This is a genomic window from Pseudomonas sp. BIOMIG1BAC (genome assembly GCF_001705995.2).
GTDB classification, from domain to species: Bacteria; Pseudomonadota; Gammaproteobacteria; order Pseudomonadales; family Pseudomonadaceae; genus Aquipseudomonas; species Aquipseudomonas sessilinigenes.
In genome coordinates, this window is sequence record NZ_CP049045.1 from 5,499,333 (window position 1) to 5,557,003 (window position 57,671).

The 57,671-nt window shown below is 66.2% G+C and carries 38 protein-coding genes and 1 pseudogene (2 of these 39 cut by a window edge); 21 read left to right on the plus strand and 18 right to left on the minus strand.

Annotated features, from left to right (window positions below; genetic code table 11):
• On the minus strand, positions 1-7,334 hold the 5' portion of the coding sequence (locus ATY02_RS25430) for a non-ribosomal peptide synthetase (protein ID WP_164823714.1). 490 nt of this gene lie to the left of the window's left edge; 7,334 of the gene's 7,824 nt are visible here — the first part of the coding sequence; the start codon lies at positions 7,332-7,334; its stop codon lies beyond the left edge, outside the window.
• Between the two features lie 3 nt (positions 7,335-7,337).
• Positions 7,338-18,371, minus strand: a complete 11,034-nt coding sequence (locus ATY02_RS25435; protein ID WP_164823715.1) for a non-ribosomal peptide synthetase — start codon at positions 18,369-18,371, stop codon at positions 7,338-7,340.
• Between the two features lie 175 nt (positions 18,372-18,546).
• Here ATY02_RS25435 and ATY02_RS25440 point away from each other — a divergent pair, with 175 nt between their 5' ends.
• Positions 18,547-19,515 carry a siderophore-interacting protein gene (locus ATY02_RS25440; protein WP_068582606.1) on the plus strand — a complete coding sequence of 323 codons (969 nt, stop codon included), beginning with the start codon at positions 18,547-18,549 and terminating at the stop codon, positions 19,513-19,515.
• Positions 19,516-19,570: 55 nt separating this feature from the next.
• On the opposite strand, the gene ATY02_RS25445 is transcribed toward ATY02_RS25440, so the two are convergent.
• On the minus strand, positions 19,571-20,311 hold the full coding sequence (locus ATY02_RS25445) for a thioesterase II family protein (protein WP_068582609.1): 741 nt from the start codon (positions 20,309-20,311) through the stop codon (positions 19,571-19,573).
• Between the two features lie 155 nt (positions 20,312-20,466).
• On the minus strand, positions 20,467-21,639 hold the full coding sequence (locus ATY02_RS25450; protein ID WP_068582612.1) for an MFS transporter: 1,173 nt from the start codon (positions 21,637-21,639) through the stop codon (positions 20,467-20,469).
• A gap of 125 nt (positions 21,640-21,764) precedes the next feature.
• Here ATY02_RS25450 and ATY02_RS25455 point away from each other — a divergent pair, with 125 nt between their 5' ends.
• The 9 genes from ATY02_RS25455 to ATY02_RS25495 all read left to right on the plus strand — a co-directional run bounded on the left by ATY02_RS25455 (position 21,765) and on the right by ATY02_RS25495 (position 31,137).
• Positions 21,765-22,352, plus strand: a complete 588-nt coding sequence (locus ATY02_RS25455) for a TetR/AcrR family transcriptional regulator (RefSeq protein ID WP_068582615.1) — start codon at positions 21,765-21,767, stop codon at positions 22,350-22,352.
• Between the two features lie 117 nt (positions 22,353-22,469).
• On the plus strand, positions 22,470-24,296 hold the full coding sequence (locus ATY02_RS25460; protein WP_068582619.1) for a glycoside hydrolase family 15 protein: 1,827 nt from the start codon (positions 22,470-22,472) through the stop codon (positions 24,294-24,296).
• Positions 24,297-24,348: 52 nt separating this feature from the next.
• Positions 24,349-24,717, plus strand: coding sequence for a VOC family protein (locus ATY02_RS25465; protein WP_068582622.1), 369 nt, complete (start codon positions 24,349-24,351; stop codon positions 24,715-24,717).
• 121 nt (positions 24,718-24,838) lie between these two features.
• Positions 24,839-25,225, plus strand: coding sequence for a hypothetical protein (locus ATY02_RS25470; RefSeq protein WP_068582625.1), 387 nt, complete (start codon positions 24,839-24,841; stop codon positions 25,223-25,225).
• 32 nt (positions 25,226-25,257) lie between these two features.
• On the plus strand, positions 25,258-25,710 hold the full coding sequence (locus ATY02_RS25475) for a hypothetical protein (RefSeq protein WP_053138859.1): 453 nt from the start codon (positions 25,258-25,260) through the stop codon (positions 25,708-25,710).
• A 59-nt stretch (positions 25,711-25,769) separates the two neighbouring features.
• On the plus strand, positions 25,770-26,675 hold the full coding sequence (locus tag ATY02_RS25480; RefSeq protein WP_068582627.1) for an alpha/beta fold hydrolase: 906 nt from the start codon (positions 25,770-25,772) through the stop codon (positions 26,673-26,675).
• A 77-nt stretch (positions 26,676-26,752) separates the two neighbouring features.
• Positions 26,753-27,226 carry a hypothetical protein gene (locus ATY02_RS25485; RefSeq protein ID WP_068582630.1) on the plus strand — a complete coding sequence of 158 codons (474 nt, stop codon included), beginning with the start codon at positions 26,753-26,755 and terminating at the stop codon, positions 27,224-27,226.
• A gap of 15 nt (positions 27,227-27,241) precedes the next feature.
• Positions 27,242-28,684 carry a TIGR01777 family oxidoreductase gene (locus ATY02_RS25490; RefSeq protein WP_068582633.1) on the plus strand — a complete coding sequence of 481 codons (1,443 nt, stop codon included), beginning with the start codon at positions 27,242-27,244 and terminating at the stop codon, positions 28,682-28,684.
• 14 nt (positions 28,685-28,698) lie between these two features.
• A complete protein-coding gene (locus ATY02_RS25495; protein WP_068582635.1) occupies positions 28,699-31,137 on the plus strand; it encodes a PEP/pyruvate-binding domain-containing protein in 2,439 nt (812 codons plus the stop codon).
• A gap of 7 nt (positions 31,138-31,144) precedes the next feature.
• Here ATY02_RS25495 and ATY02_RS25500 read toward each other — a convergent pair whose 3' ends face one another.
• Positions 31,145-32,131 carry a GlxA family transcriptional regulator gene (locus tag ATY02_RS25500; RefSeq protein ID WP_068582638.1) on the minus strand — a complete coding sequence of 329 codons (987 nt, stop codon included), beginning with the start codon at positions 32,129-32,131 and terminating at the stop codon, positions 31,145-31,147.
• Positions 32,132-32,223: 92 nt separating this feature from the next.
• On the opposite strand from ATY02_RS25500, the gene inhA reads away from it, so the two are divergent.
• Positions 32,224-32,910, plus strand: a complete 687-nt coding sequence (inhA, locus tag ATY02_RS25505; RefSeq protein ID WP_068582641.1) for an isonitrile hydratase — start codon at positions 32,224-32,226, stop codon at positions 32,908-32,910.
• Between the two features lie 10 nt (positions 32,911-32,920).
• On the opposite strand, the gene ATY02_RS25510 is transcribed toward inhA, so the two are convergent.
• Together ATY02_RS25510 and ATY02_RS25515 are read right to left on the minus strand one after the other, a co-directional pair.
• The gene (locus ATY02_RS25510) at positions 32,921-33,265 is read right to left on the minus strand and encodes an antibiotic biosynthesis monooxygenase family protein (RefSeq protein ID WP_068582644.1); all 345 of its coding nucleotides are present in this window, start codon (positions 33,263-33,265) and stop codon (positions 32,921-32,923) included.
• Between the two features lie 23 nt (positions 33,266-33,288).
• A complete protein-coding gene (locus ATY02_RS25515) occupies positions 33,289-33,921 on the minus strand; it encodes a LysE family translocator (protein WP_068582647.1) in 633 nt (210 codons plus the stop codon).
• An 89-nt stretch (positions 33,922-34,010) separates the two neighbouring features.
• Here ATY02_RS25515 and ATY02_RS25520 point away from each other — a divergent pair, with 89 nt between their 5' ends.
• Positions 34,011-35,336, plus strand: a complete 1,326-nt coding sequence (locus tag ATY02_RS25520) for a PLP-dependent aminotransferase family protein (RefSeq protein WP_068582649.1) — start codon at positions 34,011-34,013, stop codon at positions 35,334-35,336.
• A 264-nt stretch (positions 35,337-35,600) separates the two neighbouring features.
• On the opposite strand, the gene ATY02_RS25525 is transcribed toward ATY02_RS25520, so the two are convergent.
• Positions 35,601-36,404 carry an aminoglycoside phosphotransferase family protein gene (locus ATY02_RS25525; protein WP_083236061.1) on the minus strand — a complete coding sequence of 268 codons (804 nt, stop codon included), beginning with the start codon at positions 36,402-36,404 and terminating at the stop codon, positions 35,601-35,603.
• 80 nt (positions 36,405-36,484) lie between these two features.
• A complete protein-coding gene (locus ATY02_RS25530) occupies positions 36,485-36,943 on the minus strand; it encodes an SRPBCC family protein (RefSeq protein ID WP_068582651.1) in 459 nt (152 codons plus the stop codon).
• A gap of 131 nt (positions 36,944-37,074) precedes the next feature.
• On the opposite strand from ATY02_RS25530, the pseudogene ATY02_RS25535 reads away from it, so the two are divergent.
• The 6 genes and pseudogenes from ATY02_RS25535 to ATY02_RS25555 all read left to right on the plus strand — a co-directional run.
• Positions 37,075-37,893 (plus strand): annotated as a pseudogene (locus ATY02_RS25535) (ADP-ribosylglycohydrolase family protein); the annotation flags it as partial.
• Positions 37,894-37,947: 54 nt separating this feature from the next.
• Positions 37,948-38,397 (plus strand): GFA family protein, encoded by a 450-nt coding sequence (locus ATY02_RS36210; RefSeq protein ID WP_068582720.1) that lies wholly within the window; start codon positions 37,948-37,950, stop codon positions 38,395-38,397.
• A gap of 38 nt (positions 38,398-38,435) precedes the next feature.
• Complete coding sequence (locus ATY02_RS25540) at positions 38,436-38,837, plus strand: lysozyme inhibitor LprI family protein (RefSeq protein WP_068582674.1); 402 nt, start codon at positions 38,436-38,438, stop codon at positions 38,835-38,837.
• Positions 38,838-39,048: 211 nt separating this feature from the next.
• Positions 39,049-40,686 carry a WG repeat-containing protein gene (locus tag ATY02_RS25545; protein WP_068582676.1) on the plus strand — a complete coding sequence of 546 codons (1,638 nt, stop codon included), beginning with the start codon at positions 39,049-39,051 and terminating at the stop codon, positions 40,684-40,686.
• A gap of 101 nt (positions 40,687-40,787) precedes the next feature.
• The gene (locus tag ATY02_RS25550) at positions 40,788-41,456 is read left to right on the plus strand and encodes an HAD family hydrolase (RefSeq protein ID WP_068582679.1); all 669 of its coding nucleotides are present in this window, start codon (positions 40,788-40,790) and stop codon (positions 41,454-41,456) included.
• Positions 41,457-42,128: 672 nt separating this feature from the next.
• On the plus strand, positions 42,129-42,896 hold the full coding sequence (locus ATY02_RS25555; protein ID WP_068582682.1) for an AraC family transcriptional regulator: 768 nt from the start codon (positions 42,129-42,131) through the stop codon (positions 42,894-42,896).
• A gap of 4 nt (positions 42,897-42,900) precedes the next feature.
• Here the strand turns inward: ATY02_RS25555 and ATY02_RS25560 are convergent, their stop codons facing one another.
• The 3 genes from ATY02_RS25560 to ATY02_RS25570 are packed head-to-tail and all read right to left on the minus strand — an operon-like array spanning position 42,901 to position 47,079.
• Complete coding sequence (locus tag ATY02_RS25560; RefSeq protein WP_068582688.1) at positions 42,901-44,487, minus strand: DHA2 family efflux MFS transporter permease subunit; 1,587 nt, start codon at positions 44,485-44,487, stop codon at positions 42,901-42,903.
• Positions 44,480-45,592 (minus strand): HlyD family secretion protein, encoded by a 1,113-nt coding sequence (locus ATY02_RS25565; RefSeq protein WP_068582691.1) that lies wholly within the window; start codon positions 45,590-45,592, stop codon positions 44,480-44,482. Before ATY02_RS25565 ends, ATY02_RS25560 begins: the two co-directional genes overlap by 8 nt.
• On the minus strand, positions 45,589-47,079 hold the full coding sequence (locus tag ATY02_RS25570; protein ID WP_068582694.1) for an efflux transporter outer membrane subunit: 1,491 nt from the start codon (positions 47,077-47,079) through the stop codon (positions 45,589-45,591). The genes ATY02_RS25565 and ATY02_RS25570 overlap by 4 nt, the downstream gene beginning before the upstream one ends.
• A gap of 251 nt (positions 47,080-47,330) precedes the next feature.
• Here ATY02_RS25570 and ATY02_RS25575 point away from each other — a divergent pair, with 251 nt between their 5' ends.
• Together ATY02_RS25575 and ATY02_RS25580 are read left to right on the plus strand one after the other, a co-directional pair.
• The gene (locus ATY02_RS25575) at positions 47,331-47,909 is read left to right on the plus strand and encodes a DUF4337 domain-containing protein (RefSeq protein WP_068582697.1); all 579 of its coding nucleotides are present in this window, start codon (positions 47,331-47,333) and stop codon (positions 47,907-47,909) included.
• 218 nt (positions 47,910-48,127) lie between these two features.
• Positions 48,128-50,065, plus strand: coding sequence for an amidohydrolase (locus tag ATY02_RS25580; RefSeq protein WP_068582700.1), 1,938 nt, complete (start codon positions 48,128-48,130; stop codon positions 50,063-50,065).
• A gap of 158 nt (positions 50,066-50,223) precedes the next feature.
• On the opposite strand, the gene ATY02_RS25585 is transcribed toward ATY02_RS25580, so the two are convergent.
• Genes ATY02_RS25585 through ATY02_RS25595 form a run of 3 tightly spaced genes read right to left on the minus strand, consistent with a single transcriptional unit; the run spans position 50,224 to position 53,819 of the window.
• Positions 50,224-51,249: a histone deacetylase family protein gene (locus ATY02_RS25585; protein ID WP_068582703.1), complete on the minus strand. Its 1,026-nt coding sequence runs from the start codon at positions 51,247-51,249 to the stop codon at positions 50,224-50,226.
• 10 nt (positions 51,250-51,259) lie between these two features.
• The gene (locus ATY02_RS25590; protein ID WP_068582706.1) at positions 51,260-52,489 is read right to left on the minus strand and encodes a Zn-dependent hydrolase; all 1,230 of its coding nucleotides are present in this window, start codon (positions 52,487-52,489) and stop codon (positions 51,260-51,262) included.
• Between the two features lie 19 nt (positions 52,490-52,508).
• Positions 52,509-53,819 carry an MFS transporter gene (locus tag ATY02_RS25595; RefSeq protein ID WP_068582709.1) on the minus strand — a complete coding sequence of 437 codons (1,311 nt, stop codon included), beginning with the start codon at positions 53,817-53,819 and terminating at the stop codon, positions 52,509-52,511.
• A gap of 180 nt (positions 53,820-53,999) precedes the next feature.
• On the opposite strand from ATY02_RS25595, the gene ATY02_RS25600 reads away from it, so the two are divergent.
• The gene (locus tag ATY02_RS25600) at positions 54,000-54,935 is read left to right on the plus strand and encodes a LysR family transcriptional regulator (RefSeq protein ID WP_068582712.1); all 936 of its coding nucleotides are present in this window, start codon (positions 54,000-54,002) and stop codon (positions 54,933-54,935) included.
• On the opposite strand, the gene ATY02_RS25605 is transcribed toward ATY02_RS25600, so the two are convergent.
• The 3 genes in view from ATY02_RS25605 to ATY02_RS25615 are tightly spaced (each overlapping or abutting the next) and all read right to left on the minus strand, a layout consistent with a single transcriptional unit that may run on beyond the window.
• Positions 54,929-55,858, minus strand: a complete 930-nt coding sequence (locus ATY02_RS25605) for a 2-hydroxyacid dehydrogenase (RefSeq protein ID WP_068582714.1) — start codon at positions 55,856-55,858, stop codon at positions 54,929-54,931. The two genes, ATY02_RS25600 and ATY02_RS25605, sit on opposite strands and share 7 nt — an antisense overlap.
• Positions 55,855-56,610, minus strand: a complete 756-nt coding sequence (locus tag ATY02_RS25610) for a class II aldolase/adducin family protein (protein WP_068582717.1) — start codon at positions 56,608-56,610, stop codon at positions 55,855-55,857. Before ATY02_RS25610 ends, ATY02_RS25605 begins: the two co-directional genes overlap by 4 nt.
• Positions 56,607-57,671, minus strand: partial view of an MFS transporter gene (locus ATY02_RS25615; RefSeq protein WP_164823716.1) — the 3' portion only. 237 nt of this gene lie beyond the right edge of the window; the window shows 1,065 of its 1,302 coding nt (coding positions 238-1,302); the start codon falls outside the window, past its right edge; its stop codon occupies positions 56,607-56,609. Before ATY02_RS25615 ends, ATY02_RS25610 begins: the two co-directional genes overlap by 4 nt.

The following is a 57,671-nucleotide window of genomic DNA, read 5'->3' on the forward strand; positions in this document are numbered from 1 at the left end:
CCAGCGCCGTCCAGCACCAGATAACCCACCAGGTGTTGGTTATCCACCGCCAGTACCGCGGCCTCACGTACTCGCTCGTGCTCCAGCAGTCGCGCCTCGATCTCGCCCAACTCGATGCGCAGGCCCCGCAGCTTGACTTGATGGTCGATACGTCCAGCGTATTCGATCACCCCGTCTTCGCGATAACGCGCCAGGTCGCCGGTACGGTACAGGCGCTCACCGGCCACGAACGGATGGGCCACGAAGCGTTCGGCGCTCAAGGCCGGACGGCGGTGGTATCCACGGGCCAGGCCCACGCCGCCCAGGTACAGCTCGCCCAGCACACCCACTGGCACCGGCTCGAAGTTGCTGTCCAGGATGTAGCAGCCCAGATTGGCGATCGGACGGCCGATCGGCACACCGTCGCGGCCTTCATCGACACAGGTCCAGTGAGTCACATCGATTGCCGCTTCGGTCGGGCCATACAGGTTGTACAACCCGGCCTTTGGCAACTTGGCGAACACTTGCTGCTGGGCATCCACCGGCAATGCTTCGCCGCTGCAAACGATGCGTTGCAGGCTGGTGCACGAACCCACATCACGATCCTGCAGGAAGGCCTGCAGCATCGACGGCACGAAGTGCAAGGTCGTGACCTGCTCGGCATTGATCAGGCTCACCAGACGGGCCGGATCGCGGTGATCCCCCGGGGCCGCCACCACCAGCCGTGCGCCGGTCATCAGCGGCCAGAAAAACTCCCATACCGAGACGTCGAAGCTGAATGGGGTCTTCTGCAAGACCGTGTCGCCAGCACCCAGGCCATAGGCCTCCTGCATCCAGCACAGGCGGTTGAGCAGTGCCGAATGCCGGTTGCCGGCACCCTTGGGCTGGCCGGTGGAGCCGGAGGTGTAGATCACGTAGGCCAGGTTCTCGCCGTCCAGGGCGATCTGCGGGTTCTCTTCGCTGTAACCTGCCAGGCTGGCTTCGAGCTGATCCAGAGCCAGGCATTCCACCTCAGCGCTGAGTGGCAGCTGCTCCAGCAAATGCGCCTGGGTCAGCAGCAGTTTCACGCCGCTGTCTTCGAGCATGTAAGCCAAACGTTCGCGTGGGTATTCCGGGCCCAGCGGTACATAGGCGCCACCGGCCTTGAGCACCGCCAGCAGGCCCACCACCATCTCGATCGAGCGCTCCACCGCCAGCCCCACCAGCACATCCGGGCCGACCCCGGCCTGGATCAGGTGATGGGCCAGGCGGTTGGCACGACGGTTGATTTCGGCATAGCTCAGGCGCTGCTGACCAAAGACCAGGGCCGGGGCTTCGGGAGCCAGGGCTACCTGTTCCTCGATCAACTGGTGCACCTGGCGTTGCAACGGGTAGTCACGCTCGGTGGCGTTCCATTGCTCCAGCACCTGGCGCCGCTCGGCAAGGTCGAGCATCGGCAGCTCACCCAGGCTCTGGGTGCTGTCGGCAAGCATGCCCAGCAGCAGGTTGGTCAGGTGCCGACCGTAGGACTCCACGCTTTGCGCGGTGAAACTGGCCCGGGCGAAGCTGAATTGCAATGACAGCGTCGCGCCAAGGTCCACCAGCAGGGTCAAGGGATAGCTGGTCTGCTCGTGCGCCTGGGGCACACCGAAGCCGATACCGCTGCCGCCCTGCTCCAGCGCCTTGGATACCGGGTAGTTCTCGAATACCAGGATGTTGTCGAACAGCGCCTCGCCACCCTGGCTGGCCCAGCGCTGGATGTCGTACAAGGCGGTGTGTTCATGTTCACGCAAGGCCAGGTTGCGCTCCTGCACATCCTGCAGCCACTGCGCCACCGAACGCTGGGCATCGACGGCGCAAATCACCGGCAAGGTATTGATGAACAGGCCAATCTGCTGCTCGATCCCGGCCAGTTCAGCCGGGCGACCGGCCACGGTGGCGCCGAAGGTCACCACCGACTGCCCGCTATGGCGTTGCAGCAGGATCAGCCAGGCCGCCTGGATCAAGGTATTGAGGGTGACTTTCTGGCTGCGGGCGAAAGCCTCCAGGCGTCCGGTCAGCTCGGCATCCAGGGCCCAGCGGTACTCGCCATGGCCCTGTGCAGCCAAGGGCAGGTTGCTGCCCAACCGCGTCGGTGCCGGCAACTGGCTCAACTGCTCGCGCCAGAAGGCCTCGGTCGCCTTGGCATCCCGTTGTTGCAACCAGCCGATGTAGTCGCGATAGCGGCCACTGGCCTCCGGCACCGCTACGCCGGCATAGCGTTGCAATACTTCACCAAACAACCGCGAATTGCTCCAACCGTCCATGAGGATGTGATGGTTGGTGTAGATCAGCTCATGGCGCTGCTCCCCCGTACGCACCAGCAGCACTCGCACCAGGGGCGCCCGGGCCAGGTCGAAACCCTGGCGGCGCTGGGCTTGCTGCAGGTTCTGCAGCTCTTGTTCGAGCTCGGGCATGGCGCGCCAATCGAGTTCTTCGATCGGCAGGCTGGCCTGGCGATAGACCACCTGGCACGGCCATTCCAGCTGGCCTTGCCAGAAGTAGCCGCTGCGCAGCACTTCCTGGGCCTGCACCGTGGCCTGCCAGGCCTGCCGGAAACGGCTCACATCCAGGTTGTCGACCGTGACCCGGATCTGGTTGATGTAGTCGCCCGCCGCCTGTTCATAGAGGGTATGGAACAACATGCCCTGCTGCATCGGCGACAAGGCATAGATGTCCTCGATGTCGCTAGCCACCAGGGGCAGGGACTCGAGCTGGGGCTGGGTCAGCCTGGCCAGGGGGAAGTCCGAAGCGGTGACGCCAGCGTTGCCCGGGGTGCAGCAGTGCTCCACCAGGGCCGCCAGTTCGCGGGCATAGTCCTGGCTCAACTGTTCGATCACCGCTTCATCGAACATCAGCGGGCTGAAGGTCCAGCTCATGTGCAACTCGCCGCCATACACCTGGCCGTTGAGGGTCAGCCAGTTACCCAGCGCAGCCTCGGGGCTCTGCTCGGCGCCGGTGCTTTCCGCTGCTGGGGTAAACAGGCCGTCTGGCTGGTCGAAGCTGCCATCGACCTGCCCCAGGTAGTTGAAGGTGATGCGCGGCACCGGCAACAGGCTGAAGGCCTGGCGGGTCTGCTCGTCCCCGAGGTAGCGCAAGGCACCAAAACCCAGGCCCTTGTTCGGCACGGCGCGCAGCTGCTCCTTGACCTGCTTGATCGAGCCCGCCAGGTCGGCGGCCGGGGTCAGGCGCACCGGGAACAGGCTGGTGAACCAGCCCAGGGTGCGCGTCAGGTCCAGGTCCTCGAACAGCTCCTCGCGGCCGTGCCCCTCGAGCTGGACCAGGCTGGAGGCATGACCGGTCCAGCGGCAGATCACCCGGGCCAGGGCCGTCAGCAGCAGGTCGTTGATCTGCGTCCGATAGGCCGTGGGCGCCTGCTGCAGCAGTTGCCGGGTACGCTGCGCATCGAGCTGGCTGACCAGGGTCCGGGCCAGGCGTCCCGGACGAGCGCCCTGGGGATCGCGGCACGGCAATTCGGCGCTCACGTCCTGCAACTGTTGTTGCCAGTAGTCTTGTTCCTGGTGCATCGCGGCGCTGCGGGCATGGGCTTGCAGGCGCTCGGCCCAGGTCTTGAACGCCGACGTCTTGGCCGGCAGTCGCTGCTGGCGACCCTCGACCGACTGCTGATAAAGGTTCTGCAAATCTTCAAGAAAGATCCGCCAGGAAACGCCATCCACCACCAGGTGGTGCATGACCAGCAACAGACGCTGGCTGCCATCGGGCAACTCAGCCAGCACTGCCCGCAACAACCGGCCCTGTTGCAGATCGAGGCTGCGCTGGGCGCGTTCGCACAGTTCTTGCAGCTCATCGGCAGCCTCCAGGCGGGCCTGCCAGAGCAAGGTCGTTGCCACAGCATCATGCCGGGCCTTCCAGCCGTCGGCCTGCGGGCTGAAGCTCAGGCGCAGCACATCGTGATGCGCCACCAGCGCCTGGAGTGCCGCTTCCAACAGGTCCGCGCGCACCGGTTGGCGCGGCGTCAACAGCAAGGACTGGTTCCAGTGATGCCGATCCGGCAGGTCCATGGCGAAAAACAGCTGCTGGAAAGGCAGCAATGGTGTCTCGCCCTGCACCGGCCCCTGGTCGATCACCTGCACGGCCTGCAACTGGGCCACCCGCGCCAGGCTGCGCACGGTCTGGTGCTGGAACAGCGCCTTGGGGGTGAAGTGGATCCCGGCCGCCCGGGCCCGGCTGACCACCTGAATCGAGATGATCGAATCGCCACCACGCTCGAAGAAGTTATCGTTCAGGCCCACCTGCTCGATACCCAGCACCTCGGCCCAGATCGCGGCGATCTGTTGTTCCAAAAGACTTTGTGGAGCCTCATAGGCTTGGGCGGACTGCGCCTTGTCCGGCTTGGGCAAAGCCTTGCGGTCCAGCTTGCCGTTGGGGCTCAGGGGCATCTGCTCCAGCAGCACCCACTGCGCCGGCACCATGTAGTCCGGCAGGTGCGCGGCCAGGTGGACACTCAGTACTTCACGCCAGTCCTCGCCCGCGCCGTCCAGCACCAGATAACCCACCAGGTGTTGGTTATCCACCGCCAGTACCGCGGCCTCACGTACTCGCTCGTGCTCCAGCAGTCGCGCCTCGATCTCGCCCAACTCGATACGCAGGCCCCGCAGCTTGACCTGATGGTCGATACGCCCGGCGTATTCGATTACCCCGTCTTCGCGATAACGCGCCAGGTCGCCGGTACGGTACAGGCGCTCGCCGGCCACGAACGGATGGGCCACGAAGCGTTCGGCGCTCAAGGCCGGGCGGCGGTGGTAACCACGGGCCAGGCCCACTCCACCCAGGTACAACTCGCCCAGTACACCCACCGGCACCGGCTCGAAGTTGCTGTCCAGGATGTAGCAGCCCAGATTGGCGATCGGCCGGCCGATCGGCACGCCATCGCGGCCTTCATCGACACAGGTCCAGTGGGTCACATCGATTGCCGCTTCGGTCGGGCCATACAGGTTGTACAACCCGGCCTTTGGCAACTTGGCGAACACTTGCTGCTGGGCATCCACCGGCAATGCTTCGCCGCTGCAAACGATGCGTTGCAGGCTGGTGCACGAACCCACATCACGATCCTGCAGGAAGGCCTGCAGCATCGACGGCACGAAGTGCAAGGTCGTGACCTGCTCGGCATTGATCAGGCTCACCAGACGGGCCGGATCGCGGTGATCCCCCGGGGCCGCCACCACCAGCCGTGCGCCGGTCATCAGCGGCCAGAAAAACTCCCATACCGAGACGTCGAAGCTGAATGGGGTCTTCTGCAAGACCGTGTCGCCAGCACCCAGGCCATAGGCCTCCTGCATCCAGCACAGGCGGTTGAGCAGTGCCGAATGCCGGTTGCCGGCACCCTTGGGCTGGCCGGTGGAGCCGGAGGTGTAGATCACGTAGGCCAGGTTCTCGCCGTCCAGGGCGATCTGCGGATTTTCTTCGCTGTAACCCGCCAGGCTGGCTTCGAGCTGATCCAGGGCCAGGCATTCCACCTCAGCGCTGAGTGGCAGCTGCTCCAGCAGATGCGCCTGGGTCAGCAGCAACTTCACGCCACTGTCTTCGAGCATGTAGGCCAGGCGCTCGCGTGGGTATTCCGGGTCCAGCGGCACATAGGCGCCACCGGCCTTGAGTACTGCCAGCAGGCCCACCACCATCTCGATCGAACGTTCCACCGCCAGCCCCACCAGCACATCCGGGCCGACCCCGGCCTGGATCAAGCGATGGGCCAGGCGGTTGGCCCGGCGGTTGAGTTCGGCATAGCTCAGGCGCTGCTGGCCGAACACCAGGGCCGGGGCTTCGGGAGCCAGGGCTACCTGTTCCTCGATCAACTGGTGCACCTGGCGTTGCAGCGGGTAGCCACGCTCGGTGGCGTTCCACTGATGAACGATGCGCTGGCGCTCTTCAGCCTCCAGCAGGGCCAGGTCCTGGATCGGCAAAGTCGGATCGGCCACGGCCGAGCGCAGCAGGTTCTGCCAGTGGCGCGCCAGGCGCTCGATGCTCGCGTGGGTGAACAGGTCGGTGGCGTAGGTCAGGGAGGCCCAGATATCCTCGGCGGTTTCCTGGGTGTCCAGGCTCAGGTCGAACTGGGCGCTCTGGTTGTCCCACTCCAGGCTGGCCACTCGCAGGCCGGGCAACTGCGTCTCGCCGGCGTCGGCCTGGGCATTGGCCTGGTGGTTGAACATCACCTGGAACAACGGGTTGTGGCTCAGGCTGCGCTCCGGTTGCAGCGCCTCGACCAACTGCTCGAACGGCAGGTCCTGGTGGGCCTGGGCTTCCAGCGCGCGGCGCTTGGCCTGCTGCAGAAGCTGCGCAAACGTCAGCTGCCCGTCGATATCGGCCTTGAGCACCTGGGTATTGACGAAGAAACCGATCAGGCGCTCGACTTCCACCCGGTTGCGGTTGGCGATCGGCACCCCGACGCGGATGTCCTGCTGGCCGCTGTGGCGATGCAACAAGGCCTGGAACGAGGCCAGCAGGACCATGAACAGGGTCACACCCTCACGCTGGGCCAACCCCTTGAGTGCCGCTACCAGCCCTTGTTCCAGGGCCACATCCAGGCGTGCGCCACGGTAGCTCTGTTGTGCCGGGCGAGGATGATCGAACGGCAACTCCAGCACCGGCTGGACACCGCCGAGCAGCGCCAGCCAGTACTCCAGCTGCCGCGCCTTCTCCCCTGACTCCATCCAGCTGCGTTGCCACAGGGCGTAATCGGCATACTGGATCGCCAGGGCCGGCAACGCGCACTCCTGCCCCTGGCTGTAAGCAGCGTATAGCTGCATCAGTTCCTGGACCATGACCTGCATCGACCAGCCATCGGACACGATGTGGTGCTGCACCAGCACCAGCACGTGCTCTTCTTCGCCCAGGCGCAGCAGGCTGGCCCGCAACAATGGGCCTTGCAGCAGGTCGAAAGGCCGGGCCATTTCCTCCTCGACCCGTTCCTTGAGGCGGGCTTCGTCGATCGGCTCCAGGACGATCTCGATCGAAGCCTGGGCCAGCACTTGCTGGGTCATGCGATTGTCTTGCAGGTGCAGGCGGGTGCGCAGGCTTTCGTGGCGCGCGACCAGGCTGTCGAAGCTGCGCTGCAAGGCCGCGATGTCCAGGCGTCCGCTCAGGCGCAATGCGCCGGGCACATGATAGGCGGCACTGTCGGGCTCCAACTGCCAGAGAAACCACTGGCGCTCCTGGGCATAGGACAGCGGCAGGTTGTCGTTGCTTTCGCGAACGGAGGCGATGGGCAGTTGGGCGAAGCTCATGCCACGGCTTTGCAGGCGCTGGTAGAACTGCTTGCGCTGCTCCAGAGGCAGTCGAAGAAAGCGCGATACCAGATCGATGTTTGGGTTGGAAAGCATGGTTCAAATCGCCTCTAGTTCGCTCAAGAATTCACGAAGATCATCAAAATCAGCCGCACTGCCAGCGCGACAAACGCTGGCGGCCTCGACATAAGCCCGCAAGGATTCGGTCTGGAACACCTCAACCAGTGGCACTTCCAGTCCTAGCTCGGCCTGGACCCTGGAGGTGATCTGGATCGCCAGCAGGGAATGGCCGCCCACTTCGAAGAAGTTGTCGTTGAGCCCTACCTGCGGCAGGCGCAGGACTTCGGCCCAGATCGCCGCGATCTGTTGCTCCAGTTCGCTCTGCGGGGCCACGTAGGCCTGCTGCATCTGGCTGGCGTCCGGTTGTGGCAGGCCCTTGCGGTCCAGCTTGCCGTTGGGGGTCAAGGGCATCTGCGCCAGGAACATCAGGTGGGTGGGCACCATGTAGTCCGGCATGCGCGCCTTGAGGGCACGGCGCACGGCATCCCGGGCACTGGCCTGGGCATTGGCATCGTCGACCAGGGCTGGATCGAACATCACCAGGTAACCCACCAGTTGCTTGCCGGTCGGCCCATCCTGGGCCACCACCACCGCCTCCCGCACGGCCTCCTGCTCGCGCAGGCGCGCCTCGATCTCGCCCAGTTCGATACGGAAGCCACGGATCTTCACCTGGTGGTCGACCCGGCCCAGGTAGTCCACCACCCCGTCAGGACGGCCACGGGTCAGGTCGCCACTGCGGTACACCCGGCTGCCCGGCGCACCGAACGGATCGGGCACGAAGCGCTCGGCCGTCAGTGCCGGACGTTCCAGGTAACCCCGGGCCACGCCTTCGCCGCCCAGGTACAACTCGCCCGCCACGCCGATCGGTTGCAGGTTCAACTCAGCATCCAGCACATAACCGCTGCGGTTGCCCAGCAGCGTGCCGATCGGGGCGTAGGCCGCGCCGCATGGATCGTCCTTGCGAGCCTTCCACAGCAGCGGCGTGACCACGGTTTCGGTCGGGCCATAGCCGTTGAACAGGTAGGTCGGGCGCAGTGCCCGCCAGGCCAGGTCGTAGCTGGCCTGGGCCACCGCATCGCCGCCGAAGCAGTACACCCGTACCGCCGGTGGGTTGCCGTCGCGCTCGGCGTGTTCGGCCAGCTGCTGCAGGTACACCGGTGGGAACACCCCCACGGTCACACCGTGGCGATGCATCTGGGCGTAGGTCTGCTCCGGCAGCCACAGGTTGTCGTCGCGGATCAGCACCCGCGCACCGTTGATCAGCGGGTGCATCCAACCTTCATGGGAGCCGTCGAAGGCGAACGACATGAAGTGCAGCTCGCAATCGGCCGCGGTCATTTCGTAGCGCTCGCCGGTGGCGATGATGTGCGCCACCAGCGGCCCGTGGGACACCGCCACGCCCTTGGGCAAGCCGGTGGAGCCGGAGGTGTAGATCACATACGCCAGGTAGTCGCCGTCCAGCGTCACGTGCGGGGCGCTGTCGTCGTCACCACTCCACTGCTCGGTACGGTCCACTGCCAGGCTCTCCAGCCCCTGCGGCACCGGCAGGCGCTGTTGCACCGCCGAGTGGGTCAGCAGCAGTTGCGCGCGGCTGTCCTGCATCATGTACAGCAGGCGGTCCTCGGGGTATTCCACGTCCAGCGGCACGTACACGCCACCGGATTTCAGCACCGCCAGGAACGCCACCATGATCTCCGCGCTGCGCGGCATGGCGATCGCCACCCGCACTTCCGGGCCCACGCCACGGGCGATCAGGGCCCGGGCCAAGCGGTTGGCGCTGCGCTCCAGCTCGCCGTAGGTCAGCTGTTGCTCACCGAAGATCACCGCCACCGCCTCGGGGGTTTCCCGGGCACGGTCGGCCACCAGCTCGTGCACCAGGCGCGTGGCCGGGAAGCCCGAATCGGTCCGATCCCAGAGCTGGATGATCTGCCGCTGCTCCGCTTCGTCCAGCAGGTTCAACTGGCCGATGGCTTGCTGCTGGTCGGCGACCATCGCCTGCAGCAGGTTCTGCCAGTGGCGGGCCATGCGCTCGATGGTCGAGGCCTCGAACAGGTCGGTGGCGTAGCTCAGCGAGGCATGCAACTGCTGCTGGGATTCTTCGATATCCAGGACCAGGTCGAACTGCGCCGCAGTTTCATCCCAGGTCACCGGGCTCATGTCCAGCCCCGGCAAACGCTGCAAATGATTGCCTGCCTGGCTGATGTGATGGTTGAACACCACCTGGAACAGCGGGTTGAGGCTCAGGCTGCGCTCCGGCTGCAACGCCTCCACCAGTTGCTCGAACGGCAGGTCCTGGTGGGCCTGGGCTTCCAGGGCCCGTTGCTTGACCTGCGCCAGCAGCTGGTCGACGGTCATCTGGCCATCGATATCGGCCTTGAGTACCTGGGTGTTGACGAAGAAACCGATCAGGCGCTCGGTCTCTACCCGGTTGCGGTTGGCGATCGGCACCCCGACACGGATGTCCTGCTGGCCGCTGTAGCGATGCAGCAAGGCCTGGTAGGACGCCAACAACAGCATGAACAGGGTCACGCCACGGACCTTGGCCAGGTCCTTGAGCTCATCCACCAGGGCAGCGGGTAGCGGTATCGACAGGCGAGCACCACGATGGCTCGGCAAGGCCGGGCGCTGATGGTCGAACGGTAACTCCAGCACCGGCTGCTGCCCACCGAGCATGTCACGCCAGTAGCCGAGCTGACGGGCCTTTTCGCCGGCCTCCATCCAGTCGCGCTGCCAGGCGGCGTAGTCGGCGTACTGGATCGGCAAGGCCGGCAGCTGCAGCTCTTCACCCAGGCTGTAGGCCGAATACAGCTGCACCAGCTCTTCGATCATCACTTGCATCGACCAGCCATCGGAGACGATGTGATGCTTGACCAGCACCAGCACATGGTCATCTTCGGCCAGGCGCAACACGTTGGCTCGCAACAATGGGCCCTGGCGCAAATCGAACGGCTGGGCGATCTGCGCCTCCACCAGGGATTTGAGGCGCGACTCATCGGCCTCGACCACCCCCAGCTCGAACCGCGTCTGGGCTTCGATCACCTGGACGGCGCGCTGGCCATCCTGCTGCAAGCGGGTGCGCAGGCTTTCATGGCGCGCCACCAGCGTATCGAAACTGCGCTGCAATGCAGCCAGATCCAACTGGCCCTTCAGGCGCAGCGCGCTGGGCACATGGTAGGCGGCGCTGGTCGGGTCCAGCTGCCAGAGGAACCACTGGCGCTCCTGGGCATAGGACAAGGCCAGCGGTTGCGCCCGGTCCACCGGCAGGATCGCCGGGGCCGAGGCGTCGACAGCGCCCAGGGAGCCGACGAAATCGGCCAGCACCGGATGCTCGAACAGGGTCTTGAGGCTGACCTCGATACCCAGGCCATGTCGCACTCGGGACACCATCTGGGTGGCCAGCAGCGAGTGGCCGCCCATCTCGAAGAAATGATCGCCGAGGCCGACCCGCTCGGCACCCAGGACTTGGGACCAGATGGCCGCCACCTGCTGCTGTAGCTCGGTGACCGGAGCGATCCAGTTGGCCAGCGCCTGGCTGGCATCGGGCTTGGGCAGCGCCGCGCGATCGAGCTTGCCGTTGGGGCTCATGGGCAGGCGCTCCAGGAACAACAGGTGCCCCGGCACCATGTAGTCCGGCAGTTCTGCACGCAGGCTCGCCTTCAACTGCTCGCGCAACGGCTCTTGCTGTTGCTCGGACAAGGCCTGGCTGGCCACCACATAAGCGACCAGCTGGTTATCGGCGGCGACCACCAGGGCTTCGCGCACACTGGCCTGGGCCAGCAGGCGGGCCTCGATTTCCCCCAGCTCGATACGGAAACCACGCACCTTGACCTGATGGTCGATCCGCCCGATGTACTCGATCACCCCGTCGGCCCGGTAGCGTGCCAGGTCGCCGGTACGGTACAGGCGCCCCGCCCCATCCGCGGCGAACGGATCGGGAATGAAACGCTCGGCGGTGAGTTCGGGACGCTGGAAGTAACCACGGGCCAGCAGCGGCCCGCCAATCACCAACTCACCGGCCACACCCACCGGCACCGGATTGAGGTTGGCATCGAGCAAGTAGATGGCGCGACCGTCCAGTACCCGGCCGATGGGCATGACTGCCGGCAACGGCTCGCCACCCAAGACATAAGCGGCACAGTCCAGGGCCGTGGCACTGACCGTGGTCTCGGTGGGGCCATAGGTGTTGAACAGCCTGACGTGTTCCAGGCCCGCCGCGCGCCAGGCATTGAGGCCTTCCGGCGGCATGGCTTCGCCGCCGATATGCACCTGGCGCAGGCGCCCATAGTCGCGTGGGCCACGGTCGGCGAAGTCCCGTACCAGCAGGTACCAGTAGGCGGTGGTCAGGTCGGCCACGGTGATCTGGTGTTCGATCAATTGCTGGTAGAAGGTGTCGCTGTCCCACAGTTCGCCACCGCGTACCACAACCGCCGCACCGCAGCACAATGCCGGGTACAACTGTTCGACGAAGGCGTCGAAGTTGAAGGTGCCGAATTGCAGGGCCCGGTCATCGGCCTTGAGCTCGAACAACTCGGTGATCACTTCCACATGCCGCGCCAGGGAACCCAGGTCGATCCCGACTCCCTTGGGCCGGCCAGTGGAGCCGGAGGTGAACATCACATAGGCCAGGTTGCCCGGCTGCGAACGCACCGGCGGGTTCTCGGCGCTGTAGGCGGCCAGCCAGTGTTCATCCTGCTCCAGGCAGATCAGCGGCAAGCCGGGGCTGATCGGCAATTGCTCCAGCAGCGGTTGCTGGGTCAGCAGCAAGCCCAGGCCGCTGTCCTCGATCATGCACTGCAGGCGCTCGCGGGGGTATTTCGGGTCCAGCGGCACGTAGGCGCCACCGGCCTTGAGCACCGCCAGCAGGCCCACGACCATTTCCAGGGAACGATCCACCGCGACCCCCACCAGGGAATCGGCCTTCACCCCCAGCTCGATCAAGCGCTGGGCCAGGCGGTTGGCCCGCTGGTTGAGCTCGCCATAGGTCAGGCGGCGCTGGTCGAGGATCAGCGCCAGGCGCTCCGGTTGCATCGCCGCCTGCTGCTCGAACCGTTGCACTACGCTGGCCTGCGCCGGCCGCGAGGCATCGCGCGGATTCCAGGCCTGCAACAGGTGCCGTTGTTCCGACTCCGGCAGCAACGGCAAGGCCCCCAGGGCCTGCTCCGGCGCCTCGAAAAAGCGCTGCAGCAGCGCTTGCAGGCAGGCCGCCAGGCGCTGCACTGCCTGGCTGTCGAATTCGGCCTGGAGGTACTCCAGGTGCAGGCTCAAGCGTGCGCCGCCGTGCGCAGTCAGGGTCAACGGGTAGTTGGTGCGCTCCTGGCTCTTGACCTCGCTGAAGCGCAGGCCATCGGCAGCGCCCTGCTCCAGGCTCTTGGCCACGGGGAAGTTCTCGAACACCACCAGGGTATCGAACAGCGCCTCACCGGCGGCCCCGGCCCAACGCTGGATATCGAACAACGGTGTGTGTTCGTGCTCGCGCATCTCCAGGTTCAGCGCCTGAACCTGGCGCAGCCAGTCGCCGACCGACTGCGCCGGATCCACGCTGACGATCAAGGGCAAGGTGTTGATGAACAGGCCGACTTGCTGCTCCACATCCGCCAACTGCGCCGGGCGTCCGGAGACCGTGACCCCGCAGGCCACGCTGGACTGGCCGGTATAACGCTGCAACAGCAACAGCCAGGCCGCTTGCACCAGGCTGTTGAGGGTTACCTGTTGAGTCCGGGCAAAGGCACCCAGGCGCCGGGTCTGCTCTTCATCCAGTTCACAGAGCAGTTCGCCGTATTCGCCCGTTGCCGGTTGCCCGCTCCTGGCCACGCTGCGAGCCAGGAATGACGGCTCGTCCAGCTGTGCCAGGCGCTCGCGCCAGAACGCCTCGCCCAGCGCCGGGTCCTGGGCCTGCAACCAGGCGATGTGCTGGGCAAAACCGGCGCCTGCCGGCGCCAGCGCCTGGCCCTTGCAGGCTTGCAGTACTTCATTGAGTACCAGGGCGTTACTCCAGCCATCCATGAGGATGTGATGGCTGGTGTACACCAGGTGCCAGCGGTCTTCATCGGTGCGCACCAGCACCACCCGCAGCAAGGGCGGACGAGCCAGTTCGAAACCTTGCTGGTGCTGCTGCAGGGCCAGGGTGTCGAGCGCCGCCTGCAAATCCGCACGAGTGCGCCAGTCATGCTCGATCAGCGGCAGCTCGACCTGGCGATAGACCACCTGCAGGGCCTGGCCCTGGTCCTCCTGCCAGACGAACCCGGTGCGCAGCATGTCATGGCGCCCCAGCACCTGCTCCCAGGCTTGCTGGAAGCGCGCCACGTCCAGGCCCTGGACATCGGCCCGCAACTGGCTGACATAGACGTCGCCCTTGCCTTGCTGGTACAGGCTGTGGAACAGCATGCCCTGCTGCATCGGCGACAGCGGATACACATCCTGCACCTCGCGGGACGCCAGGGCCAGGTCATCCAGCTGCTGCTGGGTGAGCCTTGCCAGGCTGACGTCGGACGGGGTCAAGGCGCCCTGGAGCGGGTCCAGGCAATGTTCGATCAAGGCCAGCAACTGCTCCTGGTAGTCATCCACCAGGCGCTGGATGGTCGAGGCGTCGAACATCTCACGACTGAAGCCCCAGCTCAGGCTCAACTCGCCACCGTAGACCTGGCCCTCGATCACCAGCCAGTTGGCCAGCGGCGCACCAGGGTCCTGGGTCTGCCCGGCCTTCTCGGCGGCCGGCACCAGCAGCGCCTGGGCATCGAACTGGCGGTCGAACTGCCCCAGGTAGTTGAAGGTGATGCGCGGTTGCGCCAGCTGCGCCATGGCGTCACGACTGGCGGCATCGCCCAGGTAGCGCAGCAGGCCGAAGCCCAGGCCCTTGTCCGGCACGGCGCGCAATTGCTCCTTGATGCCCTTGATCGCCGCCCCTGGCTCGCCGGCGCCGCGCAGGTACACCGGGAACAGGCTGGTGAACCAGCCGACGCTGCGGCTCAGGTCCAGGTCGCTGCCCTGGGTTTCCCGGCCGTGGCCTTCCAACTGCACCAGGGTGCCCTCGACGCCGGTCCAACGGCCGATGGTGCGGGCCAGGGCGGTGAGCAGCAGGTCGTTGATCTGGGTGCGATAAGCGCCCGCTGCCTGTTGCAGCAATTGCGCGGTGCGCTGGGCATCCAGGGTCAGGGTGATTTTCTGTTCATGACGGTTTTCCAGGGCGCCCGCCGGACGCTCGGCCGGCAGGTCCGCGACCTGGGCCGGGATCTGCGCCTGCCAGTACGCCAGCTCGGCGCTACGCTCCTCCGCCAGTTGCTGCAGGTGTGCGGACCAGGCCTGGTAGGAGCTGGTACGTGGTGCGAGGGCCTGTTGCGGCTGGCTATACAGCTGCTGCAAATCTTCCAGCAGCACGCGCCAGGACACCCCGTCCACCGCCCAGTGGTGGACCACCAGCAACAAGCGCTGGCTGCCATCGGCCAGGTTGACCAACATGCCGCGCAGCAATGGGCCTTGCTCCAGATCCAGGCTGCGCTGGGCAGCCTCGCACAGCTGGGTGAGTTGCTCCGCATCGCCTGCCTCACGCAGCCACAACAACTCGCCGGGCTCCTCGGCATAGGCCTGCTGCCAGCCAGCGGCCACTTGGCGCACGCGCAAGCGCAGCGCATCGTGATGCTTGGCCAGGCGCGCCAGGGCCTCGGCCAGGCATTGGGCATCCAGGGGTTGGCGGGCTTGCAGCAACAGCGACTGGTTCCAGTGCTGGCGCTGCGGTACCGCTTGCTCCATGAACCAGTGCTGTACCGGCGTCAGCGCCAGCTCGCCGCTGGCCGGGCCAATGTCCTGCTGGCCGAGGGCCACCGGCTTGGCCACCTGGGCCAGGCTCCGCAGGGTCTGGTGCTGGAACAGGTCCCGTGGGCTGAGCGCCAGGCCAGCCTGGCGGGCGCGGCTGACCACCTGGATGGAAATGATCGAGTCGCCACCCAGGGCGAAGAAATTGTCATCCAGGCCGACCTGCTCCACCGTCAGCACCGCTCGCCAGATCTCGGCCAGGGTCTGCTCGGCCCCCTCGCGCGGCGCACGGTAAGGAGCCAGTTGCACCTCACCGACCTGGCTCAGCAGGGCCTTGCGATCGAGCTTGCCGTTGGCGGTCACGGGCATGCTGTCCAGCAGTACCCACTGCGCCGGCACCATGTAGTCCGGCAGGCTGCGGCCCAGGTGTGCAGCCAGTGCCTCGCGCCAGTCGGCGGCGGCCTCTTGCAGGACCAGGTAACCCACCAGTTGCTTGCCGTCCACCACCAGCACCGTGGCTTCGCGCACTTGCGGATGCTCCAGCAGGCGCGCCTCGATCTCGCCCAGCTCGATACGCAGGCCGCGCAACTTGACCTGGTGATCCAGGCGCCCCAGGTACTCGATCACGCCATCGGCGCGCTGGCGCACGCGGTCGCCGGTGCGATACAGGCGCGCGCCATCATGGAATGGGCAAGGTACGAAACGCTCGGCAGTCAGCGCCGCGCGCCGGTGATAGCTGCGGGCCAGGCCGGCACCGCCCAGGTAGAGTTCGCCAGCGACCCCGGCAGGCACCGGCAGCAGTTGCGCGTCCAGCACGTGGGTGCGCAGGTTGGCGATCGGCCGGCCGATCGGCACGCTATCGAGCCCTTCGTCGACACAGGTCCAGTGGGTCACGTCGATGGCCGCTTCGGTCGGGCCATACAGGTTGTACAAACCGGCCTTGGGCAACTTGGCGAACACCTGCTGCTGGGCATCCATGGGCAAGGCTTCACCACTGCAGACAATGCGTTTGAGGCTGGTACAGGCCGACACGCCGTTGTCGCGAATGAATGCCTGAAGCATCGAAGGCACGAAATGCAGGGTGGTGACCTGCTGCTGGGTAATGGTCCGGATCAGTTGCGCCGGCTCGCGATGGGCCCCGGGAGCGGCCACCACCAGGCGTGCCCCGGTCATCAGCGGCCAGAAGAACTCCCACACCGAGACGTCGAAGCTGAATGGGGTTTTCTGCAGCACCGCATCGCTGGCGTCCAGGCCATAGGCCTGTTGCATCCATTGCAGGCGGTTGACCAGCGCCGCGTGGCTGTTGCCGGCGCCCTTGGGCTTGCCGGTGGAGCCCGAGGTGTAGATCACGTACGCCAGGTTCAGCGGATCGGTCAGCACCTCCAGCGGGCTGTCGCTGTAGGCATCGAGCCAGTCCGGCTCCTGGTCCAGGGTGATGATCCGGACCGTTTCGCCAGGCAGCGACGCCAGCAGCGAGCTCTGGCTGAGCAGCAGGCCGATGCCGCTGTCCTCGATCATGTAGGCCAGGCGATCCTGGGGGTATTCCGGATCCAGGGGCACATAGGCTCCGCCGGCCTTGTGGATCGCCAGCAGCCCCACGACCATTTCGATGGATCGCTCGATACAGATCCCCACCAGCGTGTCGGCTGCCACCCCATGCTCGCGCAACAAGCGCGCCAGCTGGTTGGCCCGGGCGTCCAGCTCGCCATAGCTGAGCTGGTGCTCGCCGAACACCAGGGCACAGGCCTGCGGAGTACGCCCGGCCTGGGCCTCGATCAACTGGTGCATGCAGACCCCGCTGGGGTAGTCCACCGCGGTGCGGTTCCATTCATGCACCAGCAACTGCTGCTCCTGGACATCGAGCAGGGGCAGTTCGCCGATACGTTGCCCGGCATCCGCCAGCATGCCTTGCAGCAGGCTGGTCCAGTGACGCGCCATGCGAGCGATGGTGGCCGCATCGAACAGGTCGTCGGCATAGGTCAGCGCCGCATGCAACCTGCCGGATTTTTCGTAGGTATCCAGGGTCAAGTCGAACTGGGTGGTACGGCTTTGCCATTCCACCAACCCCAGCTCCAACCCGGAGGCGGTGTTCACCGTGGTGATATCGGCCACCTGCGGCTGGTGGTTGTACATCACCTGGAACAACGGCGTGTGGCTCAGGCTGCGCTCCAGCTTGAAGGCCTCCACCAGTTGCTCGAACGGCAGGTCCTGGTGGGCCTGGGCACCCAGGGCTGCCTCCTTGACTGCTTGCAACAGCTCGCTGACCCGGGTCTGGCCGGTGAGTTCGGTACGCAGCACCTGGGTGTTGACGAAGAAGCCGATCAGCCCCTCGACCTCGGCCCGGTTGCGGTTGGCGATGGGCACGCCGACACGGATGTCGCCCTGGCCGGTGTAGCGATGCAACAGCACATTGAAGGCCCCGAGCAGGAGCATGAACAAGGTGACGTTGTGTTGTTTCGCCAGGGCGCGCAACTGCTCGGCCAAGGCCGGCTCCACGGCGAACTCATAGCGGGTCCCGCGGTAGCTGGGCACCGCCGGGCGTGGATGGTCGGTGGGCAGCTCCAATACCGGATGCTCATCGCCCAGGCGGGCCTGCCAATACTCCAGCTGACGCGCCTGCTCCCCCGCCTCCAGCCAGCGCCGCTGCCACAGGGCATAGTCGCTGTACTGGATCGGCAGTGCCGGCAATTGCGGCGCCTCGCCGCGCTCGAAGGCGTCGTAGCAACGGATGAATTCATCGATCAGCACGTTCATCGACCAGCCATCGGACACGATGTGGTGCAGGGTCAGCAGCAGCACATGGTCCTGGTCCGCGAGCTTGAGCAGCTTGATCCGCAACAGCGGCCCCTGGCCCAGATCGAACGGCAGCAACGACTGGCGCTGTGCCTCGGCGGCCACCGCCTGCTCGCGAAAGGCTGCATCCGTGGCACTCAGGTCCTGGTACTCCAACGGCAATGGGCTGTCGGCCACCACCTGCTCCAGACGGTCATCGGCATGACGCTTGAACAGGGTGCGCAGGGTTTCGTGACGGGCGATCAGGTGGGCGAAGGCCTGCTCCAGCGCACCGCGATCCAGTTCCCCCTTGAGGCGTACGGCGCCCGGCAGGTTGTAGGCGCCGCTCTCGGGGTCCAACTGCCAGAGGAACCACATGCGTCGCTGGGCGTAGGACAGGTCCCAGCGATCGTCCACGGCCACGTCGGCCGGAATCGGAAACAACGAAAAGTCGATGTTTTCATCCCGCAGGCCATCGAGGAACAACCGCCGCTTCTCCAGCGGCAGCTCGATAAAGCGGCGAGCAAGTTTCAGGGACTTTTCAGCGTTCATCGGGGTTCATCCGTACATGTTGGGTATCGAGCGAGGGCTCGGCTATCCCTACGAAACGGATGGCCACGGGGAAAAATTAACTCCGCGCCAGCACCCCGGATGGCGCTGGCAACGGTAAATTCCAAGCCCGGCGACTCGTCAGATCAGGACCTTCTTCTCAAATAAGGTCGCGACCATGTCCTCAGCCACTTCCCTGGCCAGCTCCCTGGCCAATGGCTTGCGCAAGTTGGTAGGCGCCGGCGTCCAGCCACCCCGGGGCTACCGGGTGATCAACGTCGAACTCAAGCAGCGCATTGCCCTCAGCCCCTCCCTGGTGCGCCTGGTATTCAGCGGCGATGACATCGCCCAGGCCCGCACCCTGGCCCCGGACCAGCGCATCAAGCTGCTGTTTCCCGCGGCCGACGGCAGCCCCTCGCAATTGCCGGTGGAGGGCGACTGGCATGCCGTGCGGCGCAAGCTGCCGAGCGAGCAGCAACCGCCGATGCGCACCTACACCATCCGAGCGCTGCGCCTGCAACCGGCGGAGCTGGATGTGGACTTCGTGCTGCATGGGATCAATGGGCCGGCTTCGAGCTGGGCCACTTGTGCCCGACCAGGCGACCACCTGCAAATGGTGGTGCCGAACAAGGCCTTCAGTGGCGACCCCGGCGGTTATGAATGGATTCCACCAAGCGGCATCCGCAAGGTTTTGCTGATGGGTGACGAAACCGCTCTGCCTGCCATTGCCGGGATTCTCGAAGAACTCAAGCAATACCCGGACTACCCGGATGTGCAGGTGTTCATCGAGGTACCCCACGAACATGACTGCATCGAGCTGGGCTGCCACCCGCTAACCCGGTTGAACTGGCTGCCTCGCGACCTGCTCGACGCCCAGCATGGCGAACCCTTGATCCATGCCGCTCGGGAGCTGGCCGAGCTGCCACCACCCAGCGCTGGAAGACGACCGGTCAAGAATGCCGGGCGCGACGAACAGGAACGTCCTTGGGAAACCGCAGCGCCAGCGGACAACCAGTTCTATGCCTGGGTCGCCGGCGAATCGGCCACGGTGATGAAGATCCGCCGCCACCTGATCAACGAACGCGGCCAGGAGCGGCGCAACCTGACCCTGATGGGTTATTGGCGCATGGGCACTTCGCTGGGTTGATCCGCGTCGCAGGGCCACGCCCTGCGACGCTTGAACCGCCTGTAGCCCTTAGCGGCTACAGGGACATGGCGACTTGTGGCTGGTGGCGGCGCCGATGCACCTCAAGGTGTCCCTTGATCAGGCTCAGCACCCTGGCCTCATGTTCATGGATGAAGAAATGCCCACCGGCGAGCATGTCCACCGAGAACCCGCCATGGGTCTCCTTGCTCCAGCCGATCAACTGTTCGGTGGTGGCGCGATCGGCCCTGCCGCCCAGCACGTGCACCGGGCAATTGAGCAGCGGGCGTTGCAGTGGACGGAAGCGCCCGCACAACAGGAAGTCAGCCCGCAGGATCGGTAACGTCAGGTTCATCAACTCCCGGTTGGCTAACACTTCCTCACTGGTGCCGTTGAGGGTGCGCAATTGCTCGATCAGTTGCGCATCGGTCTTGGGTTCGGCAAAACCTCGGTCGTATTCGGTGCGCAAGGTCGGTGCTGCGGTTCCCGAAGCGAACAGCGCCACCGGTTCCGGGCAACCCAGGGCCCGCAGGGCATGGGCCAGTTCACAGGCCAGCAAGGCCCCCAGGCTGTGGCCGAACAAGGCATAGGGCGCACGCAAAGTGTCCCGGATTTCCAGGGCCAATTGCCCGGCCAGCTCACGCATGTCGGTGTGAAAGGGTTCGGCGAAGCGGGCGCCACGCCCGGGTAGCTCTACCGGCGACAGGTGCAGCCACTCCGGCAATTTGCGCCGCCAGCGGCTATAGACCATGGCACTGGCTCCGGAATACGGCAGGCACAGCAGGTTCAACTGGGTCACGGTTATCCCTCGACAAATGATCGCTCGGCACACCCCTGAAAACCGACTGGGCCAGCCCAAACCGGGGGTGATTCACCTCGGTGGCTCGGGACCTTTTTCCAGGGGCTGCACAAGCAAAACGCGATACGCCCGAGACAAATTAGTCCCGATTGCCCTCAACGCAAACGCCGATAGCTTTGCAGCGCCGCGCCCAACACCACCCCTCCACCGGCCAGGGCCAGCCAGAAACCGCTGCGGGCACCGAAGTGATCCACCAGGGCGCCGGAACCCGCCGCCCCCAGGGCCACGCCAATACCCAGGCCGGTGACCAGCCAGGTCAAACCCTCGGTGAGCTTGGCCGGCGGCACGATACGCTCCACCAGGGCCATGGCCACGATCAGGGTCGGGGAGAAGAACAGCCCGGCGACGAACACCGCCAGCGACAGGCCGAGGACGTTGCTGGCCAGCAACAACGGCAAGGTGGTGACGGCCGTGGCGATGCCGCTGTACATGAACAAGCGGGGCAATGGCGTGGACAGTTTCAAGGCCCCGAAGGCGATACCCGCCAGGCACGAACCGGTGGCGTACATCGACAGCACGATGCTCGCCGCCGCCGGTTGCCCCTGTTGCTGGGCAAACGCCACGCTGACCACGTCCACCACGCCGACAATGGTGCCCATGGCCGTCATCAGCAACAGCAACATGCGGATCTGCCCGGAACGGATGATCGACCCCGAATGCTCTTCGTCATGGGGATGGACCGGCGGCTCGGTGGATTTCTGCACCACGAACAGCCCTACCCCCAGCGCCAGCATCAGCAGCGCCACTAGCGGCCCGGCCTCGGGAAACAGGCCGACGCTGAGGCCGACCGAGATCGGCGGGCCGACGATGAAGCACACCTCGTCCAGCACCGACTCCAGGGCGTAGGCGGTCTGCAACTGCGGCTGCCCTCGGTACAGTTCGGTCCAGCGGGCCCGGACCATGGCCGACATGCTGGGCATGCAACCGGCGAGGGCGGCAAAGAGGAACAAGGTCCAGTGCGGGGCCTGCAAGCGGGTGCACAGCAACAGCGCCAGCAAGGCGCCGCCACCCAGCCCGGCCGCCACAGGCAAAACCCGGCCCTGGCCGAAGCGGTCCACCAGGCGCGAGACCTGGGGCGCACAGAATGCCGTGGCCAGGGCGAAGGTGGCCGCCACCGAACCGGCCAGGGCGTAGCCGCCGTGCAACTGCGCCAGCATGGTGATCAGGCCGATGCCGGTCATGGAGATCGGCATGCGCGCGATCATCCCGGCCAGCACGAACGCCCGGCTGCCGGGGGCCTTGAACAACTCGCGGTAGGGGTTTGCCATGTACAACGACTCCTTATGGGTCCTCAGGGCGGCTTTGCAGTAGCTACACATACGCCGCGTATGTTAAAAAGCATGAAAACATACGCCGCGTATGTCAATCCATCATGTGTTGGAGAATTGTTTTCATGAGCAGCCGCCCGCGCGCCGAAATGATCGAGGCCACCCGCGCCAAGCTGATTGCCAGCGCCCGCCTGGCCTTTGCCCGCCTGGGCTACGCCAAGACTTCCATGGACGACCTGACCGCTGAAGCCGGGTTGACCCGAGGTGCCTTGTATCACCACTTCGGTGACAAGCAAGGCCTGCTGGCCGCGGTAGTGGAGCAGATCGACAGCGAGATGGACGCCCGCCTGGACCGAGTCAGCGACCAGGCCGGCGATCCCTGGGAAGGTTTTACCCGGCGCTGCCGGGCCTACCTGGAGATGGCCCAGGAGCCGGAAATCCGGCGCATCGTCCTGCAGGACGCCCGGGCCGTGCTCGGCGAACGCCTGCCGGACCAGGAACACTGCATCGACTCCCTGGGCCGGCGCCTGCAAGCCCTGGCCGAGGCCGGGATCATCAGCCCCGCGCCGAGCCAGGCCCTGGCCCGCCTGGTCAATGGCAGCCTGGTGGATACCGCGCTGTGGATCGCCGCCGACACAGCGCCCGGACAACGCCTGGAACAAGCGCTGCAGGGCCTGGAACTGCTGTTGCGGGGATTACGCACCAAGCCCTGAGTGAACTCCCAGGGCGCTGCGCAGGTCAGCTCAACAGAAGCCGGGCGTCCTCGCCTGGCCTGACCTTCGCCCCGCTCATCGCCTGTGGCATGGGCCTGAACCCGGAGTCTTGCGGCCATGGCTGAGCAGCATCCTGCGACCCAGCGTCCCATCGACGCCCACGGCATCATCGGCGACATGCGCAGCGCCGCCCTGGTGGACGACCAGGGCAGCATCGACTTCTTCTGCTGGCCGGAATTCGACAGCCCGACGATCTTCTGCGCCCTGCTGGACAGCCCCAGCGCCGGGATCTTCCAGCTGGCGCCGGCGCTGGCCAATGCCCGCCGCCAGCAGATCTACCTGCCCGACAGCAACGTCCTGCAGACCCGCTGGCTGGGCAACGAGGCGGTGGTGGAAGTCACCGACCTGCTGGCCATCGATGAAGACGTCGAGCTGTTGCCGCTGCTGATCCGCCGGGTCCGGGTGGTCAGCGGCCGGGCCAGGCTGCACCTGCACTGCGCGCCACGGCTGGATTACGCCAGGGCCAGCACCCAGGCGCGAATGGACGGCGCCGCGGTGTGCTTCCAGGCCCCTGGCCAGCCCGGCCTGCGCCTGGTGGGCGACCGGCCACTGCAGTTGGAACAGGACGCGGCCGTGGCCGAATTCGAGCTGGAACAAGGCCAGAGCGCCGAGTTCATCCTCGGCGGTAGTGACGATCCGCGGGTGCAGTGCGGCGCCGGCGACCTGCACCTGAGCCGCACCCTGAGGTTCTGGCGCGACTGGATCGGGCGCTCCAACTACCGCGGGCGGTGGCGCGAGATGGTCAATCGCTCGGCCCTGGCGCTCAAGCTGCTGACCTCCAGGCGCCACGGCGCGATTCTCGCCGCGGCGACCTTCGGCCTGCCGGAAAGCCCGGGCGGGATACGCAACTGGGACTACCGCTACACCTGGGTCCGCGATGCTTCGTTCACCGTCTACGCCTTCATGCGCCTGGGCTACGTCGAGGAAGCCAACGCCTACATGCGCTGGCTGCGCGGGCGGGTCAGCGACTGCCATGGCAAGCCGACGAAACTCAACGTGCTGTATGGCATCGACGGGCGCCAGGAACTGCCGGAAATGGAGCTTGCGCACCTGTCCGGCCACGGCGGCGCACAGCCGGTGCGCATCGGCAACCAGGCCTACGAACAAGTGCAGCTGGACATCTTCGGCGAGCTGCTGGATGCGGTGTACCTGGTGAACAAGTACGGCGAAGGAATCTCCCACGAGGGCTGGAAACACACGGTGCAGGTGGTGGACCGGGTCTGCGCCGGCTGGCAGCACAAGGACGTGGGAATCTGGGAGATGCGCGGCGAGCAGCATCACTTCCTGCATTCGCGGCTGATGTGCTGGGTGGCGGTGGACCGGGCCATCCGCCTGGCCTCCAAGCGCTCGCTGCCGGCGCCCTTCGCCCGCTGGGACCAGGCCCGCCAGGCCATCTACGACGACATCTGGAGCCAGTTCTGGAACGAAGAGCGCGGGCACTTCGTCCAGCACATCGGCAGCACCGCCCTGGACGGCTCGATGCTGTTGATGCCGCTGGTGCGTTTCGTCGGTGCCCGTGATCCACGCTGGCTGTCCACCCTGGAGGCCATCGAGAACAGCCTGGTGCGCGACGGCATGGTCTACCGCTACCGCAACGACGACAGCCGGATCGACGGCCTGGACGGTACCGAGGGCGCGTTCGCCGCCTGCTCGTTCTGGTACGTCGAATGCCTGGCCCGGGCCGGGCGCCTGGAGCAGGCGCACCTGGAGTTCGAGCAATTGCTGCGTTATGCCAACCCCCTGGGCCTGTACGCCGAGGAGTTCGACCCCCACGGCCGTCACTTGGGCAATACGCCCCAGGCCCTGACCCACCTGGCGCTGATCAGCGCGGCCTGTTTCCTCGACCGGCGCTTGAGCGGCGACAAGGAGGTCTGGCAACCTTGAGCGGCGCCTGTGAGCACAGGCGCCCTCCTCCCCCGGCCCAATGGATGTGCCCATGCCCGACTCACCGATCATCGCCGTGATGATCCACGCCGCCGACTGGCGCGCCGCCACTGACTGGTACGCCCAGGCGTTTCCCCAGGCCCGCCGGGTGCGGCATGAGCCCGATGATTTCGGGCACCTGCAACTGGGCGAGCTGGCCCTGGAAATCGTCCCCAGCGACGCCAAGGTCGGCCAGGGCCCGGCGGGCAGCGTGGTGTACTGGCGCGTCGCCGACCTATCCGGTGAACTGCAGCGCCTGGAGGCCCTGGGCGGTCGCTTGTATCGCGGCCCCATGGCCATCGAAGGTGGCGAGTGGATCTGCCAGGTGCAGGCCCCCTGGGGCAACTGCATCGGCCTGCGCCAGCCGGCGCCCTTGGCCTGAGGTGAAAAATGGCGCTCCTCCTTCAAGCAGCGTGTCCACAGCACCGACCTGCAAGTGAAGCCGGTGCGGCGAGCGACACCGCGCTAGAATCCGCCCCTCGACTTTCCCCTGGAGCCCCCTCATGAGCCTGGAGTTGCACCTTGAAGCCGACAAACGCCTGACCACGGCGCTGCTCGGCCGTCTGCTGGAGGGTCTTGCGGGAGCCGAAATGGCCCCAGCGTCCGGAGGCCTGCAGGCGACCTTCCCATCAGGGCTGAGCCTTGACAACGAGGATTCGAACCTGGAGCCCGAAATCCGCGCCGAAGACCGCAAAGGCTGCGACTTCGCCGTCGGCCTGCGCTGCTACTTGCGCATCAAGGGCCCCGAACCCGAGGGCCACAGCGCCCTGGATGACCTGCGACGACTGCTGGACAGCATTGCCCAGAACAGCGAGGCGCTGTTCATCCTCTCGTTCCAGTACGAATCCACGCTCTACTGGCGCGACGCCGACGGTCTGCATGAAGCCTGAGCCACGAAACCACCACGAGTGACACCACCCCGATGAAAACACTGGTCGCCCTGTTTGCCCTGCTGTTCAGCAACGTCGCCCTGTGCGCCTCGTTCAGCGACTCCCCCGAAGCTCTGGTGCGCCAGTTCATTGCCGACTATCAGCAGTGGAGCGACAACGCCAGCGCACGCCAGCCGGTGGACGCGCCCCTGCAATCGCTCGACCTGGCGCAGCAGGAGTACGCCCGGTTGCTGGCCAAGTTCTGCCTGCCGGGCTTCCAGGGCCAGCCGATTGCCTTCACCTCCCCGGCCAGCCACGGCACGGGCTATGAGCAAGTTCTCTCGAGCAGCCGTACCGGTGATCGCGCGCTGGTGAAAACCCGGGCGATCACGCCCGGTACGGGGTTTGCCGCCGATTATCACTACCAGCTGATCTTCCGTGACCAGCGCTGGTACCTCAGCGAAGTGTTCTACGTGGACGATGAGGGCCAGTACGAATCGCTGTAGATCACCTGCAAGCCATTTTTGCGCTAGGGTGTTGCGAGCCACCGAACTCCGGAGTCGCCATGCCCAGCCCAGCCGCCCTGCATCACGCCACCACTGCCAGCCTGCATATCGCCTACGAGGAACACGGCCCGCGTGGTGGCGAGCCGGTGATCCTGCTGCACGGTTTTCCCTACGATCCACGGGCCTACGACGAGATCGCCCCGCCCCTGGCCGAGCGCGGCTATCGAGTGATCGTGCCGTACCTGCGCGGCTATGGGCCGACGCGCTTCACCCACCCGGGGATCATGCGTTCCGGGCAACAGGCGGCACTGGCCCAGGACCTGCTGGAGCTGATGGATGCCCTGCAACTGCCCACGGCCACCCTGGCCGGCTACGACTGGGGCGGACGCGCGGCGTGCATCGTCGCGGCCCTCTGGCCGCACCGGGTGCGCGGCCTGATGAGCGCCGACGGCTACAACATCCAGGACATCGCCAAGGCCTGTGAGCCCCGGGCTCCGGAAACCGAGCTGCAGCTTTGGTACCAGTATTACTTCAATACCCAGCGCGGGGTGGACGGCCTGCGCGCCAACCGCCGGGAATTCTGCGAGCTGCTGTGGCGCCTGTGGTCGCCGACCTGGCAACAAGGGCCCGGGCTCTATGGGTTGAGCGCGCCGTCCTTGGACAATCCGGATTTCGTCGAGGTGGTGATCCACTCCTATCGCCATCGCTTCGGCTACGCCCCGGGCGATCCGGCGCTGGAACCCATTGAGCAGGCGCTGCTGGCCCAGCCGCCGATCCAGGTGCCGACCATCGCCCTGTGCGGCGCCGACGATGGCGTCGGCGCGCCGCTGGTGCCGGACCCCGACGGCCCGCAGTTCACCCGCGGTTATGAACGGCGGATCTTGCCCGGGGTCGGCCACAACGTGCCCCAGGAGGCGCCGCAAGCCACCCTCGAGGCCCTGCTGGAGTTGCTGCAAGACGCTTGAAGAGCGCGACTGGCGCACGCCATGGCGGGGGAAAAATCGGTACACTGCGCGGCCTCGATCCCCCCACAGGACATGGAATGTTATCCGCCGCCTCTTCTTCACGCCCTGGCCTGCGCCGGGGCCTGGTGCTCTGGCTGTACGCCGCCGGCGCCGGCCACTTGCTCGCCGGCCTGCTGCTGACCTGGACCGGCCACCAGGCGCTGTTCAACGACTACCTGGCCACTATCGAACAAGCCTTCTGGGGCGCCGCCGCCCCGGCGCCGGCCCGGGCCCAGCAGGTCTGGTGGCTGGGCCTGTTCGGCGCCACCCTGCAAAGCTACGCCCTGTACCTGCTGGCCCTGGTGTACCTGGGCGATCGCCTGCGCGCGCCGGCGGCCTGGGCCTGGCTGATGGCCGGGATCGTCCTCTGGGCGCCCCAGGACATGTGGCTGTCCTGGCAGGTGGGCATGTCGTCCCATCTGTGGATCGACAGTTTCGCTCTGCTGGTGCTGCTGCCACCTTTGGCCTGGCTGTACCGCCACGACCGCCTTACCTCTCGCTCACTTTCGTAAAAGGATTTCATCATCGTGGCTGACTTGCCGTTCCTGCAGTGGGCCGTCGCCCTGCTGCTCGCCCAAGGGGTGCTGGGCGCCCTGGACACCCTCTACCACCACGAACTCACCGTGGCCCTGCCGCAACGCCACAGCGCGCGCAAGGAACTGAGCATCCATGCCCTGCGCTCGTGCTTCTACGGCGTGCTGTTCATGGGCATCGCCCACCTGGCGTTCCAAGGCATCTGGGCCTTGGTGATCGCCCTGCTGTTCGCCCTGGAGATCGGCCTGACCCTGTGGGACTTCGTGGTCGAGGACCGCAGCCGCAAGCTGCCGGCCATCGAGCGCATCATGCACACGGTGCTGGCGATCAATGCCGGCGCCTTCTTCGCCTTGTACGGCCTGCAACTGCTGGAATGGTCGCGCTTGCCCAGCGCCCTGGCCCCTATCGACCTGGGCTGGCAGGGCTGGGCCCTGAGCCTGTTCGCCGTGGGCGTGAGCGCCTCGGGGATTCGCGATGGCCTGGCGGCCCTGCGCCTGCAACGCCAGGGGCAGGCGATCAATCCGTTCACCGGCGGCGCAGGCAAGCGGGTGCTGGTCACCGGCGGCACCGGCTTCATCGGCGAAGCGCTGGTCAACCAGTTGCTCGACGCCGGCCACACGGTCAGCGTGCTGGCCCGGGACCCCTTGCGCGCCGCCTACCTGTTCGACGGTCGCGCCCGCTGCCTGCGCTCTTTGGACAAGCTGGGCCATGGCGAAGCGTTCGACGTGATCATCAACCTGGCCGGCGCCCCGGTGGCCGGGCCGCGCTGGTCAGCCAAGCGCCAGGCACAGCTGCTGGCCAGCCGGGTCGGCACCACCGAAGGCCTGCTCAATTGGCTGCAACACGCCCAGCACAAGCCCGCGCTGTGGATCCAGGCCTCGGCCATCGGCTTCTACGGGGTGCGCGATGCCAGCCAGGAACTGGATGAAGACGCCGCGCGCGGCGAAGGCTTCATGGCGGATTTGTGCGCCCGCTGGGAGTCCTCGGCCGAGCCCGCCAAACGCTTCGGCGTACGCCAGGTGGTGCTACGCCTGGGTATCGTGTTCGGCCCCGGCGGCGCCCTCAAGCCGCTGCTGATGCCCTTCTACTTCGGTTTTGGCGGACGCATGGGCGATGGCCGGCAGATCATGAGCTGGGTGCACCGCGACGATGTGCTGCAAGTGATGGCCCGCGCCATGCGCGACGAATCCCTGGAGGGCACCTACAACCTGGTGGCCCCGGATGCCGTGAGCCAGGGGCAGTTCGCCGAGAGCGTCGGCCAGTTGCTCAAGCGCCCGGTATGGCTGCATGTACCCTCAGCGCCGGTGCGGGCTCTGGCCGGGGAAATGGCCCAGCTGTTCTTCGATGGCCAGAAGGTGGTGCCGGCGCGGCTGTTGCAGGCCGGCTACCGCTTCCGCTACCCGACCCTGGACAGCGCCCTGCGCGATCTGGCCTGAACCGAGGAGCCTCGATGAGCAAGCCCCTGTTGTACTTGCTGGCGGGCAACGGCAGCGCCAGCGACTGGTGGGACGATGCCGTACCGCACTTTCGCCGTTATCGAGTGCAAACCCTGGAACTGCCGGGGTTCGGCGACAACCCACAACCACCGTGCGACGACCTGGGGCAGTACGCCGAGGCCCTGCTGGCGCTGACCGCCCCGGGCAACGCCATCGTCGCCGTGGGCATCAGCGCACTGGTGGTGCTGCATGCCTTGCAGCGCCGTCCCGGGCACTTCTCCCGCAGCGTGCTGCTGTCGCCGGTGGGGGCCTTCCTCTGGCAGCGACGCCTGCCGGCGTTGATGTCGCCACTGCCGGTGCGGCTGTTGATCCACCGTTTGCTCAGCCAGCGTCCGGCCTGGTTCGCCCACAAGTTCTCGCGCCAGCGCTGGAGCCCCCAGCAGTACCGGCGCATGGGCGCAGGTTATGCCCGCTGCCGGGCCTTCGTGCCGCTGTGGGAGCAATTGCGGGCCGACACCGCGCTGCCACTGCTGGAATGGATCGAAGACCCGGTGGAGCTGGTCTGGGGTGATCAGGACCAACTGCTCGGCAGCACCCAGGCCGCAGCCTGGAGCGCGATCCTGGCCCGCGCCGACCTGCGGGTCAGCCTGCACCCGGGCTGGGGCCACTACCCGTGGATCGATGCGCCGGCCGAGTTCGTCGCCTGGATCGAGGCGCCCAACGATGGCTTCGTCGCCCACACCAAGGGCGGGCGCCTGCATCTTGCACAATGGGCCGGCCAGCCGGTGCCGGCCGCCCTGAGCCTGGACAGCGCCGAGGATCCGCGCCTGCCATCGCTCCTGGCCAGCCAGCCCGATGCCCTGTGGGCCGTGCGTTCCTCCAGCTATGGCGAAGACCAGGCCGACTCGGCCAACGCCGGGCTCAGCACCACCTACCTGCGGGTGGCCGCCAGCGAAGTGGCGCAACGCATCAGCGAACTGCGCCGGAGCGGGGTCGAGGAAGTGGTGGTGCAGCGTTTCGTCCAGCCGGTGCTGTCGGGGATCGCCTTCGTGCGCCACCTGGCGGTGGAACTGGAATGGGTCGAGGGCCACCTGGAAAGCCTCGCCGATGGCCAGGCCAGCCCCGAGCGGGCGGTGCTGTCGCGCCTGGGCCAGGCTTGGGAAAGCGGCACCTTCACCACCCGCCACGGCCTGTCTGCCAAGGCCTTGTGGGACTTTCTGCAAGAGGTGCTGAAGGTTTTCCACTACGTCCCCGGCGACATCGAATGGGCCTGGGATGGCCAGCAACTGTGGCTGCTGCAATACCGCCCGATCAGCGACTACGGCTGGCGCCGGCACCTGACCGCGGCCAACATCGCCGAGATCCTGCCACCACAACCCAGCCGCTTCGTCGAGTACGGCCAGCGCCGGGCAGCGGCCAGCATCCCGGCGATCATGGCCCGCTGGGACAGCCGGGTACTGGAGAACAACGAGCCGTTTACCGCCCTGTTCGGCGGCGCCTCCTACATCAACAACGACCTGTTCCTGGTGCGCCTGGCGGATTGGGGCCTGCCCTCCTCCGGTTATGCCGCCGAAGTCGGTGGCGCGGCCCCGGCCCTGCCCTTGCGGCCCCTGCGCCTGCTGCGCTCGCTACCACGCCTGCTGCGCATGCAATTCATCGCCCGCAGCCACCTGCTGAGCCTGGAACCGGGCCTGCGGCGCTTCGAACGGGAACTGGCGCAACTGCGCGAGGCCGGGGCCTCGGGCCAGCAACTGGCGGACTGGTTCAGCCGCTTCTACGTGTTCGTGGTCCAGGGCAACCTGTGCATCGCCACGGCCCTGGCCAGCAGCGGTGGCGCCCTGCTCGGTCGCCCGCCCACCGCCTACGACAACCTGGAGCACAGCCCCCATCGGTTGCCCTGGGAAACCGATCCCGGCACTGCGCGCCCAGCATGCGCGCCGCTGCCATTGCAGGCGTTCCCAAGCTGGAGCCCGGCCGTCGCCCTGGCCCATCGCCTGGGCCTGCCGGGCATGCGCGGCTACTACCTGCAAGTACGCGAATGGTACCGGGACAACCTGATGCGCCTCTTCATGGGCCTGCACCATGCACTGCCCGAGGCCGATCGCGACTACTGGTTCGCCCCCCACGAACAGGTGCGCAGTCGCGGTGGCAGCTTCTGGCAGGACGGCCGCGAAGGCAGCGAGCAGGCCAGTGGCTTCATGATCTACCCGGGCCAGGCCCAGGGCATCCTCGGGGTGGACATCCTCCTGGAGGACACCCTCGACCCCGGTCGGCATGCCCACTACCAGCAGGCCCGGGCAGTGATCGCACGCATGGGCGGGCGCCTGTCCCATGGCTCGACCCTGCTGCGGGAACTGCGCAAGCCCTCGGCGGTGCTGCCCCAGGTGGATCCGAGCTGGATGGGCCGCGAAGTGCACTATGTCGACGGTCAACTGAACCTGGTCCAGGACTGAGGGTGGCTCAGGAGGATTCCTGGGTGGCGGCGAAACGTTCGCGATAGGCCTGGGGCGTCACGCCCAGGGCCCGCAACACGCTGCGGCGCAGAGTCTCCTCACTGCCAAAACCGCACTGCACGGCAATGCGCTTGATCGACAAGCCAGTGTCGGCCAGCAAGCGGCGGGCGGTTTCCACCCGGATCAGCTCGATCGCCCGGGCCGGGGTCTGGCCGGTGTCGGCACGGTAGTGGCGCACGAAACTGCGCTCGCTCATGGCCGCTTGCTCGGCCAGCACCGGCACCGTCAGTTCCCGGTTGAGGTTCTCGGCGATCCAGGCGTGCAGCCCATCGAAACGCCCGCCACCGTTCTGCAGCGCCAGGGTCACGCTGAACTGCGCCTGCCCGCCCGGGCGCTTGAGGAACACCACCAGTTGCCGGGCCACTTCCAGGGCCGCCTCGCGCCCCAGGTCAGCCTCCACCAGGGCCAGCGCCAGGTCGATGCCGGCAGTGACCCCGGCCGACGTCCAGACCGGACCGTCGTTGATGAAGATCGGGTTGGCCTCGACCCGCAATTGCGGATAGGCCTCGGCCAGTTGCTCGCAGCGAGTCCAGTGGGTCACCACCCGCCGGCCATCCAGCCAGCCGCTGGCCGCTAGCAGGAAAGCCCCGGTACAGACCGAGGCCACCCGCCGTGCCGACCCCGCCCTGGTCGCGACCCAGGCCACCAGCTGAGGGTCACGGGCAGCCGCGTAGACCCCGCCGCCACCGGCCACGATCAAGGTGTCGCAAGCCTGCTCCAGGCCCGGCAGGGGGTCGGCCAACAACGCCAGGCCCGACGAACTGAGGGTCGCCCCGCCCGGGCTTGCCACCACCCGGGGGTTATAGGGCAACGGCAAGCCCCGCTCACGGGCCCGGTCATTGGCCGAGGCGAACACCTGCAAGGGCCCGGTGACATCCAGCAACTGGGCGTTGGCAAAAGCCAGGACAAAGACGTTTTTCGCGGTGCTGGGCATGATTGGCGTAAATCGAGGGCAGGTTGGCGTATTCGCCAAATCCTAGAAGGCTAGAGTCAGCTCGTCCACCCCATCGATACAAGGAGCTCGCAATGGCCGTGCAGATCGGTTTTCTGTTGTTCCCAGGCGTCCAGCAACTGGACTTGACTGGCCCCTATGATGTGCTGGCGGCGCTGCCGGATACGCAAGTGCATTTGCTGTGGAAGGAGCCAGGGCCGATCAGCTCCAGTGCCGGGATGCTGCTGCAAGCCACCACTGGCTTCGCCGCTTGCCCGCCGCTGGATGTGCTCTGCGTACCGGGCGGGGCCGGCGTCGGGGCCTTGATGGAAGACCCACAGGTGCTGGATTTTCTCCGCCAGCAGGCCGCCCAAGTGCGTTACCTGACCTCGGTCTGCACCGGTTCCCTGGTGCTCGGTGCCGCCGGCCTGCTACAGGGCAAGCGGGCCACCACCCACTGGGCCTACCACGAGTTGTTGGCGCTGCTGGGGGCCATTCCCGTCCATGAACGAGTGGTGCGCGATGGCAACCTGTTCACCGGCGGCGGCATCACCGCGGGCATCGACTTCGCCCTGACCCTGGCCGCCGAGTTGTTCGACCCACAGACTGCGCAGCGGGTGCAGCTGGATCTGGAATATGCCCCGGCCCCGCCCTTCGACGCTGGCAGCCCGGACACCGCCCCTGCATCCCTGGTGCAACGAGCCCGCCAGGCCACCACAGCCTCCCTGAACAAGCGCCGGGAAATCACCCTGCGCGCCGCCGCCAGGTTGCAGGCCGGCTGATCCGGCACCCTCAGGCGCGGCGTACCGGGCCGTGGCGGTTACTGGCCAGCAAGGAGTCAATGCCGCCATCGCCATAGACCCGCTCGACCCTGGAGATCACCACCTGGTAACCGGCGTACCAACGCCGGTACTGGCGCTTGGCGGCAAGGTGCCGGGGGTCGCGGGCAAAAGCCTGGATCGATGCCTCGTCTTCCCAGTAGTAGCTGGCGTTGACCAGGCCCTGGCCAGCGTTGGCCCAGGACTGGGCACCGACGAAACCCGGCAGGCTGGCGGCAACTTCGTCGATGATCGCGCTCAAACGCTGGAACTCTTCGTCGGCCTGGCCGGGTTTGTAGATAAAGGCGGCGATGTACATGCTCGGACTCCATTGGGGAAAAATCAGCTCGGCTGGGTCATCAGCGCCAAACGCAAGGCCAGGGCCAGCAACACCGCCGCCAGCAGCCAGGACTGCAACCTGGCGGCACGCGCCGTACGAGCGGCCAGGCCACGGCCCAGCGCGGCCCCAAAGACTCCCAGGCAGGTATGAAAGACGCCGCTGACCAGGGTCAGGACCAAGCCCAGGACCACCAATTGCCAAGCGATGCTGCCCTGTCCGGGGCTGACGAACTGCGGCAAGAAGACCATGAAGAACAACAGCGCCTTGGGGTTGAGCAGGCTGTTGCCCATGGCCCGGACGAACACCGTGGCCAGCGGCACCCGGGGCGTGTCGGCAAGGTTCAAGCCAGCCCTGCTGCCCAGGGCCTTCCAGGCCAGCCACAAAAGGTAGGCGACCCCGGCATAACGAATCAGGTCCAAGGCCGGCGGCCAACTGGCCACCAGCGTGGTGACGCCGGTGGCGGTGAGCAGGGTCAGACAGATATCCGCGACCCCGATCCCCAGCCCCGAAGCGACCCCTCCCCGCCAGCCATAGGCCATGCCCTGGCTGAGGACGAAGGCCATGTTCGGCCCCGGTGACAACAGCAACAACAGTACGGCACCGATGAAGATCGATAGGCTCGTCCAGTCCGGCATGCTTGTGCGCTCCTGCGGGAAAGCCGGTAGATTAGGGGCCCTTCCTGATACAAACAAAAAACTGTTCTAGATACACCGGGAGCCCAGCAATGCGCCGCACTCGCTACAAGGCCATCGTCGATGATTTCGCCCTGCGCATTCGTGCCGGGCAGTTGCCGCCCGGCACCCAGTTGCCCACGGTCCGGGCGCTGATGGCCAGGGAGCGGGTAGCCCTGGCCACCGCCTTGCGGGTCTACCAGGAGCTGGAAGCCATTGGCCTGGTGGTGGGCGAGGCCGGGCGCGGGACCTTCGTACGCGATAGCAGCCTGTCCCGGGGGATGGGCCTGGAGCAGCAACCGGCCAAGGACTGCGAGGTGGACCTGTCCTTCAACTACCCGGCCCTGCCCGGCCAGGAACAGAACCTGCGTGAGGGCCTGCGGGCCATCGCCGCCTCCGGCGACCTGGATGCCCTGCTGCATTCCGCTCCCCAGGGCGGGCGCCTGCATGAACGCCAGACCGCGGCCCGGCACCTGCGCAATCGCGAGATCCGCGTCGGTGCCGAGCAGGTGCTGATCGTCAATGGCGCCCAGCAGGGGCTGGCGGTCAGCCTGCTGGCGCTGCTGCGGCCCGGGGATGTCCTGGCGGTGGACGCCTTGACCTACCCGGGCCTCAAGAGCCTGGCCCTGGTCCACCGCCTGGACCTGGAACCCCTGCCGCAGATCGATGGCCTGACCGACCTCGACGCCTTGGAAGAGCTGTGTCGCCGGCGGCCGGTGCGCGCGCTGTACTGCATGCCCACCCTGCACAACCCCCTGGGCACGGTGATGCCTCTGGCCCAGCGCCAGCGCCTGGTGCAACTGGCCCGCGAGCATGACTTCTGGCTGATCGAGGACGGTGCCTATGCCTTTCTCGCTGAACCGGCGCCGCCACCACTGCAGACCCTGGCGCCGGAGCGCACCTTGTACATCTCGGGTTTGTCCAAGAGCGTCGCCTCGGGGCTGCGCATCGGTTTCATCGTCGCGCCCCCGGCGTTGATCCCGGCCCTGGAACGGGCGATTCGAGTGTCCAGCTGGAGCACCCCGACCCTGACCGTGACCTTAGGTTGCCTGTGGATAGAATCGGGGCTGGTGGACAACCTGGAAGAGCAGAAGCGCCACGACGCGCGCCAACGCCAGCACTTGGCAGCACGGGTGCTGCAGGGTTGCGATTACCTGGCCAACCCTTCGTCCTACTTTCTCTGGTTGAAGCTGGGGGACGGTCGTCGGGCCGACAGCGTGGTGGCGGCCCTGGCCCGGCAGAAGGTAACCGTGACCTCGGCAGATCCCTTCGCCACCACAACCCACACACCCCAGGCGCTGCGCCTGGCCCTGGGTTCGATCAGCCTGCCGCTGCTGGAGCAGGCGCTGCACAAGGTGCACAGCGAAGTCACCCGGTGACCGACCGGAGCCTTGCCGTTGCAGGCTCTGGCCCGATGAAAACCCAGGCGAAAAAAAACCCGCCGAAGCGGGTTTCTTTCAAGACCATCATGACATCCTGTCTGCAGCATCCGTGCTAATGGTCGATCTTCCGTGATCCTGAAGCGCGTCCTGCGCTGCAGTTGTGGGAAGAGATATTAAACATGTACCTGGGTGGGCAGAAGGCGCATTGAAATACAGCGCGTGTAGGAAATTGGCTATAGCGCACCTACGCAATCCCCTAGATCAGCCCGCCAGGGCCTGAACCGCCAAAGCCGCGACCTTGAGCTGGTGCCGGGCCCCCGCTTGATGATCGTCCTGGAGAAACCAGGCGGCGGACAAGCCGCTGAAGGCCAGCACCCACTGCACCAGCCGCCGGGGTTCCAGATTGGCCGCGCAGGCGATCACCCGTACCTGGCGCTCGAAACGCAGGGGATCGGTGGCGCTGGGCAGGTCCGGGTTGCAGATCAGGTTGGCAAAGTCGAACGTGCGCTCGCCGTACACGCGCTTGGGATCGATTACCAGCCAGCCACGCTCGCCGAAATCCAATACGTTGTCGTGATGTACATCGCCATGCAGGACCACTTCATCCCGAGGTGTAGCGAGCAGGTGCTCGGCCATGGCCAGGCTCTGGACGAACAGGCCGCCCTGTTGTCGTGCCGCCTCATGCAGGTCCTTGAACCAGTGGTCCAGCGCCAGCAAGGGTGGCCGGGGGTCAGGCCGTGGCGCATGCAGGCGCGCCAGGGTGGCGCAGACGATCTGGCTGACCGCGTCGTGGTCACCGGCCAGGGCCATGCGCATCAGCGAACCCGGCCCCATGGCCCGCTCCATCAGCAGCGCAACGTCTTGCTGGGCATGTACCCGCGCCGCGCCCTCACCGCCCCACCAGGCCATCAGCCGGTTACCGGCCTGTTCGTCTTCATCCAGGGCGATCTTCAGCATCGCCGGTGCGCCCGTCTCCAGGCGCACCGGCAACAGGCGACTGCCGGGGGTCACGATGGGTTCGCCATCGGCCAACAGGCGCCAGCGTTCAATGTAGGTTGCAAACACAACAGCAGCTCCGAGCGGTCAGCGACAAGCTGCAAGTTTCAAACGGCCCGGGCACCAGCGCAAGGTTGATGGCCCGGCAATCACTGCTGGCGCAGGTAGTTCTCGATGTTGCCCATCTGCTCGTCCCAACCGCGGCTGTTCATGCGAAAGGCCTTGAGCCGGCGCTCGGCGGGAATGGCGTCGAACCCCGATTCGCTGACCCGCAGCAAGGTGCCTTCGGCGTGTTCGTCCAGCTCGAAGCGCACCAGGGTGGTGGGCTCGCTCGAGTAGTCGTGGCCCGGCTCCACGGCATAAGGGTGCCAACGGAAGGAGAACAGCTCCTCGGGCAACATCTGCTCCACCTGCACCTCCAGCACCAGGTGCTCGTAACCGGGGTAAGTGATGGCGCCACGGGTCCGCTGGCCCGGAGCGAAATGCTCGCCAGCGAGTGTCACGCCGAACCAGCGGCCGAAGCTCTCGGCCTCGCTCAGCGCGGCCCAGACCTGCGCCGCACTGGCCTGGAGCAGGATCTTGCGTTCGATACGATCTGAAGAATTCATAAGCCACCTCCAGTGATGAACACTAGACCGCCCTGGGTCGAGCGCAACCGTCAGTTGCTTGCGGACCGGCCCGGCGGCCATGGATAAAAATGCTAATGTCACCCACCCAACGCTTTTGCAAAGGACCTGCTATGCCCCTCGCCCTCCTCGACCGCTATCGCGGCAGCCTGCTGGGCCTGGCCTGCGGCGATGCCGTCGGTACCAGCGTCGAATTCAAGCCTCGTGGAAGCTTCCCACCCGTTACTGACCTGCAAGGTGGCGGACCGTTCAACCTCAAGCCCGGCCAGTGGACCGACGATACCTCGATGGCCCTGTGCCTGGGGGAAAGCCTGCTACGCAAGAACGGGTTCGATGCCGCCGAGCAGATGGGCCGCTACCTGAACTGGTGGCAGTGGGGTTATCTGAGCGCCACCGGCGAATGCTTCGACATCGGCATGACCGTGCGCCAGGCCCTGGCCGACTATCAGGAACATGGCCAGCCCTTCGCCGGTTCCAGCGATCCCTATACCGCCGGCAACGGTTCGCTGATGCGCCTGGCCCCCGTGGTGCTGTTTTTCTACCCTGACCTGGCCCGGGTCCGGCAGTTCGCTGGCGACAGCTCGCGCACCACCCATGGCGCCGCCGAGGCCATCGAATGCTGCCAACTGTTTGCCAGCCTGATCGCCAGGGCCTTGGCCGGCGCCTCCAAGCAGGAGTTGCAGGTGGTGGAGGACATGCGGTTCGAGCAAGCCAAGGTGGCGACCCTGGCGCGCGGTAGCTACCTGAACAAGGGCCGCGAAGAGATTCGCGGCAACGGTTACTGCGTGGACTCCCTGGAAGCGGCGCTGTGGTGCTTCCAGCACAGCGACAACTACGCCGATGCGGTGCTGGCCGCGGCCAATCTGGGGGACGATGCCGACACCACCGCCGCCATCGTCGGCCAACTGGCCGGAGCCTTCTACGGCATCCAGGGCATACCCGGGCACTGGCTGGCCAAGCTGCACATGGGCCAGGAGATCCAGGCCATGGCCGACGACCTGCTGGCCGCGGCCCAACGCCAAGCGCCCGCCCGGCCGTTGCACGGCAGTTGCCTGTGCAAGGCCGTGCAATATCAGGTCGAGCGCCTGGACATGCCCATCGGCCACTGCCATTGCCAGACCTGCCGCAAGGCCCACGCCGCTGCCTTTGCCTCCACAGCCGGGGTGATGCGCGAACACTTCCGCTGGCTGCGGGGCCAGGAACACCTGAGCAGCTACCAATCGTCCCCGGGCAAGCTGCGGCACTTCTGCTCGGTCTGCGGTTCCCACCTTCTAGCTGAACGTGCAGGACAACCCCATGTGATCCTGCGGGTAGCGACCCTGGACGATGACCCTGGGCAGACGCCGCAGATGCATATCTGGACCTCCCACGATGTGCCCTGGCTGGCCCAGGCAGGCCTGGACAGCTGGCCCGAATGGCAACCCGGCCGCGACTAGACGGCGATTCTTCCCATTGACCGATTGCGAGACCCTCCATGCGCCCAACCCTGATCCTGGCCCTTGCGCCCCTGCTGCTGGCGCCATTGGCCCACGCCGACGAATGCAGCGATGCTCCCGACCAAGCCGCCCTGAACCAGTGCGCCAGCGTCCAGTACAAGGCTGCGGACAAGGAGCTGAACAGCCTGTACCAACAGATCAGCCAGGGCCTGAAGAACCAGGCGCACAGCAAGCAGCGGCTGGTCAGCGCCCAGCGCGCCTGGGTGGCATTCCGCGATGCCGAGTGCGGCTACGCAACCTCGGGCGTGGAAGGTGGCAGCCTCTACCCATTGGCCTATAGCCAGTGCATGACGGCACTGACCAAGGCCCGGGTGGAGAACTTCAAGAACTACCTGAAGTGTGAGGAAGGTGATGTGAGCTGCCCGGTGCTGGGTCGGTAGCAGGCGCCTGTTTCCAGCCTCGTTGGACTGTTGCCCCGCGCGCCATGTCGTGAAAAACGTCTGGGCCTTGTACGGCGCGGTGGGCTGTACCGGTGGTTTTCTTTGCAATTGGATCTTGCATTTATCCGTCGCCACCGCAGAATCACCCCGCTTTGCCTGGCCGCTTGCGCAGGCAGTGCAATTTCCCCCTATTGCAAAGGAACCTTCGTTCATGGATAGAAGCGCCAGCGCCCGTCTCGGCTCGCTGATCCTCTCGTTGTCTGCTCTGGCCCTGACCGGATGCAAGGAAGAATCCAGTCCCAAGACCGTGGCCGCCGCGCCTGCCCCGGCACCCGCCGCCATGGTGATTCCCGTGTGCGCCAACGGCGAATGCGCAGTGCTGGACCAGAACGGCTCGGTGCTGGTCGGTGCCGACAACGACTACGAGGCTGTCGTCACCCTGCCCCTGGACAAGAGTTTCCTGTTCGCCAAGGACGGGACCTGGAACCTGGCCAGTGCCGACGGCAAGCAGATCCTGCTGGCCAATTTCACCGATGACCTGCGTCTGTTGACCCCTGGCTACTTCGGCTTCGGCAAGGACGGCAAAGTGGGCGTCATCGACCAGAGCGGCAAGGAAGTCCAGCCGCCGCGTTTCGATGACCTGTACGTCGGAGGCCAGAACGATTTCATCGTCTATGAATTGAACGAGAAACGCGGCCTGCTGGACGCCAAGGGCCAGGAACTGACCCAGGCGCTGTATGACAGCAGCGTGGTGCGCGACGACTTCGCCAAGCGCGGCTGGTGGATGACCGCCGAACGCGGCGAGGAAAAGTGGGCGTTCAACCTCAAGACCCACGAGCAAAAGAAAGTCGCGTTCGACAACATCGACAGCGCCGCCAACGGGTACCTGGTGGTCAGCAACGACCAGGGCAAGTTCCTGGCCGATGCCCAGGCCCAGCTGGTCGGCGGTACCCAGTACTACTGGCTGGGCGTGCCGGGCGAAAGCCGGGTGGCCTTCAGGGAAAAATACGACAGCCCCTGTGGCTACCTGGACTTGCAAGGCAAGACGGTGATCCAGGCCCAGTTCAGTACTTGCGAAGTGTTCGGCAAGCAAGGAGCGCTGGTCACGGCCAAGGGCGCCGATGGCGAAAGCGGCAAGATCGGCATGATCGACCCGCAGGGCCAGTGGAAAGTGCAGCCGGTATACGACTCGGCGGAACCGGCAGGCTTCAGTCCCTACGGCCTGTTCCCCCAGGTGGCCGGCCTGAACCAGATCGGTACCCTGCAAAGCGCGTTCACCGCGACCTACGGCATCTTCGATGTGGACAAGGGTGTCGAACTGTTCAAGCCGACCTACACCAATATCGGTGCAATCACCCCCGACCTGTTCGCCTTCAGCACGCCTGACAGCCCGACCAAGCCGGTCACCCTGTTCGGTGAGGCGACCAAGACCGCCACCGTCGGCCTGATGGACGCCACGGGCAAGGTACTGATGGAGCCAGGCCAATACGTGGACATCCACCTGGACAGCACCGGTCACTACCTGCTGGCCAGCGAAGACACCTCGCCGCTGGCCACCGTAGCGCTGCTGGACATGAAGGGCCAACGCCTGATTCCCGGCAAGTGGCAGGAGCTGGTCATCGATGAAGCCCGTGGCGCGATCTTCGGTTATGCCGTGGAAGGCCTCGGCGACGACCAGACCCGCACCATCAAGGCGCTGTACCGCATGGACGGCACCCCGAGCTTCCAGGTGACCCAGGTCGAATGCGGTGCCGAACAAGTGCTCGATGGCCAGGGCAAGGTGCTGTGGCCAACCAACCCACAAGAGCACTGCCCACAGCCCGACGAAGACGGCCCAGCCGAGGGTTGACCCTTAGTTGAGCGGCCACGGCTGCGATCAAGCCTGCTAGGATGCGGGCTTGATCGATTCAGCCAACCGGCCCGGATGGGGCCCGACAGGAACTGTCTCCCATGCTCAACGCTTTGCTCTTCGACCTTGACGGCACCCTGGCCGACACCGATGCCCTGCACCTGTTAGCCCTGCAGCAACTGTTGCAGGAGGAAGAAGGCCGGGACTTCGGCCATGAGGAATTCATGGCCCATGTCAGCGGCCAGGCCAACGCCAACATGTGCCGCTACCTGTTCCCCGAACGCAGCGTGAACGAGCACGAGGCCTTTGCCGAGCGCAAGGAACAGCGCTTTCGCCAACTGTCAGCACAACTGGAACCGATGCCCGGACTGTTGCGCCTGTTGGATTTCGCCGAGCAGCACGGCATTGCTACCTGCGTAGTGACCAACGCTCCACGGGCCAACGCCGAGCACATGCTCAAGGCCCTGGGCCTTGAACAACGCCTGCATCAAGTGCTGGTGGCCGAAGAGCTACCCCGGGCCAAGCCCGATCCCCTGCCCTACCTTCGCGGCCTGGAATGCCTGCGTGCCAGCGCCAGTGCAGCCCTGGCCTTCGAAGACTCGGTCCCGGGGCTGACAGCCGCGGTCGGGGCCGGTATCCCTACCTTCGGCCTGGCCACCAGCCAACACCCCCGGACCTTGCTGGAGGCGGGTGCCCATCGGGTTATCCGCGACTTCGACGACCCGCAACTGTGGTCGGAGATCCATCATCGGCTCGGTCTGCCTGCCTAGGGACCTGCCCGGAATCTGCCAGAGCCTGCGCCAGCCACCACCGCAGGCTCTAATGACCCACCCTCTGCCAACCTCGCACCTCGCACCTCGCACCTCGCACCTCAGCAGCCTGTCCGGTTACGCCGGGTGGGCACCCGCAACGCAGGCGCTGAACTGCACGATTTGGCAGGCACGCCGTACAGGCGATGAATTGGCAGTGCAGGGCGGAAATAAAGGAAGTGGCGATTCAAGCGAGGAGTCGGGGGGAGAAAGGGTGCTCGCCCATTACTTCGGCAGTGGTATCTCAGCCGAAGCCCCCCTTTGGCTGGGCGAGCAGGGAGCCATGTTACGTGGGAGGCCACAACTGGCCACATCAGATAATTCCTAAAGATCTGTGGGATTCAGGAAAAAACCAATGCGCGTTTTCTTAAACGCGACCTTTTTTTCACAGCTCTTTCACCTCGCCAGCCTTAGATTGAGAGTCACTCCTTAACGAATCCCATTTGGCCCGCTCATCGCGGGCTTTTTTTTGCCTGGCGTTCTGCTGCCAATGCGCTTGTTAGCGGCCTACGTTGAAATCGCGGATTATCGGCAGCAACTGAGACTACGGCAGCAAGTGCTCTTTCATTGTCTCGAAATGGACATTGCACTTTATGATGGACACCCTTTGTCCTGCCTGGAGGCGATGCATCCATGTCCGACCTGCTTGTAGTTTCGTCCATCGACAGCCTGGCGGTACCGGTCACCAGCATTGCCGTGGATTATCCCAACGGCCATGTGATCCCCTCCCACAGCCATCCCCGCTCGCAACTGGCCTATGCCATCGAAGGCGTGTTGGTGATCGATACCCAATCCGGACGCTGGGTGGTGCCGCCCAGCCGCGGAGTCTGGCTGCAGGCCGGGGTCGAGCACCGGGTGCGCATGCGCGGGGCTGTGCGCATGCGCAGCCTGTTCGTCAACGTCGACGCCATCAGCGACCTACCCGAGAACGACTGCGTGATCGAGGTCTCGCCGTTGCTGCGCGAATTGATCCTGGCCGCCTCCCAGGTCGATGAGCACTACCAGGCCGATAGCCGCGATGGCCGGCTGATGCGCCTGATACTCGATGAAATGCGCTCGCTGCCAGTGTTGCCATTCAGCCTGCCCTGGCCCCAGGAACCGCGCATGCTCCAGGTCTGCCAGGCCCTGGCCGAAGACCCGGCGGACAACCGCACCGCCGAGCAATGGAGCGACCGCCTGGCCATGAGCGCCAAGACCTTCCACCGCCAGTTCCAGCGCCACACCGGCATCACCTTCGGCCGCTGGCGCCAGCAGGCGCGGTTGTTGATGTCCCTGGAGTGCCTGGCCCAGGGAATGCCCGTGGTGCAGGTGGCCCTGCAACACGGCTACGACAGCCAGAGTGCCTTCGCCGCCGCCTTCAAGCGCCAGTTCGGCACCCCGCCATCGGAGTTCTACCGCTGAGCATTCAGGCCCGGCGCAGGAGCAATCCGGCCAGCACGCACAACAACATCGCGGCCCCAGCCAGCAGGAAGGCATCGCTGTAGGCCATGAGCAGGGCATCGCGATGCAACACCCGGTTCATCAATTCCAGGGCCTGTCGGCGCAAGGGCGCGGCCGCCGCCGAATGCAGCGCGCTGGCGTAGTCCAGCGGCACCTGGGCGAGCATCCGCACCCACTCCACCAGACGCTCCTGGGTGGCCTGGGCGAACAGGCTCACCGACTCGCCAATGCGCTGACCATGGAATTTCTCACGCTCCACCACCACCTGGCTGGACAGGGCGATACCAATGGCGCCACCGACGTTGCGCACCATGGAGAACAGCCCCGAGGCCGAACCCACCTGGTCTTTTTCCAACCCCTGGATGGCCATCACCCCCAGCGCCACCACCACCAGCGACTGACCGATGCCACGGATCACCAGCGACGGCACGATGACGTTGACCGAGGCATCGGGGTTCAGGTGCATGTTCATCAGGCAACCGATGCCGGTAATGGCAAAGCCGGCGATGATGATCGTTCGCGCGCTGGTCCAGCGCATCAGGTGCGGCGTAGCGAAGGACATGGCGAACTGCACCAGGCCGTAGGGAATCATCATCAGGCCGATCTGCCGGGCGTTGTAGCCGTGGATCTCGGCGAAGTAGTTGGGCACCAGGAACACCACGCCGAATACCACCGCACCGAAGGTGAATTGCATCAGGCTGGCGATGCCGAAGTTGTAGCGAGCCAGCAGCCGCAGGTTGATCAGTGGCTGCGGGCGACGCAGTTCGATGACCGTGAAGGCCAGCAGGCCGACGCAGGCCAGCACCGCGCAGTTGACGATGAACGACGAGGCCAGCCAATCATGGCGCCCGCCCTCCTCCAGCATGATCTGCAAGGCCGCCAGGCCCACCGCCATGCTGGCGATGCCGCCCCAGTCTCCCTGGCGCAACTTCTCCAGGACCATGGGCTGCGGGCGCACCGACCAGCCGATGGCTGCCAGCAGCAGCAACCCCGGTGGCACTTGCAGGTAGAAGATCCAGCGCCAGGAGTAAGCATCCGTGAGCCAGCCGCCCAGGGATGGGCCCGCCGCCTGGGCGACGTTGTTGGCCACTGCGAACAGCGCCATGCCCAGGGGATGGCGGGCCGCCGGCAGCTCGGTGACGATCAGTTGGAACGACAGCGGAATCAGTACGCCGCCAAAGGCTCCCTGCAGCACCCGCGCCAGGATCAGGCTGTGGATGTTCGGCGCCAGGGAACAGGCGATGGAGAACAGTACGAAGCCGGCGGTACCGACCATCAGCACCCGGCGCATGGAGAAGACCGACACCAGCCAGCCGGTCATGGGGATGATGATGATCTCGGCCACCAGGTAGGCAGTGGTGATCCATGAGCCCTCCTCGAACGTAGCGCCCAAGGAGCCGCGCACATCCGGCAGCGAGGCGTTGGTCACGTGCACGTTCATTCCGGCCATGAAGCAGCCAACCACGCTGCCCAACACCGCCACCCAGGTACGCAGGCTGATCGCCGGCACTGCCTCGGCCGCTGGCTCGGCCAAGCGCTCGGCACTAGTCATGGCGGGTATCCACGGTCACCACCACCGACATGCCTGGGCGCAACTCGGCCTGGCGCGGCTGCCCGGGGTCCAGGTGGATGCGCACCGGCATGCGTTGCACGATCTTGGTGAAGTTGCCGGTGGCGTTGTCCGGTGGCAGCAGGGCGAACTGCGCGCCAGAGGCCGGGGCGAAGCTCTCCACCCGACCGCTGAGCCGTTGGCCACCCAGGGCGTCGACCTCGACCTGGGCGACTTGCCCGGGGCGCATGCCGTCGACCTGGGTCTCCTTGTAGTTGGCCACTACGTAGGCCTCCTGGGGCACGACCGCCAGCAGCGGCGCCCCCACTTCCACATACTGCCCTGCGCGCAGGCTGCGTTGCCCGGCGACCCCATCCACGGGGCTGCGCAGCTCGGTACGGGCCAGGTCGATACGGGCCAGGCGCAACTGGGCCTCGCTGCGGGCCACGCCGGCTTCGAGCTTGTCCAGCTGGGCCCGGGCACTCTGCTGCTCGGTATCGAGCACCGCCACTTGCTGGCGGCGCGCGGCCAGGCTGGCCCGGGCAGCGACCAACGCAGCGTCGGCCTGGCGCGCCAGGGCATCGGCGCTTTCCAATTGCTGCACACTGCTGACCTGCTGGCTGGCCAGGTGCCGTTGCCGGCGCCCTTCCTGGCCAGCGCGCAACGACTCGGCCTGGGCCGCGCTCACTTGTGCCTGGGCCTCGCCGATCAGGCTCTGCTGTTGCTGCTGGCGCGCCCCCAGGTTGGCCAACCGGGCTTGCCCCGTGCGCAATTCGGCACGGGCTTCGCGCAGCACGGCCTCGGCCTGCTCCACCCGTGCCGAGTAATCGCTGTCGTCGATCCGGGCCAGCAGGTCGCCGGCCTTGAGTAGCTGGTTGTCACGTACCTCGACGCTGGCCAGGTAGCCGGCCACCCTGGGCGCGATGGTGACGATATCGGCGCGCAGGTAAGCATTGTCGGTCACCACCAGGAAACGACCGTTGAACCACCAGTACAGGCTCCAGGCCAGGATCAGCAGCAGGCCCAGGACCAGCCCGGCGTACAGCAACAGGCGGCGTCGGGTCAGGCCATGGACAGGGGAAGCGGAAGTAGAAGCGGTATCGGTCATTGCAGGGACTCGCCAGTGGCTTGAGAGGAGGAGGAGCGAAAGGACGATGCGTGGCTGTCACGGTCCACGGTGGGCAGGATCACCGGCGGGGCATTGCGCCAGCCGCCGCCGAAAGCCTTGAATACCAGGACCTGGGCGTCGATCAGTTGGCCGTCGGCCCGCGCCGCTGCGGATCGGGAAGCCACATCGGTGCGCTGGGCATCGAGGTAGTCCAGGGCACTGGACGCTCCGGCGGCGCGGGCCAGGCCGGCCAGGCGCAGGGCCTCGTGGTTGCGTTCGGCCGCCAGCTGCAGGTCCTGCTGGCGCTGCCCGGCGGCCTGGTAGTCGCTCAGGGCCTGGCGCTGCTCCTTGAGCGCCACCAGGATGCTGCGGTCGAATTCCGCCAGCGCTGCGCTTTCACGGGCATCGGCCTGGGCGATCCGGGCACGTACTGCGCTGATATTGGGAAAGCTCCAGGACAGCAACGGTCCCAGGCGCCAGACCGAGGCGTCGCGCTCGTCGAAACCGTCAGGATGATGGGCCGAACTGGCGATCCCGGCACCCAGGCTGATACGCGGATAGAGCTCGGCCCGGGCTACGCCGATACGCGCCGTGGCCGCCGCCAGCCGACGTTCGGCCTGGCTCACGTCCGGCCGCCGACGCAACATGGCCAGGGCATCATCGCCCGGCAGGCTGGCAATCAGCGCCGGAGGCTGGCGACAGGCTTGCGCCCGGGCCGGCACATCACCCGGCAGGCGTCCCAACAGTACCGCCAGTTCGGCCAGGGCCCGCTGGCGCCCGGCTTCCAGTGGCGGCACGGCGGCGCGCACCTGGCCCACCAGCCCCTCGGCCCGGGCCACGTCCAGGGGCAGCGCGGCGCCGGAACGATGCAGCTCGGCAGTCAGGTCACGCCCCTGCTCCACCAGTGCCAGGGACTGGCGCGCCACACCCAGGCGCTGGCCGTAGCTGCAGGCTTGCAGCCAGGCGCGGGTGGTCTCGGCGGCCACTACCACCCGCAGGCCGTCCTCGGCAGCCCTTGCGGCGTCGGCATCGGCCCGGGCCGCTTGCTCCAGGCCATGCAAGCGACCGAACAGGTCCATCTCCCACTGCACATCCAGGCCGATGCCGTAGCGAGTACCGGTGCGGATACGTCGGTTGTCGCCCAGGGCCGCTTCCAGCTGGTCGTCCGCCGTGCTGCCATAACCGGCGTTGGCCGACAACTGGGTCTGCGGCTGGTCCAGGGTATCGGCTTCACGCAACAGGGCCCTGGCTTGCAACAGGTTGGCCGCCGCCGCCCGCAAGTCGCGGTTGTGGCTAAGTGCCTCCTCGACGGCGGCATTCAATGCCGGGTCCTGGTACAGGCGCCACCATTGGTCGCTCCCAGGCTCGCGCGCCGGAGATGGATCAGCAGGCAGGCTTAAGGTGGTACTGGGGGCACGCTGTGGCCCGACGCTACAGGCGCCCAGGAAGATGCACAGGGCCAGCGCGGGCCCCCGGTAAATAGGCATGGAAGATACTCGATGAGACGATGGGCCTACTTTAGGAAGGCATCTGACGACCGTCTAACGAGAATCTCCTTTCTGTTATCGCAAAATGGTCATTATCCTTCGAGCACCCCCGTTGCCCGGCTCAGCACGCTTTCACCATCGGCAACGCCAGGCTGTCGCCTGGCTGAACAACATTGCGCCAGACCAACCGGGCGTCGGCACCGTAGTTACAATTTGATACTTCCCCCCTCCCTACTTCCTGATCGATCGCCATGACCGAAGAATTCGAAGTGCCCAGCCCCCACGAAAAGCACCTGGAACACGTAAGCGAACATGCCCATGCCCGCAGCGATGGTTTCGCCAGCAAGATTGCGGTGATGACGGCGATCATGGCCACCATTGGCGCCCTGTTGAGCTACCAGGCCGGCTCCAGCGAGAGTCTGGCGGCGATGGACAAGAACAATGCAGCGATGAAGAAGACCGAGGCGGCCAACCAGTGGAACTACTACCAGGCCAAGTCCAGTCGGCAGAACCTGGCGGAGCTGGCGACTCATATTCCCGGAGTGGATGCCAAGCACTATGGCATCGAGGCCCAGCGCTACCAGAAGGAAAAGGAAGCGGTGCGCCTCAAGGCCGAAGCCCTGGAAGCCCAGGCCCAGGATTGGGATGAACAGTCCGAAGCCGCCTTGCACCAGCACCATCGCTGGGCCCAGGCGATGATGGCGATCCAGATCGCGATCTCGATGGCAGCCATCACCCTGCTGACCCGCAAGCAATGGCTGGCGCGCCTAGCCTATGGCACGGCCGGGGCCAGCGTGCTGCTGGGTTCGTTGGCCTGGTTGCATATCTAGCGGCGCGCCTGGAAATCCTCGAGGGCTGCCTGCGTTTGCCAATCCGCCCCCCAACCAACCCCGCCACGGGCCGGCGCAGGACCGGGCCGCTCCTGGCAATGGGCCAACTCGCCCGGCGAACGGCTGCTACGCTCAGCGCGAGCCGGATCGTACCTGCCCGTGCTCCTGGCTCATGAACCTTTCCCCCTCAAACCACCAAGAACCTTGAGGAACGCATCATGGGATCAAATGGAAATGATCACGACTACATCCAGTGCGGATGCCACAACCCGGTCTGGGAAGCGCTGAAGCACAGCCTCGACCCGGCCCGCTACATGGCCGGGCTGCCCCGCGAAGCCCATGGCCCGCTGCAGGAGCCGGACGGCGCATCCATCGTCTTCACCAATGGCACCATCTATCCGCTGCGCGAGGGCAATATGGACGACCGGGTCGAGGCCCTGGGCATCCATGCCGGCGATGTGGTGGCCGTCGGCACCCTGGCCGAGGTCAAGGCGCGCATGCAGGACTTGAAGCTCACCTACACCACCCAGGACCTGGGCGGCAGGACACTGCTCCCCGGCCTGGTGGAACCCCACGCCCATATCGTGCAGAGCTGTGCCATGGATGGCTGGTTGAACCTGGGCGCCATCGTCAATGACGTGGATACCGACCCCGACAGCAAAACCTTCAACCACGACGAGCGGCAGAACCAGCGACTGCGCCCCGTCTATGACTGGAACTGGCTGAAGAGCACCATCCAGGCCCAGCTCCCCAAGGACAACTCGACCTGGATCCTCGGGCACATGGTCGACCCGGCGCTGATGCCGTTCAAGGTGGTGCCCGGGGGCCAGAACCAGCTCATCACCCTGGGCTGCGGCTTCGACGAAGAAGTCGGCAACCTGGACAGCATCGACAAGCTGCACCCGATGCTGCTGGTCAGCGCCTCGATGCACACCGCCTACCTGAACAGCGCCGCCAGCGAACTGGTCACCAAGGCCGGGATCACGGTCACTAACGGCACGGTGCAGGAAGAGGATGTGCTCAAGGCGATCCTGGTCATTCCCCTCAAGCAGCAACTGGAGATGCTCAACATCTTCAAGCGCCTGGACCACTACTTCGCCACCGCCGCGCGGCGCGGTATCACCCTGTTGTACGACGCCATGATGGACCCCATCTCCAAGCTGCTGCTGGATGCCTATTTCCTCAACCATCCGCGGACCCTGCGCATCGGCTACGCCGCGGCCTGCAACGGCACGGCCAAGAGCATCGGCCAGCTACCGGCCTATCAGCCGGCCACCCGCGAACAGGCCAAGCGCATGTACCAAGGCTCGGTGAAACTGGTCTCGGACGGTTCCAACCAGGGGCTGACCGGTTACCAGACCGCCGATTACTGCTGCAATGCCGGTACCCGCCCCAAGGGCAACTTCAACTTCTGCGATAAGGGCGAGCAGGATCCGCAAGACCTCCCCGTCGCCTACCAGGACCTGGTCCAGGCCGTCGCCGCCAAGGGCTGGCCGCTGATGATCCACGCCAATGGCGACCGGGCCATCGACTTCACCCTGCAGGCCTACCAGAAAGCCTTCGAGCAGGGTGTGGGCCTGAACAAGCGCCACCGCATCGAACACTGCTCGCTGCTCAGCGAAGATCGCCTCAAGACCATGGTCAAGCTGGGGCTGTCGCCCAGTTTCCTGGTGGGGCATGTCGGCTACTGGGGCTACGCCTTCCAGCAGGCGATCTTCGAGAATCGCGCCGACACCATGCTCGACCTGTGCCAGATGGCCCTGGGCAAGGACCTGCGGATCTCCCTGCACAGCGATTGCACGGTCACGCCGCTGGGCCCGCTGCGCTCGATGGAGCAGGCGGTAACGCGCAAGATGGAAGGCCTGCGCCTCCCAGGACAGACGCCTTATGTACGGGACCCGCAACAGTTGCCGGTGCTCAACCCCGAAGAGTGCCTGACGCGTAAACAAGCGCTGAAGGCCATCACCTACGATGCCGCCTGGCAGTGCAATGCCGAAGCCTGGACCGGCTCCCTGGCTGAGCGCAACTTCGCCGACTTCGTGATCCTCGAGCAGGACCCGCTGGACGAAAACGTCCCGGCCACCAGCCTCCGCGACATCACGGTGCATGAGACCTGGAAAGGCGGCCAGCGGGTGTACTCCAGCAGCGCCAGCTGACACCTTGGCAAGCCCGTTCCCGCAGCACCGGCGATGGTGTTGCGGGACACTCGGGCCGTTGCAGATGCCAACACTCAGGGAAAGGTAAAGGCTCGCGCCAGAGGGCGAGTGCCGTCCAGCCGCTCCCCTGGCAAACACACAGCCAGCGTCTGATCCGGTCAGCAGGCCCAGGCAGCGGCGTCGGCGAAGAAGGCCCGGGCGTTGTCTTCCAGGCTTTCCAGGTGATAACCACCCTCCTGGACGATCAGGCATGGCAGGCCCAGGCCGCGGATACGCTGGCCCAGGCTGGCGAAGCCGGCACGGGTCACCGCCACCTTGCTTTGCGGGTCCAGCTCGAAGATGTCGAAGCCCAGGGACAGCACCAGCACCTGGGCATCGAACGCCCGTACCGCGGCCAGGGCCTGCTCCAGCCGCGCGAGGAAATCCTCTTCGCTGGCACCGTGGGCCATGGGCAGGTTGAGGTTGTAGCCCTGGCCCGCGCCGCTGCCACGTTCCTCGGCAAAACCGGCGACGCCCGGGTAGAAGTTGGTGGGGTCGCCGTGCACCGAGACATACAGCACGTCGCTACGCTCGTAGAAGATTTCCTGGATGCCCTGGCCGTGGTGCATGTCGGTGTCGAGCACCGCGACCCGGCTGTATCGCTCCCGCAGCACCTGGGCGGCGACGGCCGCGTTGTTCAGGTAGCAGAAGCCACCGGCAGCCTCGGCCCGTGCATGGTGCCCCGGCGGGCGGCACAGGGCGTAGGCCGCCGGTTCGCCATCGAGCAGCGCCCTGGCCCCGGCGATGGCGCTCTGGGCCGACCAGTAGGCCGAGCGCCAGGTCCACTCGCCCACCGGGCAACTGCCGTCGGCCAGGTAGCGCGCGGCCTGGGCCAGGACACCACGCAGGGCATTGGGCTCACGCACGAAGATGTTGGACATGACCTCCTCGCCCCAGTCCTCGGGGATGTCCTTCCAGCGCCGATGGGCCTGTTCGAGGAACTCCAGGTAGGCCGCACCATGCACCGCTAGCAGGGGTTGCAGGCCGGCATCCAGCGGTTGCTCCAGGGCGAAACCCAGGGTGTGTACCGCCTGTACCAGGCGCCGGGCCCGCTCGGGCACTTCCTGGGGCGTGCGCATCTGGCCTCGGGAGAAATAGCTCCGGGGATGGTGAAGCAATTGTTCGGGGTGGAAAAAACTGCGCATGCAAGGCTCCTCAGGCGACCCGGCCGGCACGGGCCAGCACGGCGTTAAGCAGGACATCGGCGCCCTGGCGCACGTCCTCGGGCAAGACATCTTCGGCTTCGTTGTGGCTCAGGCCGCCGACACAGGGAATGAACACCATGGCGGTCGGGCAGTAACGCGCCAGCAGGATCGCATCATGGCCGGCGCCGCTGACGATGGACTGCTGAGGGTAGCCCAGGCCGTCCACTGCCTCCTGCACCGCTGCCACGCAGTCGGCGTCGAACGGCGTGGCCGGGCTGACCCAGTGGCGGCTGATGTGCACCTTGAGCCCCCGTTGCCGGGCGATGCCCTCCAGGCGCTGCTGGACCTGTTGCTCCATGGCGGCGATCTGCTCGTCCTGGTGATGGCGCAGGTCGACGGTGAATTGCAGCAGGCCGGGAATGGTGTTGCGCGAGGATTTGGCGATGCTCAACTCACCCACGGTGGTCAGGCCCTCGGGAGCGAAATCGGCGGCCAGTCGCTCCACCGCCAGGATCATCTGCGCCGCGCCATACAGGGCGTCCTTGCGCAATGGCATCGGCGTGGTTCCGGCGTGGGCGGCCATGCCTTCGACCTGGATGTCGAGCCAGCGGATGGCCTGGCCACCGCTGACCACACCGATGCTCTTGGCGTTGTCTTCGAGGATCGGTCCCTGCTCGATATGCGCTTCGAAGTAGGCATCCACCGCCCCGCCCAAGGGCCGCTGGCCGGCATAACCGGTGTTCTGCAAAGCCTGGGCGACACTGATGCCCTCGGCGTCGCGCACCGCCAGCGCATCTTCCAAGGCCATCGCCCCGGTGAACACCGCCGAGCCGAACATCGCCGGGGTGAAGCGCGCGCCCTCTTCGTTGGTCCAGACCGCCAGCTCCAGCGGCTTGCAGGTGGCAATGCCCTGGTCGTTCAGGCTGCGCAGCACTTCCAGCCCCGCCAGCACCCCGTAGACCCCATCGAAACGGCCGCCTTCGGGCTGGGTGTCCAGGTGGCTGCCGATCATCACCGGCGCAGCCTGCGGGTCGGTTCCGGGGCGCCTGGCGAACAGGTTGCCGATGGGATCGACGCTCAGGCTCAGCCCGGCTTCGCGGCACCAGTGGGCGAACAGTTCGCGACCGGCCTTGTCCTCTTCGCTCAAGGCCAGGCGGCAGCTACCGCCACGGGCGGTGGCGCCGATCTCGGCCATGTCCATCAGGCTCGCCCACAGGCGTTCGCCATTGATCTTCAACATCTTCAGGTTCTCCAGACAGTCAGGCGTGGGATGCCATTTCCAGGCGATGGGCAGCGGCGTGCCGGCGGGCCAGGGCTAGCACGCACAGCAGCGATACAGCGGCGATCAGGCTGTAGAACAGCGCCATCGGCCACCATTGGCCGAGAAAACGATGGGCCAGCCAGGTGCCGATCAAGGGTGTCAGGCCACCGGCCACAGCGCCGCAGACCTGGTAGGCCAGGGAGATCGCGGTGTAGCGCACCCGGGTCTCGAACATGCCGCTGACGTAGCCGGCGATCACCGCATAGAAGGACGCCATGCACACCACCGCCAGGGCGATGCCGAGGATCATCAGCGGCGCCTGGGCCGAACTCACCAGCACGAACATCGGGTATGGCGAGGCCATGGCCAGCAGCGCCACCAGGCACAGGAAGCGCGTGGCGCCGATCTTCTCGGCAACCCAGGCGGCCAGGGGCTGGATGCAGAACTGGATGATCGCCACCACGAACAGGCACTCGAGGATCAGCGACCGGGGAATCTGCAGCTGCTGGGTGCTATAGGCGATCATGAAGGTGTTGGTGAAGTACACCCCGGCGATTCCCAGGGTGTTGGCGCCGATGCACAGCAGCAACGGCCGCCAGGCGCTGTGCAGGACTTCCAGTACCGGCGCCTGCTCATGGCGGGCAGCCTTGGCGGCGCGCTCGCGGCTGGCGAGGAATTCCGGCGACTCCTCGACCCCCAGGCGAATCGCCAGGCCCACCACCAGCAACAGCGCGCTGGCCAGGAACGGCAGGCGCCAGCCCCAGCTCATCAGGGCTTCCTCGGGCAAGCGGGTCACGGCGCTGAACGCCAGCAGCGAGAGGATCAACCCGGCCGGGCTGCCCAGTTGTGCGAAAGAGGCGAAGAAGTTGCGCCGGCCCTTGGGCGCATGCTCGCCGGACATCAATACCGCCCCGCCCCACTCGCCCCCCACGGCGATGCCCTGGACGATGCGCAACAGGATCAGCAGCACCGGCGCCGTGGCACCGATCTGCGCGTAGGTCGGCAGCAGGCCGATGCACACCGTGACCACGCCCATCATCAGCAAGGTGATGACCAGGGACTTCTTGCGCCCGATGCGATCGCCGATATGGCCGAAAATGATGCCGCCCAGAGGCCGGGCGAAGAAGCCCACGGCGAAGGTGCCGAAGGCCGCCATGGTGCTGAACAGCGAGTCGCTGGAGGGGAAGAACAAGGCGCCGAATACCAGCGCTGCGGCCGTGGCGTAGATGTAGAAGTCGTACCATTCGATCATGGTGCCGATGAACGCGGCGGCAGCGGCCCGGCGCGGTTGAGGCGAGGCGGAGGACATGGATCAGGCTCCCTTGATTGTTGTTCTGGCAGGAGGACGGTGCAGCGCAGGCGCCTTCTGCGGGCGCCGTTGTGGAGTGGATTTATCCGCGGCCGGGGATAATCAGTCAATTTTCTATTGGTTATCTCGATTATTATCCTGGCTTATTATCAAGCCCTCGCCCGCCCCAGAGCCTTCGCCATGTCCGACCACGATGCCCGCCGCTTGCTCAACGACCGCCTGGACTGGAACCTGCTGCGCACCTTCCGGGTGATCGGCCAGGAACTGAGCATCAGCCGTGCGGCGGCGCGCCTGCACCTGACCCAGCCCGCGGTGAGCCAGGCCCTCAAGCGCCTGGAGGAACAACTGGGCCGGCAGTTGATCGCCCGCCGCGGCCCGCGCTTTGCCCTGACCGAAGTCGGCGAGCAGATCTTCGCCCTGGCCGGCGAGATCTACGGCCAGGTGTCCCAGGTCGGCAGCGTGCTGGAGCAGCCCGCCGACGAGGTGATCGGCAAGGTCCGGCTGTTGATCATCAGCCGCATCTGCAACGAACGCTTCGACCAGTTCCTGGCGGACTTTCATCGCCAGCACCCACGGGTCGACCTGGAGGTGGACGTGATGCGCAGCTCGGACATCGTCAGCGCCCTGCAGGAGAAGACCGCGACCCTGGGCCTGAGCCTCAACCGCCGGCCGCAGCCGCGCCTGGAGCAACGCTTGTTCCTGCGCCAGCGCTATGCGTTCTTCTGTGGCAAGCACCACCCGCTGTTCGGCCGCGCGGATGTGGCCGAGGGCGACCTGCAACGGGAGAACTTCGTCAGTTTCACCAGCGACCAGATCGGCGGCATGCTCTCGCCGTTGACCATCTTCCGCGACCAGCAGGGCTTCAGCGGACGTATCGTCGCCTCCTCCCCCAGCCTGGAAGAAGTGCGCCGCCTGGTGATCGCCGGGTTCGGCATCGGCTGCCTGCCGGAGCATGTGGTGGCGGCCGATGTCGACAGCGGGTTGCTGTGGCGACTACCGCCCCACGAGGGCATCGCCGATGTCGACATCCACCTGCTGTGGAACCGCGAGCAGCGCCTGAGCCGCGCCGAGGCGTTGTTCCTCGAACACTTGCAGGCGTGCCTGGACGCTCAGTAACCCAGGCGGCGGTCGGCCAGGTTCAGCAGCGGTTCGCCCGCCTCCAGGCGGCGCAGGTTCTCCGCCACTTGCCGGGCAATGCAATCGTGGGAGGCGGCCGAGGCCATGTGCGGGGTGACGGTGACCCCGGGCAGGCTCCATAGCCGATGCTCCGCCGGCAGCGGCTCCTGGTCGAAGACATCCAGCAAGGCGCCGCGCAGTTGGCCACTGGCCAGGGCCTGTTGCAGGTCGTCGATCCGCAGGTGCCCGCCACGCCCGCAATTGACCAGCGCCGCCCCTGGCGCCAGCCGGGCGAAGGTGGCATGACCGAGGATGCCCCGGGTCTCGGGCGTCAGGGGCAGCAGGTTGACCAGCAGGTCCAGGCCGTCGAGGAAGCCATCCCGCGCCTCGGCGCCGGCAAAGCACCGCACCTGGGGCAACTGCTTGGCACTGCGGGCCCAGCCACGCACCTGGTAGCCCGCGCCGGCGAGGTCCTGGGCGATGGCTGCGCCCAGGGAACCCAGGCCCATGACCCCGACCTTGAAGTCCTGCGCCGGCACTTGCAGCGGCCGCTCCCAGCAGTGCCCGGCCTGTTGCCCAAGTACCCGGTCGAAGCCCCGGTGGTAGTGGATCACCGCCCAGCGCACGTACTCGGTCATGCCCTGGCGGTGTCCGGGGTCCACCACCCGGCACACCGGCAATGGCGGGCAGCCTGGATCGTGTTCCAGGTGATCGATGCCGGCCGCCACCGAATGGATCAACTGCAATGCCGGCAAGGCTCGCAGGCTGCCCGGCGGCGGGAACCAGCAGGCCGCCAGCCGTGCCTCGGCAGCCCCGGGGTCATCCGCCAGCAATGCCTGCACCTGCGGCGCACTGCGGGCAAAGGCCTGCTGCAGTTGTTGCAGCAACAGTCGGTCACGGGACAGCAGCACCACAGGGCTCATGACAGGTAGGACTCGCGCTGGTGTTCGATCAGGGTCAGGGCCGCGTCCCAGGCCAGCTCGATGATGTGGTCGGCATCGTCGCGCTCGAACTGCTCGGCGGTGTGGGCACAGACCTGTGGCGAGGGGTAGTTGAGCACCGAGCCACCGGCCAGGGCCTGTACCTGGGCCTGGCAGGCGCGCTCCAGGAAGTGGATCTCGTGGAAGGCGTGGGCCACGCTGGCACCGCCCACCAGCAGGCCGTGGTTGCGCAGGATCATGGCCTTGTGCGGGCCCAGGTCGGCGATCAGGCGCTGGCGCTCGTCCAGGGACAGGGCGATGCCTTCATAGGTGTGGTAGGCCAGCTTGCCGTAGAACTTCAGCGCGTGCTGGCTGATGGGCAGCAGGCCCTGCTGCTGGGCCGCCACTGCCATGCCCGCGGCGGTGTGGGTATGGATCACGCAATTGAGGTCGGGACGGGCCATGTGGATCGCCGAGTGGATGACGAAGCCCGCGGCGTTGACCCGGTGTCCGCTGTAGTGGGGATCGACGATGCGCCCCTCCTGATCGATGCGCACCAGGTCGCTGGCACGCATGCGGTCGAAGATCACTCCATAGCGGTTGATCAGGAAGTGGTGCTCGGGCCCGGGGATGCGCAAGGTGATGTGGGTGTCGATCAGGTCGGTCATGCGAAAGTGCGCCACCAGGCGATACAGCGCCGCCAGTTCGCAACGGGCTTGCCATTCGACGGCACTCATGTGTTCAGGTTTGCTCACGGATACACCTCTTGGGGAGCGGGTTGGACCACCGGCTTGGCGCGCATGCGCGCCAAGCCGCAGACGCCGATCAGCGACAACGCCGACAGCAGGCTGAAGAACAGCGCCAGGGGCAGCCATTGCCCGGAAAACTTGCTGGCCAGCAGCGTCCCCAGCAGCGGCGTGGTGCCGCCGGCCAGGGCGCAACTGAGTTGGTAGGCGATGGAGATGCCTGAGTAGCGCAGGTGCACCGGGAACGCCTGGGTCATGTAGCCGGCGATCACCGCGTACAGCGCCGACAGGATCACCACCGCCAGGGCGATGCCGAGGGTCATCAAGAGGATGTTCTGGGTACCGACCAGCAGGAACATCGGGTACGGCGTGACCATGCACAGCAGGGCCACCAGGGTCAGGAAGCGCCCTTCGCCGATGCGCTCGGCCAGCAGGGCCGAGAGCGGTTGCGACAGCAGCTGGATCACGGTGACCAGGAACAAGCAGTCGAGGATGGTGGCCCGGGGGATACCCTGGTACTGGGTGACGTAGGTGATCATGAAAGTGTTGGTGAAGAAGAAACCGGCCGAACCGATGGTCACCGCCGCCGCGGCCAGGAGGATCTGCCGCCAGCAGTCGCGGATCACCTCCAGCACCGGGTAACGCGCTGTCTCCTGGTTATCCCGGGCCTTGGCGAATTCCGGCGACTCATGCACCCCGCTACGGATCATCAGGCCCACCATCATCAGCACGCCACTGGCCAGGAACGGCAGGCGCCAGCCCCAGGCGAGGAAGTCCTCGGGGGCAAGGCTGGTGACCAGGCGAAAGGCGATCAATGCCAGCAACAGGCCGGCCGGGCTGCCCAATTGGGCGAAGGAGGCGTAGAAGGTCTTGCGCCGGGCCGGAGCATGTTCGCTGGCCATCAGCACCGCCCCACCCCACTCGCCGCCGACGGAAATACCCTGGATCAACCGCAACACGATCAGGCCGATGGGCGCCCAGATGCCGACGCTGGCATAACTGGGCAGCAGGCCGATGCCGGTGGTGGCCAGGCCCATCAGTGCCATGGTCACCAGGAGCATCTTCTTGCG

Coding starts and splice junctions, on each gene's coding strand:
- ATY02_RS25435 (WP_164823715.1), bottom strand. CDS start 18,371: ATGAACGCTGAAAAGTCCCTGAAACTTGCTCGCCGCTTTATCGAGCTG.
- ATY02_RS25475 (WP_053138859.1), top strand. CDS start 25,258: ATGAAAACACTGGTCGCCCTGTTTGCCCTGCTGTTCAGCAACGTCGCC.
- inhA (WP_068582641.1), top strand. CDS start 32,224: ATGGCCGTGCAGATCGGTTTTCTGTTGTTCCCAGGCGTCCAGCAACTG.
- ATY02_RS25585 (WP_068582703.1), bottom strand. CDS start 51,249: ATGCGCAGTTTTTTCCACCCCGAACAATTGCTTCACCATCCCCGGAGC.
- ATY02_RS25480 (WP_068582627.1), top strand. CDS start 25,770: ATGCCCAGCCCAGCCGCCCTGCATCACGCCACCACTGCCAGCCTGCAT.
- ATY02_RS25580 (WP_068582700.1), top strand. CDS start 48,128: ATGGGATCAAATGGAAATGATCACGACTACATCCAGTGCGGATGCCAC.
- ATY02_RS25485 (WP_068582630.1), top strand. CDS start 26,753: ATGTTATCCGCCGCCTCTTCTTCACGCCCTGGCCTGCGCCGGGGCCTG.
- ATY02_RS25455 (WP_068582615.1), top strand. CDS start 21,765: ATGAGCAGCCGCCCGCGCGCCGAAATGATCGAGGCCACCCGCGCCAAG.
- ATY02_RS25565 (WP_068582691.1), bottom strand. CDS start 45,592: ATGACCGATACCGCTTCTACTTCCGCTTCCCCTGTCCATGGCCTGACC.
- ATY02_RS25450 (WP_068582612.1), bottom strand. CDS start 21,639: ATGGCAAACCCCTACCGCGAGTTGTTCAAGGCCCCCGGCAGCCGGGCG.
- ATY02_RS25520 (WP_068582649.1), top strand. CDS start 34,011: ATGCGCCGCACTCGCTACAAGGCCATCGTCGATGATTTCGCCCTGCGC.
- ATY02_RS25465 (WP_068582622.1), top strand. CDS start 24,349: ATGCCCGACTCACCGATCATCGCCGTGATGATCCACGCCGCCGACTGG.
- ATY02_RS25470 (WP_068582625.1), top strand. CDS start 24,839: ATGAGCCTGGAGTTGCACCTTGAAGCCGACAAACGCCTGACCACGGCG.
- ATY02_RS25500 (WP_068582638.1), bottom strand. CDS start 32,131: ATGCCCAGCACCGCGAAAAACGTCTTTGTCCTGGCTTTTGCCAACGCC.
- ATY02_RS25540 (WP_068582674.1), top strand. CDS start 38,436: ATGCGCCCAACCCTGATCCTGGCCCTTGCGCCCCTGCTGCTGGCGCCA.
- ATY02_RS25590 (WP_068582706.1), bottom strand. CDS start 52,489: ATGTTGAAGATCAATGGCGAACGCCTGTGGGCGAGCCTGATGGACATG.
- ATY02_RS25530 (WP_068582651.1), bottom strand. CDS start 36,943: ATGAATTCTTCAGATCGTATCGAACGCAAGATCCTGCTCCAGGCCAGT.
- ATY02_RS25510 (WP_068582644.1), bottom strand. CDS start 33,265: ATGTACATCGCCGCCTTTATCTACAAACCCGGCCAGGCCGACGAAGAG.
- ATY02_RS25570 (WP_068582694.1), bottom strand. CDS start 47,079: ATGCCTATTTACCGGGGGCCCGCGCTGGCCCTGTGCATCTTCCTGGGC.
- ATY02_RS25440 (WP_068582606.1), top strand. CDS start 18,547: ATGTCCTCAGCCACTTCCCTGGCCAGCTCCCTGGCCAATGGCTTGCGC.
- ATY02_RS25495 (WP_068582635.1), top strand. CDS start 28,699: ATGAGCAAGCCCCTGTTGTACTTGCTGGCGGGCAACGGCAGCGCCAGC.
- ATY02_RS25575 (WP_068582697.1), top strand. CDS start 47,331: ATGACCGAAGAATTCGAAGTGCCCAGCCCCCACGAAAAGCACCTGGAA.
- ATY02_RS25600 (WP_068582712.1), top strand. CDS start 54,000: ATGTCCGACCACGATGCCCGCCGCTTGCTCAACGACCGCCTGGACTGG.
- ATY02_RS25605 (WP_068582714.1), bottom strand. CDS start 55,858: ATGAGCCCTGTGGTGCTGCTGTCCCGTGACCGACTGTTGCTGCAACAA.
- ATY02_RS25545 (WP_068582676.1), top strand. CDS start 39,049: ATGGATAGAAGCGCCAGCGCCCGTCTCGGCTCGCTGATCCTCTCGTTG.
- ATY02_RS36210 (WP_068582720.1), top strand. CDS start 37,948: ATGGCCGACGACCTGCTGGCCGCGGCCCAACGCCAAGCGCCCGCCCGG.
- ATY02_RS25560 (WP_068582688.1), bottom strand. CDS start 44,487: ATGACTAGTGCCGAGCGCTTGGCCGAGCCAGCGGCCGAGGCAGTGCCG.
- ATY02_RS25515 (WP_068582647.1), bottom strand. CDS start 33,921: ATGCCGGACTGGACGAGCCTATCGATCTTCATCGGTGCCGTACTGTTG.
- ATY02_RS25555 (WP_068582682.1), top strand. CDS start 42,129: ATGTCCGACCTGCTTGTAGTTTCGTCCATCGACAGCCTGGCGGTACCG.
- ATY02_RS25595 (WP_068582709.1), bottom strand. CDS start 53,819: ATGTCCTCCGCCTCGCCTCAACCGCGCCGGGCCGCTGCCGCCGCGTTC.
- ATY02_RS25460 (WP_068582619.1), top strand. CDS start 22,470: ATGGCTGAGCAGCATCCTGCGACCCAGCGTCCCATCGACGCCCACGGC.
- ATY02_RS25550 (WP_068582679.1), top strand. CDS start 40,788: ATGCTCAACGCTTTGCTCTTCGACCTTGACGGCACCCTGGCCGACACC.